44 protein-coding genes, 1 pseudogene and 1 riboswitch are annotated in these 48,419 nt (G+C 66.1%); of the genes and pseudogenes, 19 read left to right on the plus strand and 26 right to left on the minus strand.

Annotated features, from left to right (window positions below; all coding sequences use genetic code 11):
• Window positions 1-47: 47 nt before the first annotated feature.
• The 5 genes and pseudogenes from BLT64_RS01070 (at window position 48) to BLT64_RS01090 (ending at window position 3,026) form a co-directional block, all read left to right on the plus strand.
• A complete protein-coding gene (locus BLT64_RS01070) occupies window positions 48-728 on the plus strand; it encodes a phosphatidylserine decarboxylase (protein WP_011750912.1) in 681 nt (226 codons plus the stop codon).
• Window positions 728-1,471, plus strand: a complete 744-nt coding sequence (pssA, locus tag BLT64_RS01075; RefSeq protein WP_011750911.1) for a CDP-diacylglycerol--serine O-phosphatidyltransferase — start codon at window positions 728-730, stop codon at window positions 1,469-1,471. Before BLT64_RS01070 ends, pssA begins: the two co-directional genes overlap by 1 nt.
• A gap of 9 nt (window positions 1,472-1,480) precedes the next feature.
• Entirely contained in the window at window positions 1,481-2,101 is a 621-nt protein-coding gene (locus BLT64_RS01080) for a class I SAM-dependent methyltransferase (protein ID WP_011750910.1), read from the plus strand.
• Window positions 2,102-2,111: 10 nt separating this feature from the next.
• Entirely contained in the window at window positions 2,112-2,567 is a 456-nt protein-coding gene (locus tag BLT64_RS01085; protein WP_011750909.1) for a DUF4186 domain-containing protein, read from the plus strand.
• Between the two features lie 149 nt (window positions 2,568-2,716).
• Window positions 2,717-3,026 (plus strand): annotated as a pseudogene (locus BLT64_RS01090) (YbaK/EbsC family protein).
• Window positions 3,027-3,200: 174 nt separating this feature from the next.
• Here BLT64_RS01090 and BLT64_RS01095 read toward each other — a convergent pair.
• The 5 genes from BLT64_RS01095 to BLT64_RS01115 all read right to left on the minus strand — a co-directional run bounded on the left by BLT64_RS01095 (window position 3,201) and on the right by BLT64_RS01115 (window position 10,172).
• Window positions 3,201-4,313, minus strand: a complete 1,113-nt coding sequence (locus BLT64_RS01095; protein WP_011750907.1) for an ABC transporter permease — start codon at window positions 4,311-4,313, stop codon at window positions 3,201-3,203.
• Window positions 4,310-7,048: a ribosome-associated ATPase/putative transporter RbbA gene (gene rbbA / locus BLT64_RS01100; protein ID WP_011750906.1), complete on the minus strand. Its 2,739-nt coding sequence runs from the start codon at window positions 7,046-7,048 to the stop codon at window positions 4,310-4,312. Before rbbA ends, BLT64_RS01095 begins: the two co-directional genes overlap by 4 nt.
• Window positions 7,045-8,115, minus strand: a complete 1,071-nt coding sequence (locus tag BLT64_RS01105) for an HlyD family secretion protein (RefSeq protein ID WP_041530709.1) — start codon at window positions 8,113-8,115, stop codon at window positions 7,045-7,047. Before BLT64_RS01105 ends, rbbA begins: the two co-directional genes overlap by 4 nt.
• Window positions 8,116-8,790: 675 nt before the next feature.
• A complete protein-coding gene (locus BLT64_RS01110; RefSeq protein ID WP_011750904.1) occupies window positions 8,791-9,435 on the minus strand; it encodes a CoA transferase subunit B in 645 nt (214 codons plus the stop codon).
• Entirely contained in the window at window positions 9,435-10,172 is a 738-nt protein-coding gene (locus tag BLT64_RS01115; protein WP_011750903.1) for a CoA transferase subunit A, read from the minus strand. The genes BLT64_RS01110 and BLT64_RS01115 overlap by 1 nt, the downstream gene beginning before the upstream one ends.
• Window positions 10,173-10,291: 119 nt before the next feature.
• Between BLT64_RS01115 and BLT64_RS01120 the strand changes: the two genes are divergently transcribed.
• Window positions 10,292-10,870: a LuxR C-terminal-related transcriptional regulator gene (locus BLT64_RS01120; protein WP_011750902.1), complete on the plus strand. Its 579-nt coding sequence runs from the start codon at window positions 10,292-10,294 to the stop codon at window positions 10,868-10,870.
• 831 nt (window positions 10,871-11,701) lie between these two features.
• Here BLT64_RS01120 and BLT64_RS01130 read toward each other — a convergent pair.
• From BLT64_RS01130 to BLT64_RS01140, 3 genes are all read right to left on the minus strand, one after another.
• Window positions 11,702-12,316, minus strand: coding sequence for a TetR/AcrR family transcriptional regulator (locus BLT64_RS01130; RefSeq protein ID WP_011750901.1), 615 nt, complete (start codon window positions 12,314-12,316; stop codon window positions 11,702-11,704).
• Between the two features lie 2 nt (window positions 12,317-12,318).
• A complete protein-coding gene (locus BLT64_RS01135; RefSeq protein WP_011750900.1) occupies window positions 12,319-12,780 on the minus strand; it encodes a MaoC family dehydratase in 462 nt (153 codons plus the stop codon).
• A 296-nt stretch (window positions 12,781-13,076) separates the two neighbouring features.
• Window positions 13,077-13,514, minus strand: a complete 438-nt coding sequence (locus tag BLT64_RS01140) for a 6,7-dimethyl-8-ribityllumazine synthase (protein WP_011750899.1) — start codon at window positions 13,512-13,514, stop codon at window positions 13,077-13,079.
• A gap of 70 nt (window positions 13,515-13,584) precedes the next feature.
• Window positions 13,585-13,713, minus strand: a riboswitch (FMN riboswitch).
• A 434-nt stretch (window positions 13,714-14,147) separates the two neighbouring features.
• Between BLT64_RS01140 and BLT64_RS01145 the strand changes: the two genes are divergently transcribed.
• From BLT64_RS01145 to BLT64_RS01155, 3 genes are all read left to right on the plus strand, one after another.
• Complete coding sequence (locus BLT64_RS01145; RefSeq protein WP_041530708.1) at window positions 14,148-14,561, plus strand: porin family protein; 414 nt, start codon at window positions 14,148-14,150, stop codon at window positions 14,559-14,561.
• A 150-nt stretch (window positions 14,562-14,711) separates the two neighbouring features.
• Window positions 14,712-15,395, plus strand: coding sequence for a Fe2+-dependent dioxygenase (locus tag BLT64_RS01150; RefSeq protein ID WP_011750897.1), 684 nt, complete (start codon window positions 14,712-14,714; stop codon window positions 15,393-15,395).
• Between the two features lie 3 nt (window positions 15,396-15,398).
• Window positions 15,399-16,490 (plus strand): alpha-hydroxy acid oxidase, encoded by a 1,092-nt coding sequence (locus BLT64_RS01155; RefSeq protein ID WP_011750896.1) that lies wholly within the window; start codon window positions 15,399-15,401, stop codon window positions 16,488-16,490.
• A gap of 112 nt (window positions 16,491-16,602) precedes the next feature.
• Here the strand turns inward: BLT64_RS01155 and BLT64_RS01160 are convergent, their stop codons facing one another.
• A complete protein-coding gene (locus tag BLT64_RS01160) occupies window positions 16,603-17,613 on the minus strand; it encodes a MurR/RpiR family transcriptional regulator (RefSeq protein WP_011750895.1) in 1,011 nt (336 codons plus the stop codon).
• 135 nt (window positions 17,614-17,748) lie between these two features.
• Between BLT64_RS01160 and BLT64_RS01165 the strand changes: the two genes are divergently transcribed.
• Together BLT64_RS01165 and BLT64_RS01170 are read left to right on the plus strand one after the other, a co-directional pair.
• The gene (locus BLT64_RS01165; RefSeq protein WP_011750894.1) at window positions 17,749-18,471 is read left to right on the plus strand and encodes an OB-fold-containig protein; all 723 of its coding nucleotides are present in this window, start codon (window positions 17,749-17,751) and stop codon (window positions 18,469-18,471) included.
• 35 nt (window positions 18,472-18,506) lie between these two features.
• Window positions 18,507-20,189, plus strand: coding sequence for a flotillin family protein (locus BLT64_RS01170; RefSeq protein ID WP_011750893.1), 1,683 nt, complete (start codon window positions 18,507-18,509; stop codon window positions 20,187-20,189).
• 28 nt (window positions 20,190-20,217) lie between these two features.
• On the opposite strand, the gene BLT64_RS01175 is transcribed toward BLT64_RS01170, so the two are convergent.
• Window positions 20,218-21,204 carry a GntR family transcriptional regulator gene (locus BLT64_RS01175; RefSeq protein ID WP_217633906.1) on the minus strand — a complete coding sequence of 329 codons (987 nt, stop codon included), beginning with the start codon at window positions 21,202-21,204 and terminating at the stop codon, window positions 20,218-20,220.
• A gap of 20 nt (window positions 21,205-21,224) precedes the next feature.
• Window positions 21,225-22,766: a UxaA family hydrolase gene (locus BLT64_RS01180; protein WP_041530707.1), complete on the minus strand. Its 1,542-nt coding sequence runs from the start codon at window positions 22,764-22,766 to the stop codon at window positions 21,225-21,227.
• Window positions 22,767-22,957: 191 nt separating this feature from the next.
• On the opposite strand from BLT64_RS01180, the gene BLT64_RS01185 reads away from it, so the two are divergent.
• The 8 genes from BLT64_RS01185 (at window position 22,958) to BLT64_RS01220 (ending at window position 30,465) form a co-directional block, all read left to right on the plus strand.
• Window positions 22,958-23,638 (plus strand): amino acid ABC transporter permease, encoded by a 681-nt coding sequence (locus BLT64_RS01185; protein WP_011750890.1) that lies wholly within the window; start codon window positions 22,958-22,960, stop codon window positions 23,636-23,638.
• 11 nt (window positions 23,639-23,649) lie between these two features.
• Window positions 23,650-24,294 (plus strand): amino acid ABC transporter permease, encoded by a 645-nt coding sequence (locus BLT64_RS01190; protein WP_011750889.1) that lies wholly within the window; start codon window positions 23,650-23,652, stop codon window positions 24,292-24,294.
• Between the two features lie 72 nt (window positions 24,295-24,366).
• Window positions 24,367-25,086 (plus strand): amino acid ABC transporter ATP-binding protein, encoded by a 720-nt coding sequence (locus BLT64_RS01195; RefSeq protein ID WP_217633908.1) that lies wholly within the window; start codon window positions 24,367-24,369, stop codon window positions 25,084-25,086.
• Window positions 25,087-25,113: 27 nt separating this feature from the next.
• Entirely contained in the window at window positions 25,114-25,923 is an 810-nt protein-coding gene (locus BLT64_RS01200) for a transporter substrate-binding domain-containing protein (protein ID WP_011750887.1), read from the plus strand.
• Between the two features lie 72 nt (window positions 25,924-25,995).
• Window positions 25,996-26,928, plus strand: coding sequence for a dihydrodipicolinate synthase family protein (locus BLT64_RS01205; RefSeq protein WP_011750886.1), 933 nt, complete (start codon window positions 25,996-25,998; stop codon window positions 26,926-26,928).
• A gap of 1 nt (window position 26,929) precedes the next feature.
• Entirely contained in the window at window positions 26,930-28,504 is a 1,575-nt protein-coding gene (locus tag BLT64_RS01210) for an aldehyde dehydrogenase (NADP(+)) (protein ID WP_011750885.1), read from the plus strand.
• On the plus strand, window positions 28,501-29,307 hold the full coding sequence (locus BLT64_RS01215; RefSeq protein WP_011750884.1) for a shikimate dehydrogenase family protein: 807 nt from the start codon (window positions 28,501-28,503) through the stop codon (window positions 29,305-29,307). Before BLT64_RS01210 ends, BLT64_RS01215 begins: the two co-directional genes overlap by 4 nt.
• 21 nt (window positions 29,308-29,328) lie before the next feature.
• Window positions 29,329-30,465 carry a fumarylacetoacetate hydrolase family protein gene (locus tag BLT64_RS01220; protein WP_011750883.1) on the plus strand — a complete coding sequence of 379 codons (1,137 nt, stop codon included), beginning with the start codon at window positions 29,329-29,331 and terminating at the stop codon, window positions 30,463-30,465.
• A 238-nt stretch (window positions 30,466-30,703) separates the two neighbouring features.
• Here the strand turns inward: BLT64_RS01220 and BLT64_RS01225 are convergent, their stop codons facing one another.
• From BLT64_RS01225 to kce, 15 genes are all read right to left on the minus strand, one after another.
• Window positions 30,704-31,372, minus strand: coding sequence for a pyridoxine/pyridoxamine 5'-phosphate oxidase (locus BLT64_RS01225; protein ID WP_011750882.1), 669 nt, complete (start codon window positions 31,370-31,372; stop codon window positions 30,704-30,706).
• Window positions 31,373-31,930: a histidine phosphatase family protein gene (locus BLT64_RS01230; protein WP_011750881.1), complete on the minus strand. Its 558-nt coding sequence runs from the start codon at window positions 31,928-31,930 to the stop codon at window positions 31,373-31,375.
• 3 nt (window positions 31,931-31,933) lie between these two features.
• Complete coding sequence (locus BLT64_RS01235; protein ID WP_011750880.1) at window positions 31,934-32,977, minus strand: ABC transporter ATP-binding protein; 1,044 nt, start codon at window positions 32,975-32,977, stop codon at window positions 31,934-31,936.
• 12 nt (window positions 32,978-32,989) lie between these two features.
• Window positions 32,990-34,720 (minus strand): ABC transporter permease, encoded by a 1,731-nt coding sequence (locus BLT64_RS01240; protein ID WP_011750879.1) that lies wholly within the window; start codon window positions 34,718-34,720, stop codon window positions 32,990-32,992.
• Window positions 34,721-34,796: 76 nt separating this feature from the next.
• Window positions 34,797-36,119, minus strand: coding sequence for an ABC transporter substrate-binding protein (locus tag BLT64_RS01245; RefSeq protein WP_011750878.1), 1,323 nt, complete (start codon window positions 36,117-36,119; stop codon window positions 34,797-34,799).
• A gap of 165 nt (window positions 36,120-36,284) precedes the next feature.
• Window positions 36,285-37,556 carry a sigma-54-dependent transcriptional regulator gene (locus BLT64_RS01250; protein WP_011750877.1) on the minus strand — a complete coding sequence of 424 codons (1,272 nt, stop codon included), beginning with the start codon at window positions 37,554-37,556 and terminating at the stop codon, window positions 36,285-36,287.
• 1 nt (window position 37,557) lies between these two features.
• A complete protein-coding gene (locus BLT64_RS01255; RefSeq protein WP_011750876.1) occupies window positions 37,558-39,510 on the minus strand; it encodes an ATP-binding protein in 1,953 nt (650 codons plus the stop codon).
• Entirely contained in the window at window positions 39,507-40,694 is a 1,188-nt protein-coding gene (locus BLT64_RS01260; protein WP_011750875.1) for an ABC transporter substrate-binding protein, read from the minus strand. The genes BLT64_RS01255 and BLT64_RS01260 overlap by 4 nt, the downstream gene beginning before the upstream one ends.
• Window positions 40,695-40,854: 160 nt before the next feature.
• A complete protein-coding gene (aphA, locus tag BLT64_RS01265) occupies window positions 40,855-41,541 on the minus strand; it encodes an acid phosphatase AphA (protein ID WP_011750874.1) in 687 nt (228 codons plus the stop codon).
• Between the two features lie 119 nt (window positions 41,542-41,660).
• Entirely contained in the window at window positions 41,661-42,461 is an 801-nt protein-coding gene (locus BLT64_RS01270) for a MurR/RpiR family transcriptional regulator (RefSeq protein WP_158659358.1), read from the minus strand.
• Between the two features lie 28 nt (window positions 42,462-42,489).
• Window positions 42,490-43,341 (minus strand): inositol monophosphatase family protein, encoded by an 852-nt coding sequence (locus BLT64_RS01275; protein WP_011750872.1) that lies wholly within the window; start codon window positions 43,339-43,341, stop codon window positions 42,490-42,492.
• A 2-nt stretch (window positions 43,342-43,343) separates the two neighbouring features.
• Window positions 43,344-44,447 carry an ABC transporter ATP-binding protein gene (locus BLT64_RS01280; protein ID WP_011750871.1) on the minus strand — a complete coding sequence of 368 codons (1,104 nt, stop codon included), beginning with the start codon at window positions 44,445-44,447 and terminating at the stop codon, window positions 43,344-43,346.
• 6 nt (window positions 44,448-44,453) lie between these two features.
• Window positions 44,454-46,145 carry an ABC transporter permease gene (locus tag BLT64_RS01285; RefSeq protein ID WP_011750870.1) on the minus strand — a complete coding sequence of 564 codons (1,692 nt, stop codon included), beginning with the start codon at window positions 46,143-46,145 and terminating at the stop codon, window positions 44,454-44,456.
• A gap of 21 nt (window positions 46,146-46,166) precedes the next feature.
• On the minus strand, window positions 46,167-47,174 hold the full coding sequence (locus tag BLT64_RS01290) for an ABC transporter substrate-binding protein (RefSeq protein ID WP_011750869.1): 1,008 nt from the start codon (window positions 47,172-47,174) through the stop codon (window positions 46,167-46,169).
• 321 nt (window positions 47,175-47,495) lie between these two features.
• A partial coding sequence (kce, locus tag BLT64_RS01295) for a 3,5-dioxohexanoate:acetyl-CoA acetone transferase (protein WP_254777234.1) occupies window positions 47,496-48,419 on the minus strand: 924 nt, incomplete at its 5' end.

Here is a 48,419-nt window from a genome sequence, read left to right on the forward strand (position 1 = left end):
GCCAATCCCATTATGACTGGCAGCGCCATTCAGCCGGGGGACGCCAGATGCGCATGCGCGACACTTTCATCAAGCCCATGCACCGCGAGGGCATCCGCTTCGTGGCGATCTTCGCCGCCGTGACGCTGGTGCTGTTCCTGATCTGGGAGCCGCTGGGCTGGATCGGGGTCGGCCTGACCGTCTGGTGCTATTACTTCTTTCGCGACCCCGAGCGGGTGACGCCCGCGCGCCCCGGGCTGATCGTCAGCCCCGCGGATGGCGTGGTCTCGCTGATCGAGCCGGCGGTGCCGCCGGCCGAACTGGGCATGGCCGACGCGCCCCTGACCCGGGTCAGCGTGTTCATGAGCGTGTTCAACTGCCATGTGAACCGCAGCCCTATCGCCGGCGAGGTGGTTTCGGTCGCCTATCGGCCGGGCAAGTTCTTCAACGCCTCGCTGGACAAGGCCAGCGTGGACAATGAACGCAACGGGCTGCGCATCCGCATGGATGACGGGCGCGACCTGGCGGTGGTGCAGATCGCCGGCCTCGTGGCCCGCCGGATCGTCTGTTTCGTGAAGCCCGGCGACCGGCTGCGCACGGGCGAACGGTTCGGCCTGATCCGCTTCGGCTCGCGGCTGGACGTCTACCTGCCGCCGGGCGTGGTGCCGCTGGTCGAGATCGGCCAGACCATGGTCGCGGGCGAGACGGTGATCGCCGAACTGGCGCAGGCCGGGCAGGCGGAGGCGTGATGGATCAACCCACCGGCCCCCAGACCGAATTTTCGCTGGTCCAGCTTTTGCCCAACATGCTGACCATCGTCGCGGTCTGCGCCGGCCTGACCGCCATCCGCTTCGGCGTGCAGGGCGACTACATGCCCGCGGTGCTGCTGATCATCGCCGCCGGCATCCTCGACGGCATCGACGGGCGCATCGCGCGGCTGCTGGGCTCATCCAGCAAGATGGGGGCCGAGCTGGATTCGCTGGCCGATTTCCTGAATTTCGGCGTCGCCCCGCCGCTGATCCTGTATTTCTGGGCGCTGAGGGATTTTCGCGGCCTGGGCTGGATCTGCGTGCTGGTCTTTGCCGTCTGCTGCGTGATCCGGCTGGCGCGCTTCAACGTGTCCAGCAAGTCCGAGGAGGCGCAACGCGACTGCGCCTATTTCGAGGGCATCCCCTCGCCCGCCGGGGCGCTTCTGGTGATGCTGCCGATGTATCTGTCCTTTGCCTTCGCCGACCGGCCGGTGCTGCCGCAGATCGTCATCTGCCTGCACATGATCCTGGTCGGGCTGCTGCTCATCAGCCGCCTCCCGACCTGGTCCTTCAAGACCACCAGGATATCGCGCGAGAACGTCAAGTTCTTCCTTGTCGGCGTCGCCTTCGTCGGGGCGGCGCTGCTGACTTTCGCCTGGGTGACGCTGATCGCGCTTTGCCTTGGCTATGTCGCCATGGTCATCTGGGCCTGGATCGACCGGGAACGTCCCTCAAGCCGATAAGGAACGGCCATGGATATCGAAGCCATCCAATCCTCCTATTCCCGCTGGGCACCGATCTACGACCGGACCTTCGGGGCAGCGACCAGCATCGGCCGGCGACGGGCGGTGGACCATATCAACCGCCGCGGCGGCACCGTGCTGGAGGTCGGCGTCGGCACCGGGCTGTCGCTGGAGCATTACGGCCCGCAGATGCAGGTCACCGGCATCGATTTCAGCCAGGACATGCTGGACAAGGCCATCGCCAAGGTGCAGCGCCTGGGCCTGAAGCAGGTGCATGAGCTGCGGCAGATGGATGCGCGGGCACTGGATTTCCCGGACGACCATTTCGACACGGTGACGGCGATGCATGTGCTGTCGGTGGTGCCCGAACCCGAGCGGGTGATGGCCGAGATCGCCCGGGTCTGCAAGCCTGGCGGCAAGGTCGTCATCACCAACCATTTCGCGCGCGAGAGCGGCGCGATGGCGGCGGTGGAGCGGGTTTTCGCGCCCCTGGCCAACACCATCGGCTGGCATTCCGATTTCCGCATCGACCGGGTGCTGGGGCAGGAATCGCTGGTGCTAGAGGAACGCCGGACCCTGCCGCCGCTGGGGATGATGACCTTCCTGGTGCTGGGCAAGGTCGCGGGCTGAGGCGGGGCACGTGTCCTTCGCTTTTCCGGCACCGGGCATCGCGGGGGTTCCTGTCGCCTGCCGGGGCGGTTATCTGCGGGGCATGACCGTTCAGGACGAGATTTTCGACCGGCTGGCCCGCTCTGCCTTTCGCAGCCGCTTTCGCCTTGGCCCGAAAGAACGCGCCTATGCCGATGCCAAGGGGCGCGAAACGATTGCCGCCCATGCACGCGATTTCATCGCCGCGCGGCTGGCGCCGGCCGAGTTGCCGAACGACGGCCGGCAAACCCCGATGCGCGGCCATCCGGTCTTTCTCGCCCAGCACGCCACTGCCTGTTGCTGCCGCTCTTGTCTGCAAAAATGGCATCGCATCCCGAAGGGCCGGATGCTGAGCGCCGAGGAACAGGCCTGGATCGCCGACCTGCTGATGCGCTGGATCGACCGCGAGATGGGCTTGCCTTCGCCCCCGGGAGGGGGCGTGGAATGAGCGGCGCGACGCCGGCCACGCAATTCCTGCGCCGGGCGCAAGTGGCCTTTCGGCCCGTGGAATACCGCTATGATCCGGGGTCCGAGCGGGTCGCATTGCAGGCGGCCGAGGCGATCGGCCTGCCGCCCGGACAACTGCTCAAGACGCTGATGGTGGAGGTGGACGGGCGTCCCGCCTGTGCGGTCCTTCCCGGCGACCGCAGCCTGTCGATGAAGCGCGTCGCGGCCGCCTTCGGCGGCGATGATGCCTGCCGACAAGGCGCAGCGGCTGACCGGCTATCATACCGGCGGCATCAGCCCTTTCGGCCAGCGCCGCACAGTGCCGGTGATCTTCGAGGCCGAGGCCATGGAGTTCGGCGAGGTCGCGATCAACGGCGGCCGGCGCGGGCTGTTGCTGCTGCTGTCGCCGCGCGATGCGGTGGCCGCGCTTGGCGCACGGGCCGAGGCACTGTCGGCCTAGGCGGTTGCTGGGGACTGTGCGGTTTGGCCTTGCGCCGTGGCGGGTCCGGGCAGAAATCGGTTCCAGCGAATCGGAGTTTATGTTAATTGATTAATCAGTCAAGTTGTGGTGGTTCGACGTGTTATTGACTGCCGGGCCTCCGGGTCCGGCCTCTCTTTGGCGGCCGCCCGCAACTCAGGCCAGGAAGCGGCGGAATTGCCGCAGTGCCAGCCAGAACAGCACGCAGCCGATGACGGCCAGCGCCAGAAGCTGCGGCCAGACCACGCCCAGCCCCGCGCCCCGGAACAGGATGCCTTGCGACAGGATGACGAAATGGGTGTTGGGCGCCAGCGACATCAGCGCCTGGATGATGTCGGGCATGCTTTCGCGCGAGGTCATGCCGCCGGAGAGCACCTGCAAGGGAAACAGCACCAGCATCAACAGCAGCCCGAATTGCGGCATCGACCCGGCCATGGTGGCCAGGAAGATGCCCATCGAGGTGGTTGCGAACAGCATCAGCGCCGCCGCCGCGATGAACAGCGGCACCGATCCCGCCACCGGCACCTGCAAGGCCATCTGCACGACCACCGTGATCGCAAAGCTTGACGCCAGCAGCACCACAAGCCCCATGGACCAGATCTTGGACAGCATGATCTCGGCCGCGGTCACCGGCATGACCAGCAGATGCTCGACCGTGCCATGCTCCTTTTCGCGGATCAACGCCGCGCCGGTCAGGATGATCGACAGCATGGTGACGGCATCGATGACGCTGTTGATCGCGCCGAACCAGCCCGCGTCCAGCGAGGGATTGTAGCGCGCCCGCAGCGCCAGTTCGACGGGCAGGGCGGTTTCCTCGCGATGTCCGGCCAGGAACTCCGAGACCTCGGCCGTCACGATCTGCTGGACATAGCCGCTGCCGGTAAACGCCTGGCTCATCCGGGTGGCATCGACGTTCAGCTGGATCGCGGGATGGCGGCCGGCCAATAGGTCGCGCTGGAAATCGGGCGGAATGTCCAGCGCGAACGTATCCAGCCCCTCGTCCATGCGCCGGTCCATCTGGGTGGTGGTGATCAGCCGCGGCGTGCCGAAATAGGGCGGGGTAAAGGCCGAAACGATGCGTTCGGAAAGCGCCGAGCGGTCCTCGTCCACGACGGCGATGGCAGCGTTGGACAGGCTTTCCGGCATCGCCTTCGACTCGGTATAGATCGACAACGAGAAGGCATAGACGATCAAGAGCAGCATCGCCGGGTCGCGCCACAGCCCGCGCAGTTCCTTGATGCCCAGGTTCCAGACGTTGCGCAGCCTCATTTCGCCTGTTTCCTCAGCAGCAGGGCGCTGAGCCCCAGGATGATCGGAACGGCCGCCGCCAGTGCCGCGAAGGCCATGCCCAGGTCGGCAAAGCCCAGCCCCTTGGAAAAGGCCCCGCGCGAGGCGATGATGAAATGCGTCGTCGGATAGACCTCGCCGATGGCGCGGCCCACGCCTTGCAGCGAGGAAACCGGGTCGAGCAGCCCGGAATATTGTGCGCCGGGGATCATGGTCAGCAGCACGGTGGCGAACAGCGCCGCCGCCTGACTGCGCATGAAGGACGAGATCAGCAGCCCCATGGCCGTGGTGGCGCCGACATAAAGCAGCGCGGCCAGCGCAAAGGCCGTCAGGCTGCCGGTGAAGGGCACGCGGAACGCAAAGACCGCAAAAGCCGTCATCAGCGCGAAATTCAGCATGGCCAGCGCCACATAGGGCAATTGCTTGCCGATCAGGAATTCCAGCCGCGTGACCGGAGTGACGTAGAAATTGATGATCGAGCCCAGTTCCTTTTCGCGCACGACGCTGAGCGTGGTCAGCACCGCCGGGATCAGCAGCAAAAGCAGCGGGATCACCGCCGGCACCATCGCGACGATGCTTTTCACGTCGGGGTTGTAGCGAAAGCGCGTCACCAACTCGAAGGCGCCCTGCACCGCCGCCTCGCCATGGGCCTCGCGCGTCTTGCGCATGATCCAGTCGGCATGCATGCCCTGCACATAGCCGCGCACGGTCTCGGCCCGGGTCGGGTTGGCGCCGTCGATCCAGGCACCGACCTGCACGGCACCGCCGCGCACCAGGTCGCGGGCAAAGCCGGGCGGGATCTCGATGGCCAGCGCAAGCCGGCCGGTGCGCATGCGCGCGTCCATGTCGTCGTAATCCGCCAAGGGCGCGGTTTCGGTGAAATAGCGCGAACCGGCGATGTCCAGAACATAGTCGCGCGAGGTCGTGGTCCGGTCGCGGTCGAGCACGGCGAAGCTCAGGTCCTCGACATCCATGTTGATGCCGTAGCCGATGACGAACATCAGGATCAGGCTGCCGATCAGCGCCAGCGTCAGCCGGATCGGATCGCGCATGAGTTGCAGCGATTCCAGCCGGGAATAGCTGAGCATGCGCGCCGGGCTGAACCAGCCGCCCGGCCGCGCGGCCGTCTCGGTCGCATCGGCGAGGCGCGTGGGCGGGGGCTCATCGCCGATCGCCTCTTGCAGATAGGCGACGAAGGCGTCGTCCAGCGTAGCCGCTCCCTTGGCCCGCTTGATCGCCTCGGCCGTGTCGCTGACCAGCACGCGACCGGCATGCATCAGCGAGATGCGGTCGCAAAGCTCGGCCTCGTTCATGAAATGGGTCGAGACGAAGATCGTCACCCCGTCCTGGCGCGACAGCTCGCCCAGCATGCGCCAGAAGCCATCGCGCGCCACCGGATCGACGCCCGAGGTCGGCTCGTCCAGGATCAGGATCTCGGGGCCGTGGATCATAGCGACGGCCAAGGACAGGCGCTGGCGGATACCCAGCGGCAGCGCATCGGGCAGGTCGTCCGCCACGGCGGCCAGGCCGAAGCGCTCGATCATCTGCCGGACGCGATCCGGGATCGCCCCGGCCTCCATGCCGAAAAGGCGCGCGTGCAACTCGAGGTTCTGCCGCACCGTCAGTTCGGAATAAAGCGAGAAGGACTGGCTCATGAACCCGACCCGGCGGCGCACCGCCATGTCCGAAGGATCGAGTTCGACGCCGAACAGCCGTGCCGTGCCCTCGCTGGGTTGCAAGAGCCCGGTCAGCATCTTCATCGTCGTGGTCTTGCCGCAGCCGTTCGAGCCGAGAAAGCCGAAGATCTCGCCCTTGCCGATGCGGAAGCTGACATCGTCGACGGCGGTGAAATCGCCGAAGCGCATGGTCAGGTGCCGCGCCTCGATGGCGGGCTCGCCGTCCTCGGCCCGGCGCGGCGGGATCGAGACCGGCTCGTGCCCGCGCCTTTCGCTGTCGGGCAAGAGCGCGATGAAGGCGCGGTCCAGATCCTCGGCCCCGGTGCGCTCCAGCAACTCGGCCGGGCTGCCGGTGGCCAGCACCCGGCCGCCATCCATCGCCACCAGCCAGTCGAAGCCGGCGGCCTCTTCCATATAGGCGGTCGCCACGATCACGCTCATGCCCGGGCGGTCGCGGCGGATGCGCGCGATCAGCTCCCAGAACTGGCGGCGGGACAGCGGATCGACGCCGGTGGTCGGCTCGTCCAGGATCAGCAGGTCGGGGTCGTGGATCAGCGCGCAGCACAGGCCCAGCTTCTGCTTCATCCCGCCCGAAAGCTTGGCCGCCGGCCGGTCGCGAAACGGCGACATGCCGGTCGCGGCCAGAAGCGCGTCGATGCGGCGCGCACGCTCGGCCGCGCCGTGGCCGAAAAGCCGGCCGAAGAAATCCAGATTCTCGGCCACCGAAAGCGTAGGATAGAGGTTCCGGCCCAGCCCCTGCGGCATATAGGCAATGCGCGGGCAGATCCGGGCGCGGTGATGCGCGTCGGCCATGTCGCCGCCAAGCACGCGGATCTGGCCCTGCTGGATCACCCGCGCGCCGGCGATCAGCGAGAGCAGGCTGGACTTGCCGACGCCGTCGGGACCGATCAACCCGACCATGCAGCCGGCGGGGACCGCCAGCGACACCCCGTCCAGCGCCACAACCCTGCGATAGCGCAGCGAGACCCCGGCGATCTCGGCCACGGGCGGGCCATCGGGCTGGTCGGGCAGGGCGGTCATTCTACCAGATTGGACAGCGTGTCGGGCCAGCCGGCCTCGGTGTCGATGCGGACATAAGCCGTGCCGGGCAGGCCGGTCTTGACGTAGTTGCTGTATTTGCGCAGCAGCTCGGGGTCGACCTGGGCGCGGACGCGGAACATCAGTTTTTCGCGTTCCTCGGCGGTCTCGACGGTCTTGGGCGTGAACTGCGCCACATCCGCGACATAGGAAATCCGCGCCGGGATCACATATTGCGGGGCGGCATCCATCACCAGCCGCGCCTCGGCCCCGACCTCGACCCGGCCGGCCTGCGAGGTGGGCAGGAAGAAGGTCATGTAGACATCCTCCAGATCGACCAGGTTCAGGATGCGCCCGCCGGCCGCGACGATCTCGCCCTCTTGCGCGATGAGATATTGCACCCGGCCGTCGCGCGGCGATTGCAGCGTGGCGTCGTCGATCTGCACCTCGATGGCCTCGATCGCCGCCTGCGCCGCGTCCACCGCCGCCTCGGCATCGACCACCTGGGCGCGGGCGGTGCCGATCCCGGCCTCGGCGGCGGCCAGGTTGGCCTCGGCCGAGGCCAGCGCCGCCTGCGTCTCGCGTCCCGAGGCCCGCACATCGTCCAGCACCTGCTGCGAGGCGACATTGCTGCGCGCCAGTCTTTCCGTCCGCGCCAACCGGGCCGCGGCCGCATCCGCCGCTGCCTGCGCCTGCTCGACGGCGGCCCCGGCGGCCTTGTGCTGCGCCTCGGCCTGGGTCACGAGGCTCTGTGCGGTCTCGACCCCGATGCGGGCGCGGCGCAGCTGCGCCTCGGCCTGCCGCTTCTGCGCGTCGAGCTGCAAGGTGTCCATCTGCACCAGCACCGCGCCCTTGCGCACGACCTGGCCCTCGGCCGCCTGGATGCGGGCGATGCGCCCGGCGGAAAGGGCCGAGATGTCGATCTCGGTCGCCTCGATCCGGCCATTGCCCGAGGCGATGCCGGCAAGCTGGCCGTCCTGCGACAGGTTCTGCCAGGCCAACCAGCCGACGACGGCCAGAACGGCGACAGCCGCGGCCCCGCCCCACCAGGATCTTGCCTTGCCCGCCATGCATGACCTCCGCGATCGGTAGATACCCGGCCCTGGCCGGGAGCGCGAATCACCGCGCGAGGCCACCATAGCCCCCATGGGCTGCGTTTTCCTTGATGAAAGTGCAGGTTGTCGTTGGGGCGCGGACATTGGCGCCTGATGCGGCAAATGCGCCAAAGGGACAGTTTGCCGGGCATGGCGAGCTTTCCTGCGCCGCCCCTTCCGGCCGGTCCGAGGCATTGTGTCACACCATGCACAACCTGATCGAAGCTGCTCGCTGAACGAGACCTATCCTGCTTGCCGCCAGCGGCGGCAGCGTCCCGCCGGCACGCTGAACCGCGCCGTGCATATGCTGTGTGCTCGGCCGGAAGCAGCGCGCGGCTCTTTTGGATCATGACAAGCCGGAAGCACTCGACATGCTGTCTTGAAATGGAAGTTCATAGGGCTCCAACATAGGCAATCCCTGTCCCGCATGACAGAGAGCACCAGGGTCCTGGACAACGACCCCTCATCCTCGCGGTCTTTCCGATTGCGGAGAAACTACCGAGTGGGCTTGAAGCGCACATCAGCAGGACGGCACGCCAACCTCTGCCATTCTCGGAAAAGCCTGCTGGGGATATGCCGGCCGTCGTATCTCCGTTGCGAGACATGCCAGGAGGGAACGAGAGGGCAGACGGCCCCCTCGTTTCCCGTCTTTCAGCCGACGATGGTCGCCTCGGTCGAGGCGCGCAGTTCATCCTCGCTCACGCCATCGGCCAGTTCGACGATGCGCAACCCGCCCGGGGCGACATCCAGCACGCCCAAGTTGGTGATGATCCGGTTGACCACGCCCTTGCCGGTCAGCGGCAGGGTGCAGGACTTCAGCACCTTGGACTCGCCGTGCTTCGAGGTGTGGTCCATCACCACCACCACCCGCTTCACGCCGGCGACCAGATCCATGGCGCCGCCCATGCCCTTGACCAGCTTGCCCGGGATCATCCAGTTCGCCAGGTCGCCGTTCTCGGCCACCTCCATCGCGCCCAGGATCGCCATGGCGATCTTACCGCCGCGGATCATCGCGAAGCTCTCGGAGCTGTCGAAATAGGCCGTCTGCGGCAGCTCGGTCACCGTCTGCTTGCCGGCATTGATCAGGTCCGGGTCCTCCTCGCCCTCATAGGGGAAGGGGCCGATGCCCAGCATGCCGTTTTCCGACTGCAGCGTCACATGCACCCCCTCGGGGATGTAGTTCGCCACCAGCGTCGGAATACCGATGCCCAGGTTCACATACCAGCCGTCCTGCAGTTCCTGCGCGGCCCGCGCCGCCATCTGGTTGCGGTCCCAGCCCTTGATTTCGGCGGCCATCAGACGGTCTCCTTCTTGCCGGTCGTGTCGGAGACGCGCGAACGCGTCGTGCACTGCTCGATGCGCTTCTCGTGCTGGCCCTGGACCAGGCGATGGACATAGATGCCCGGCAGGTGGATCGCGTCGGGATCAAGGCTGCCCGTCGGCACGATCTCCTCGACCTCGCAGACGCAGATCCGGCCGCATTTCGCCGCCGGCACGTTGAAGTTGCGGGCGGTCTTGCGAAAGATCACATTGCCCGACTCGTCCGCCTTCCAGCCCTTGACGATGGAAAGGTCGGCGACGATGCCGCGCTCCAGGATATAGGTTTCGCCGTCGAAGTCGTGATGCTCCTTGCCCTCGGCGATCACCGTGCCGACGCCGGTTTTCGTGTAGAAGCCCGGAATGCCGGCACCGCCCGCCCGCATCCGCTCGGCCAGCGTGCCCTGCGGGTTGAACTCCAGTTCCAGCTCGCCCGAAAGATACTGGCGCATGAACTCGGCGTTCTCGCCGACATAAGAGGAGATCATCTTGCAGATCTGCCGCGAATCGAGCAGCTTGCCCAGCCCGAAACCGTCGACGCCGCAATTGTTGCTGGCGATGGTCAGCTCCTTCGTCCCGGCGCGCAGGATCGCCTCGATCAGCAGTTCGGGGATGCCGCAAAGCCCGAAACCACCGGCCGCGATCAGCATCCCGTCCTGCAATACACCGTCAAGCGCAGCTTCCGCGCTGGGATAGATCTTGTTCGATCCTGTCATTCGCATGCCTCGATATGATTGCTCCCCCGGCGGCCAACCTCTCGGTCCGCCGCAATCAACCCTGTCGCATGTGGCGGAAATACTCTATCCGTAGGAATACGTAGTCGGATAGGTATCCCATGCAGCGACCCGCTTGGCAGCCCCAGAGCCGGGATTACGACAGCCTCGGTTTCCAGAACGCCCCCGATGCGACGCTGGTCCTGGTCGACCGGGTGATCGTCCGGGCCAGCCTGATGGTCGAGGCGGTCTTCGGCTGGACCCCGCAGGAGCTGGAGGGGCAGTCCATGCGTTGCCTTTACCCGGGCCAGACCGATTTCGACCTGGTCGGCGAACGTGCGCGCAAGGCGCTGCGGGAGCGGCCGTTCTATCGGGACGAACGCTTCATGCGGCGCAAGGACGGCCGCATCCTGTGGATGGAGGGCAGGGGGCGGACCATGGATCAAGACGACCCGCACCGCCTGGCGATCTGGACCTATCGGCCGCTGGAGGCCGCGGTCGGTGCCGGCAGCCTGCTGACGGCGACGGAGAAGCGCATCGCCGGTTATCTGGTCAACGGCTTTACCAGCAAGGAGATCGCCAAGTCGCTGGGCTGTTCGCCGCGCACGGTCGAGGTCCACCGCGCCAACATGATCCGCAAGACGGGGGTGCGGAACAGCTTCGAACTGGTCCGGCGGTTGCTCGACATCGGTGCAGGCTGAAGGGGTGGCCGAGGACGGCTGTGCATGGAACGACAAGAAGCGCATCGTCGTCGCGAAGGTAAATGCCGGATGGCCATCGCCGAGGATTGCACGTGCCGGATTTATCGGGTTGCCTCAGATGGTCAGGCGTCAGTTGATCACAATGCCATTGGTGATGGGTATCAGTTTACATAAGTCCGATTATCGGCGAAATTCAACCTTAGAGTGATCTGGTTTTTGCCCCATTGCTGGATATGCTCTGGCACCCCCTCTATGCAAACCGCTCCACAGAATCTTCGAAGACCATTTCGTCAGCATTGCTGAAACCTAACCCACAACCACGGTCAGGCTTCGCTCTACCACTTCTGCCACTCATCCGTTTGCCAATCAGGCCGCCCTCGGGCGGCCTTTTTCTTTGGCTGAGGCGCAAGTTTCGATAGTCACAAATTGCGTGGAAAATGGCCAAACTCCAAAAACGCGCGATTCATGGATGAAGTGAAATCAACGAGTTACATGTGATGGATCGGCGCGAGTTGGTCATTATTTCAGTGGTTCGACACTGGTGCCGCGACCACCGAATTAATGACCATTCCGGGACGATTTTTGACCATTCAACGCGCGATTAATGTCCATCGCGCGGACAGGGATTCGGCATGATCATTTGATTCCAATGAGCTGATAGGAATCCGGCAGATGACGCTGACGCCGGGTGCTGCGTTCTGGCGCCAGGATCCGGCCGGTTGACGGCCATATCCCGTCGATCCGGCCGCACGAGGACCTTGGCTTCGAGCAGGCTGGTCACCTGAAACAGGCCGGCCCCAAGTTCGGCCAATGGCTCGACCTTGCCTTCCTTCAACTCGTGCCCGACGCGGACTGACCCTCAGGGCAAAGCCCCCCTGCCCCTTCGGCGACCGCGTCCTGCAACGACCTCGCCCAACCGGCATTGCCGGACGCTTGCGCCAGAAGCTTGGCGCCGATCATGGCGGCGAAGATGATCCGGGCGTTCCTCAACCTCTCGGGAGCATCCGTCCCCTCGCCCGCCCGATCCAGGAACCCCGCCAGCAGCTTTTCCACCCCCTCGCCATAGGCGTCCTGCGCCGGGACAGCGGTTTCTCCACCTGAAAGATGGGGAGCATAGGCAAGCATGGGGCAAGTCAGGTGGGCGGGACGTTCCCTGAAATAGTGACGGACAATCGCGGAGATCCCGCCGTCCTGCCTGCTTTCGGCATGCGCTGGAAAGCCCTGCCAGGATTCGTCCGCCTGGGCGAAGGACAAGGCGCAGGCTTCCCTGGCCAGGGCCTCCTTCGAGGCGAAATGCTTGTAGAACCCGCCAACCGTCATTCCCGCGGCAGCCATGATGTCGGCCACCGACACCGCCTCGACCCCGCGGGCGCGGAACAGGCGGCTGGCGCATTCCACGACCTTTGCCCGGTTCCGCTGCGCCTGCTCGGCCGAAGACCGTCCCATTCCTAGGTTTCCTTCCTGAACACCAGCAGCCTGGCGGTGAAATCCTGCAGCACCTCGTCAGCCTGGTTCAAGGTCAGGCTGTGTGCCATCACCATGGCACGGTCGGGCCGGGATCGGGACGGCTTGATCTCGGCGATCCTGCTCTTGACCCGCAGGACGTCGCCCGGACGCGTCGGCCGGGGCCAGGAGATTTCGCCGCCGGCGCCGATGATGCCCTGCGCCAGGGGAATGCTCTGCACCAGCAGCTTCATGGTGATCGCCATGGTATGCCAGCCGCTCGCCGCAAGGCCCTGGAAGAAGGTCTCCCGCGCCGCCTCGGGATCCAGATGGAAAGGCTGGGGATCGAACTGCGCCGCGAAGGCGACGATCTGTTCGGCGTCGAGGCGATGCTCGCCGCTCAGGAACGCCTGCCCCACCTGCAGGTCGTCCAGGTAAAGCGGCTCGGTGCGACTGTCGGTCTTCATGCGATCTCTCCTCTCGGGCGCCTGCCATTCGGGCCATGCATGATAGATTATATTTATTATCTATTTTGGCATCAAGCCCGACCTTCTGGGCGCGCCCACAAGGGAATGGAAAAGCTCATGACCATGACCTACGATCCGAAGATCACCGCGCTGCCCTGCATCGATTTCTATAACGACCTCCTGTCCGAGGGCGGCCAGCGCGGGCCCTGGATGAAGAAGGGATGCCACGACCCGCCCGCATCACGTTTCCCCCAAATGAGGCGTCAGTGTCAGTTCACTGACGCCTTCCAACGGGTTCAGATGGTGAGAGCGGCGATCTGGCGGACGGCCTGGGCGGCTTCCGCGCCCTTCTTCTCGAAATGGGCGTGGAAGAAGGCGCGATGCTCGTCATTCGGGTGGAAATGGTGCGGGGTGAGGCTGACCGAGAACGTGGGCACCCCCGTCTCCATCTGCGCCTGCATCAGGCCCGATACCACCGCCTGCGCCACGAAATCGTGCCGATAGATGCCGCCGTCCACCACCAGGGCGGCTGCCACGATGGCGTCGAACCGGCCGGTCTGGCCCAGTTTCTTCGCCAGCAGAGGCATCTCGAAGGCGCCCGGCACGTCATGGGAAACGATCTCGGCATCCTGCCCGGATTCCGCCATGTCCCGCTCGAAACCGACAAGCGCCTGATCGACGATATCGGCATGCCAGCGGGCCTTGATGAACGCGATTTTCAGTTTTTCAGTCATGAGGAACCTCCTGTGTCCAGAACGGTCCCAAGGCGATAGCGGCCGCGACCGACACGCAGCGCGTCGGCCCGTCCATTCTCTTTCATCCGGACTATACCGTCGGCCCCGGAGTTTCACCGGATCTGCTGACCCTGCGGATTGCAGGCGCTCGCGGGCTGTAACCGCCGGTGGGGAATTGCACCCCGCCCCGAGAACACGCGCAATATCGCGATCCAGGCTGCCGGGCACAAGAGCCCGTTTGACTTGCATGCATCCGAATGCCGGACCAGGCCGCCAGTTGCGTCGCCGGATCGCGACAAGGTCGCGACATCGGCACCGGCCAACGCTGCCTCGGGCACATGATCGGCAGGTCGGCCATGCCCTCCGGCCCTCTGCAAGACATTCCTGCCGATCAGCGGGTGCCGTCTGTGGAACATCGGTCACCATGCCTGAACCTCTATCACAGCAAGACCGATGCGACGCCGGACCTGGCGTGCCGATGAGCAACGGCGACTATCGTCCGGGCCTCAGCGGCGGGCAGCGTTTCGGCAGCGGCACCAAATCCGATCCCTGGCTGCCGATCGAGGTAGCCGACAAGGACGCCTTTACGGTTCGGCGCTGCGCGACTATCGCGAGGCCGAGAACCAGAGCGCGATGCTGCGCTTCGAGCATGAATTCAGCAACAATTTCAAGCTGCACTCGACGCTGGCCTGGATCGGCTCCGAACAGGAATACGTCATGTCCCGGCCAAGCGTGGTGTCGCAGTTCATCACCGGCCGCGACGGCAGCGTCAGCCCCAACCCGAACTGGGACCCTACCCGCAACCTCGCCAACCACGACCTGCGCTCGGGCAAGAAGGACAATTCGGCCGTGGCCTTCCACACCGCCCTGCCCTCGCAATGGCGAGTGGACCTGATGGCCGCCTACAAGATCAATGAAACGGCCGAGTTGCAGGTCAACGTCAATAACGCCTTTGACGAGCGGCTTTACGACGCCTCGCATGTCGGCATCTTTGCCAACCGTGCGCCTGGCCGCAGCGTGACCGCCAAGCTGAACTATCGCTTCTGATCCCCGGATCGGAAGCATCGGGGGCGGGCGCAATCGCCCGCCCCTTTCCCCTGCCGTTAATACGACGCGGCAAAATATCCGACAAAAACCCTTAACCTTCCTTGGCGTCGGCCCTATCCTGCGCCCGACTGCCACCGCTGGAGGACCGCCATGCTGATCACCATTCCCGACCTGCTGACGCCCGAGGAGGTCGCCTATATGCGGCAGATCCTCGAAGGCACCGCATGGGTCGATGGCCGCAGCACCGCGGGCGACCAGGCGGGCAAGGTCAAGCGGAACCTCCAGGTGCCGGTGGACAGCCCCGAGGCGCGCGAACTGGGCAATATCGTGTTGCGGGCACTGGGCCGCAGCCCGGTCTATTCCTCGGCCGCGCTGCCCGCGCATATCCTGCCGCCGATGTTCAACCGCTATGACGAGGGCATGACCTTCGGCGCCCATGTCGACGGCTCGATCCGCGTCGTACCGGGCACCGGCCAGCGCATCCGCACCGATGTCTCGACCACCGTCTTCCTGACCCCGCCCGAGGATTACGACGGCGGCGAACTGGTCATGCACGACACCTATGGCCAGCACAGCGTCAAGCTGCCGGCGGGTCATGCCGTAGTCTATCCCGCGACCTCGCTGCATTCGGTGACGCCGGTGACGCGCGGCTCGCGTTGGGCCTCGTTCTTCTGGGCGCAGTCGATGGTGCGCGACGACTGGCGCCGGCACATGCTTTATGACCTGGACATGTCGATCATGCGCATCCGCTCGATGCTGCCCGACGACGATCCGGCGGTGACGGGCATCACCGCGCATTACCACAACATGATCCGCCACTGGGCCGAGACCTGACGGGTGGCCGGCCAGGCTGAGATCCCCGCCGATGTCGTGGCGCTGTGCGACTACGAGCGGCACGCGGCCGAGCGGATGCCCGCGCCGCTGCGGGCCTATGTCGACGGGGCGGGTGCGGACGGGCTGACCGCCGCCGCCAACCTGGCCGCGTGGCAGGCGATCCGGCTGCAATCGCGCCTGCTTCGCGACATGCGGGGGGCGCATACCGACCTGCGGCTTTTCGGGCTGGACCTGCCGCATCCGCTGATCCTTGCGCCGGTGGCCTTTCACGGCCTTGCCCATGCCGAGGCCGAACATGCGACCGCGCTTGGCGCCGCGGCGACGGGCAGCCTGATGGTGGTCTCGACCCAGTCCGGCCTGCCGCTGGAGGAGATTGCGGCGCGCGCGCAGGGGCCCCTGTGGTTCCAGCTTTACATGCAGCCCCGGCGCGAAGACACATTGCGCCTCGTTCACCGGGCCGAGGCGGCGGGCTATCGTGCGCTGGTCGTGACCTTGGATGCGCCGGTGAACGGATTGCGCAACATGGAGCAGCGCGCCGGCTTCCGCCTGCCCGAGGGGCTGCGGGCGGTCAACCTGGACGGCATGACCCCGCCCGAGATCCGCAGCGAGCCGGGGCGGGCGGCGACCTTCCTTGGCCTGATGGATGCCGCCCCGCGCTGGGAGGACATCGGCTGGCTGAAGTCGCAGACCCGGCTGCCGGTGCTGTTGAAGGGCATCATGTCGGCGCATGATGCCGAGCGCGCCGTGGCGGTGGGTGCGGACGGGGTGATCGTCTCGAACCACGGCGGCCGGGCGCTGGACGGCTTGCCGGCGACGGCCGAGGCGCTGCCGGTCGTCGCCCGCGCCATCGCGGGCCGCGTGCCGGTGTTGTGCGACGGCGGCATCCGGCGCGGCACCGATGCGCTGAAGGCGCTGGCCTTGGGGGCATCGGCGGTGCTGATCGGCCGCCCGCAGATCCACGCCCTGGCGGTCGGCGGCGCGGCGGGGGTCGCGCATATGCTGACCATCCTGCGCGCCGAGTTGGAGGTCGCCATGGCCCTGACCGGCCGGCGCGATCTGGCCGGCATCGACGAGAGCGTGATCTGGGGCACCTGACAGGAGCTGATGAAAGACTGCTGGGGCGGCCGCAGGCAGGGTGGCACGCCCATGCCGGCTTACGGAATGCGGTAGAGCTTTCCACCAAGGCAGGATCGCGAACCCTGGAATGTCATTCATCTTCGCTATCTGCGGACATGATCTTTCGACCCGATCTCAGCACCTGCCTCAGCCGCTCCAGATCCGCCAATGCGGCAAGGGCCTTTTCGGAATCGCCGGCGGCAAGCCCGAGCAGCAGCATTTCAAGGCAGAATACGGTCACGCCATGCAGGGCGAACCTGTCATTCCTGCCCCTTGGAACGGCCAGGACGACCTGCGCCCGGCTGGAAAGTTCACTTTGCGCCGAATCGCTGATCAGGATCACCGGCAGCCGCAACCGCCGCGCTTCGGCAAGGGTCGCATTGGCTTCCTTGTAAAGAGAACCGTAGGCCAGCATGACGACCGCATCGCCGGGCGCGAGTTCCAGCAACTGGTCCGCCAGCCCGGCTCCTGTCCGGTCGATGACCTGCTGCTGCCTGCCCTTTCGCCGAAGTCTCGCGGCGAAATACGCGGCGATATGCGCGGTGGGGCCGATCCCGAAAACGAAGATCCGCCGGGCATCGTTCAACGCAGACAGCGCCTTCATCAGGTTTTCCCGAAACCCGGCCGAGCGGAGCACCTCAAGTCCCGCCGCATAGACGTCGAGCAAGTTATCGACCGCGGCATCGATCTGCTCTTCCGCGTCGTCGAGGGTCCGCTTGAGATTGTCCGCCGGGGTGGTCCGCTGGCCAAGACCGGCGGCAAGCTCCCGGCGCAGCTCTTGCAAGCCCGCGAACCCCAGCGCCTGCACGGTGCGGATGACGGTCGCGTCGGAAGTGCCCGCCGCCCGCGCGATCTCGATGGCCGAGGAGGTCAGGACCGCCAACCGATTGGCGTCGATATAGCCTGCCACCCGCTGAAACGCCGGAGACAGCCGGTCGCGGCGACGCTCATACCGCTCGCTGAACAGATCGCGTGCCTTGCCGGCCACGTCCGGCCTGTCGGTGCCGTCGGCATGGATGCTGGGCGAGGATGCAAGGACGAAGCGTTTGATCCCTGCCCCCTCGGCCACGTCCAGCAACCGCCGCGTCGCCAAGATATCCAAGTCATACTCCTTTCACGACTTGAAGCGCCACCAAAGCGAAACGGCAGCCATGGCGGGCGGGATTTCCGATTCTCCGGCCCTTGAACCCCCGGACGCGTTGCCGCATTCATAACCATACCTCGCTGGGGAAAGTCATTGCCCGATCATCTTCTGTCCACGGCCTACGTGCCCTTTTCCCTGGCCTTCGGCCTGCTGGTCGCGCTGTTGCTGCTTGAGATCGTCGCACTGCTGGTCGGCGGGTCGCTTCTTGCGGGTGAGGCCGACGGGCCCGATATCGATACCGACCTGTCCGCCACCTTCGATCTTGAAGCCGATGCCGCCCCGGACATGGGCGAGTTGGTCGCGGCCTCGGACCGGATGATCGCGGCCGAGCCGCAGACGGCTGCGCCGCAAGGCTTGGCGACATGGCTGGGTCTGGGCCACACGCCCCTGACGATCTGGCTTGCCGCCTTGCTTCTGGCCTTCGGCCTCAGCGGCTTCCTCATGCAGACCCTGGCGGAATCGCTGATCGCTCATCCACTGCCCGCCTGGATTGCCGTCCCCGTCGCCTCGCTGATCGGGATCGCCTTCGCCGCCCGCTTCGCCCGGGCCTTCGCCCGCCTGCTGCCGCAGATCGAGACCTCGGCGACCTCGGCGCAATTCATGGGCGGCCTGCGTGGCGTGGTTTCGCAGGGCAATGCCCGTCACGGCTCGCCGGCCGAGGTGCGGTTGCGAGACCTGCACGGCAACATCCATCACCTGCGCTGCGAACCGCTGCTTTCCGACGAAGTGATTGCCGAGGGCACCCGGGTGCTGACCGTGCGTCAGCGCGTCCCGGGCAGCAAGAGCTGGACGCTGCGCATCATCGCAATCGAGTAACCTTTCCCATCCTTTCATTCGCCAGGACATTTGACATGAGCATGACCGAATATCTCGTGATCCTTGGGGTCGTCGTCGCCTTCATCCTGCTGATCGGCCTGATCCTCGGCCGTCTCTACAAACGCGCCACGCGCGAAATCAGCCTGATCAAGACCGGCGCGGGCGGCAAGCGCGTGATCATGGACGGCGGCGCCATCGTCATTCCGCTGCTGCACGAGATCCGGCCGGTCAACATGAAGACCCTCCGGCTGGAGGTAAAGCGCGCCAGCGACGCCGCGCTGATCACCAAGGACCGGATGCGGGTCGACGTGGGCGTCGAATTCTACGTCTCGGTCCAGGCGACCGAGGACGGCATCTCGCGCGCCGCGCAAACGCTGGGCGAGCGCACCTTCGACGTCGAACAACTGCGCGAGATGATCGAGGGCAAGCTGATCGACGGCCTTCGCGCCGTCGCTGCCCGGATGACGATGGACGAGTTGCACGAGAACCGCACGCATTTCGTGCAAGAGGTGCAGAACGCCGTTTCCAACGACCTGCTGAAGAACGGGCTTGAACTGGAAAGCGTCTCGCTGACCGCGCTGGACCAGACCCCCTTCAACGCGCTGGACGAGAACAACGCCTTCAACGCGGTGGGCATGCGCAAGCTGGCCGAGGTCATCGCCGTTTCGAAAAAGGAACGCGCGCAGATCGACGCCGAAGCCGACGTGGCCGTCCGCCGCGCCGCGATGGAGGCCGAGCGGCTGAAAATGCAGATCACCCGCGACGAGGAAGAGGCCCGGATCGCCCGCACGCAAGAGGTCGAGCAACTGAAGGCGGCACAGGAAACCGAAATCGCACGCGCCCGCGAAGCCGCGGAATCCGAGAAAGAGCGCGCCCGGATCCAGCGCGAGCAAGAGATCAACGCCGCCGAAATCGCCCGTGCCCGCGCCATCGAAGAGGCGCAGATCAGCAAGGAGCGCGACATCGAGGTGGCCAACCAGGACCGCCAGATCATCATCGCCGAGAAATCCGAGGCGGAAAGCCGGGCGCGCGCTTCGGCCGACGCGGCCCGTGCCGAGGCGATGAAGGCCCGCGAGGCGATCGAGACGGCCAGCGCCGTCGCCCGCGCCGAGCGCGACAAGGAAATCGCCGTGATCGAGGCGCGACGCGAGGCCGAGCGCGAAGCGACCCGCCTGCGCATCGCCGCCGAGGCCGAACGCAACGCCGCCGCCGACCGCGCCGCCGCATTGCGCGAGGAGGCGCAGGCCGAGGCGGACGCGCTGACCATCCGCGCCGAGGCCAAGAAACTGGATCTGCTGGCCGAGGCCGAAGGCCGCCAGGCGCTGGTCAATTCCGAGAACGCCCTTTCGCCCGAGATCGTGGCGATGCGCGTGGCGCTGGCGCGATTGGAAGCGATGCCTCGGATCGTGCAGGAAATGGTCAAGCCGGCCGAAAAGATCGACTCGATCCGCATCAACCAGATCAGCGGCCTGGGCGGCGCGAATGGCGGCGCGGGCGATGGCGGCAAGGCCCCGGTCAACCAGGCCTTCGACGCCATGCTGGGCGCAGCGCTGCAACTGCCTGCGATGAAGAAGCTGGGCGAAGAGCTTGGCATGAACTTCGAGAACGGACTGGCAGGCGTTCTGGAGGACCCGACCGAGACGAGCACAGACAAAAGCATCAACAGTGAAAAACGGCCTGCAAGCGTCGATCCCGCCGGACCTCCCTCACAAGGATGAATTGCCTAGAAACCTCGGCGTCTCTTTCTCACGGCTCCAGTATGTAGGGCAGTTCAGCCACTCTCTGGCTGCCGCGGAAGGCCGCAAGACGATGGACGGCCTTTTCGGCCGAAAGCTCCAGGTGCCGGACCAGCGTCTCGCGCACCGCAATGGGGTCTTGCGCACGCAACGCAGCCACGATCTCAAGATGCTCGTCCATGAAGGGATCGACGCGTGCATCCGAACCAAGCGCCAATTGGATGTGCTTGCCGGCCACGAGAATGCAGTGACTGCGCTTCAGCGCCTCGATGATCTCTGGATTGCAGCCATGGCCGATGCAGTCGATATGCAGATCGGATTCCAGAAGATCCAGATCGGCGCCGGTGACGGCGGGGAATCGCTCCTGCACGCGATGCAGCCGGGCCTCGATCTCGTCCAGGCGCTCGTCCGGGATACGACCGATGGCGCTGGTCATGGCCACGGGCTCCAGCAGGATACGCAGTTCATAAAGGTTATCGAATCGTGCCTCGTCCAGCGGCACGATCCACCAGCGCGACCCGTCGTCCTTGTAGACGATCCCCACCTCGCGCGCGTGGATCAGCAGGTCATGCGCCACGGTGCGGCTGACATCCAGGTGCCGCGCCAGCGCCAGTTCGTTCACCCGCGCACGGCCAAAGACCGAACGCAGGATGATCTCGCGTTCAAAATCATAGTAATGCGGTTGCCAGGCGAAGCTCTTGGCATTGAGACCTTCGTCGTCGTCAAGCAACAGCATGTCGGGAAGGATCTTCACACGGCGAGGTATGCCCTTGTTTCCGACCAGCAGTCCCCGCCCGTCGAAACGGCTGAGCAGCCCGTCCTCCTCCAGGGCCGACAGCGCGCGCTTCACGGGCGAGCGGCTGGAGCCGAAGAGGGCCGCCAGCGGCCCCTCCAGCAACACGGTTCCGTCCGGCAGGGCACCCGCCTCGATGCTCTTGCGGATTCGGGCCTCGATGGTGGCATAGGCCGGGCCCGCGGTGACCGCGGAACCAGCCAAAGCTTCCGGGGACTGACTGGTCAGGTTACGGCTCCGATCTGCCATGGCACGAATTCATTGTCCCCAAACCCGTAATCCTCGCTCAGTGTATGCTCACCAGAGGCGACCGCGAGGATCTTCTCGAAAATACGCTTGCCCGCCGCTTCGATCGTATCGGTGCCCTGAACGATGTCGCCGCAGTTTATATCCATGTCGTCGCTCATGTGTTCATACATTTGCGAGTTGGTTGCAACCTTGATGCAGGGCGCCGGCTTGAAACCCGAGACCGAGCCGCGCCCGGTCGTGAAGACGATCACGTTGCAGCCCCCCGCAACCTGCCCGGTGACCGCCACCGGATCGTAACCGGGCGTATCCATGAAGACGAAGCCGGTCTTGTCGATGATCTCGGCATATTCATACACCGCCTCCAGCGGCATCGAGCCACCCTTGGCCACCGCGCCGAGCGACTTTTCCAGAATCGTGGTCAGGCCGCCCAACTTGTTTCCATGCGAAGGGTTGTTGTTCAATTCGGCCCCGTTGCGCTGCGTGTATTCGCGCCACCATGCGATGCGGTCCATCAGCTTCTGCGCCACCTCGGGGGTGGCGGCGCGGCGGGTCAGCAGGTGTTCGGCGCCATAGATCTCGGGCGTTTCGCTGAGGACGGCGGTGCCGCCGTGCTGCACGATCAGGTCGGCGGCATGGCCAAGCGCCGGGTTGGCGGAAATGCCGGAATAGCCGTCCGACCCCCCGCATTGCAGCGCGACCTTCAGCCCGGCCAAGGGCTGGGCGCTCCGCTGCACGGCATTCGCCTGGGGCAGCATCTCGCGGATGATATCGCAGGCAATCTCGACCGTCTTGCGTGTGCCGCCCAGATTCTGGATCGTCATCGTTCGCAGATGCGGCCCTTCCTCAAGGCCGAATTTCGCCACGATAGGGTCGATCTGGTTCGTCTCGCAACCCAGGCCGATGAACAGGATACCGGCGAAATTCGGGTTGCGCGCATAGCCCGCCAGGACGCGCTGAAGGTAAAGATAGCCCTCGCTCCGCATGTTGATGGCGCAGCCTGTGCCGTGGGTCAGGGCGACGACGCCGTCCACATTGGCATAGCCGTCCAGCCCGCCGCCCCTGTTGAAATGGTCGGCGATGGCGCGCGCCACCGTCGCTGAGCAGTTCACCGAGGTGACGATGCCGATGAAGTTGCGGGTGCCGACCTGTCCATCGGGGCGAACATAGCCCTGGAAGCTGCGGCGCTGGTCTTCGGGCAGCAGCGGTGTGGTGCGTGCGTCCTGGGCGAAATGATGCGTCACATGGCTTTCCTGCATGGCCAGATTGTGCAGGTGGACATGGTCGCCCGGCGCGATGGCCACTGTCGCGACACCGATGACCTGCCCGTATTTCAGCACCGGCTCGCCCGGAGCAACCGCGCGCAGGGCAATCTTGTGACCGCTGGGAACATCCGCCCGCGCAGTCACCATCCCGCCATCCGTTGTCATGTCCGTGCCCTTGGCTATCGCCTTGCGCGCAACGCCAACATTGTCCGTCGGGTTGAGCAGGATCACCGGAGAGATTGCTTCCGCTTTCATGGTGGATTCCAAAATGATTATTGCGTGCATAAATCAATCATGTTATGCCCCCTCAAGTCAACTGGCTGCTGACCAAAAATTGGCCATGGGGAGGAGACCCGGACCGATGCGCAACTCATCCATTTGCAACGCCGTGGAATCGCTTGATTTCCATGCTGCGGGCGGCCGCGCCGCGCCAAGGGCGGGCCGCCATGTATGAATTCGATTTCTCGTTTCTGAACGACTACATGCCGGACCTGATCCATGGGATCTGGCTGACCATCGGCATGACGGTCGCCTCGATCCTGCCGGGCTTCGTGCTGGGCACGGCGGTCGCTGTGGCCCGGCTGCGCGGCCGCCCCTGGGTCAAGCGCATCGCCACGGTCTATGTCGAGGCGATCCGAAACACACCCCTGATCATTCAGGTGTTCTGGCTGTTCTTTGGCCTTGCCGCGCTTCAGGTCCATATCGGCCCCTTCGCCGCCGCCGTCATCGCGCTGGTCATCAATGTCGGCGCCTATACCGCCGAGATCATGCGCGCCGGCTTTCAAAGCATCCCGCGCGGCCAGCTTGAAGCGGCCGATTGCCTTGCGCTGAGCCCGTTCCAGTCGCTGATCCAGATCGAGGTGCCGCAAGCGGTCGAGCGGGTCTATCCGGCGCTGGTCAGCCAGTTCGTGCTGATGATGCTGGCGACCTCGATCATGTCGCAGATCTCGGCCGAGGAACTGACGGGTGTCGCCTACATGATCCAGTCGTTCACGTTCCGCGGCTTCGAGGTCTATCTGGTCATCGCCGTGTTCTATCTCGGCCTCGCCTCGGCCCTGCGCTTCGTCCTCATGGGTCTTGCCGAAGTGTCCTTTCCGCGCCGTCGCCGGCTGCGCACCCCGCTGTAAAGGTCGAAACCATGCTGGGACTTACCATCCAACAGATCGCCTATATCTTTCAGGGTGCAGGCTGGACCATCATCCTGTCGCTTCTGGGTTTCGTCGGCGGCACCGTGCTGGGCCTGCCGATCGCGCTGGCCCGATCCTCGAACAGCAAGGCCCTGCGGGTCGCCTCGTCGCTTCTGGTGCAGTTCATCCAGGGCGTGCCGCTGCCGGTGATCATGTTCGTCGTCTATTTCGGCATCAGCATCGGCGGCTTCGAGGTTCCGGCGCTGGTCGCGGCCGGCCTGGCCATGACGCTTTATTCCGGCGCCTATCTGGGTGAGATCTGGAAAGGCTGCATCCAGGCCGTGCCGAAGACCCAGTGGGAGGCCGCCGAGTGCCTGGCCCTGACCCCTGCGCAGCGCTTCGTCTACGTCGTCCTGCCGCAAGCGCTGCGCATCGCCATCCCGCCGACGGTGGGGTTCATGGTGCAGATCGTCAAGAACACCTCTTACGCGGTGGTCATCAACTTCTTCGACCTGACCTATTCGGCCAAGGTCATCAACAACTCGACCTTCATGCCCTTTACGGTCTTCACCCTCGCTGCCGCGATCTACTTTGCCATCTGCTTCCCGATGTCGGTGCTGGCGCAGCGCTATGAACGCAAACTGCACCGGAGCTAGACGATGAACGAAGCCGCCATCCCGCGCATTCAAAGCAAGGATTCCCCCGCCATGTCAGGCTCCAGCCAACCGATGGTCCGCTTCCACAACCTGCGCAAAAGCTATGGCGCGGTCGAGGTGCTGAAAGGGATCGACCTCGAAGTCTCGTCGGGGCAGGTGGTCGCGCTGATCGGCCGCTCCGGCTCGGGCAAAAGCACCGCGCTGCGTTGCGTGAACGGGCTTGAACGGTTTCAGGCGGGCGAGTTGCACGTCTGCGGTTACGACCTGTCCGCCAAGGATCTCAACCTGCGCAACCTGCGCCAGGACGTGGGCATCGTGTTCCAGAGCTACAACCTGTTCCCGCATCTGACGGTCGAACAGAACGTGACGCTGGCCCCGCGCAAGGTGAAGGGCGTGGGCCACACCGAGGCGCGCGAGCTTGCGAAAGAGGTGCTGGCGCAGGTCGGCCTGTCCGACAAGGTGGACGCCTATCCCGAACAGCTTTCTGGCGGCCAGCAACAGCGCGTCGCCATCGCCCGCTCGCTGGCGATGAAGCCCAAGCTGATGCTGTTCGACGAGGTGACATCGGCACTGGACCCGGAACTGACCGGCGAAGTGCTGCGCACCATCGAGCGGCTGGCCGCCGATGGCATGACGATGATGCTGGTGACGCATGAAATGGCCTTTGCGCGCTCGGTCGCCGATCAGGTGGTCTTCATGCATCAGGGCCGCGTCTGGGAAGCCGGGCCGGGCGACATGCTGCTGGATCCGCAAACGGTCGAGCTGCGTCAGTTCGTCGGCAGCGGGCTCTAGGAAAACCAATCCAACGGAGGAGAAACGATGATGAATTTCAGAAAGGCCGCCACGGCCGCCGGCCTTGTGCTGGGTATTGTCACGGGGCTGGTCGGTCCCGCCGCCGCGGATGTGCCCGCTGCGATCAAGGAACGCGGCAAGGTGCTGATCGCCATCGACGTCAGCCATCCGCCCTACGGGATGCTGGATTCGCAGGCCAGGGAGACCGGCTCGGACGTCGAGACCGCGAAGCTTCTGGCCGAGGACATGGGCGTCGCGCTGGAAATCGTCCCAGTTTCAGGTGCGAACCGCGTGCCTTCGCTGCTCAGCCGCAAGGTGGACATGGTGATCGCATCCTTTTCGATCACCGAGGAGCGCAAGAAGGTCATCGACTATTCCCGCCCCTATGGCGTGATTCCGGTCGTGATCTCGGCGCCCCAGGACATGGGCATCGCCGCCCCTGCCGATCTGGCCGGTCAGGCCCTTGCCGTTGCACGCGGCACCACCGCCGACATCGAGTTGAGCCGCATCGTCAAGGAAAGCGGCGTGAACGCGAGGATCGTCCGCTACGAGGACGAGGCGACCACCAACACCGCCGTCGCCACCGGCCAGCAGAAGATCCTTGCCGCCGCCCTGTCCACCGCCAACGAGGTGTCCGAGCAGAACCCCGGCCTGAACCTGGAGGTCAAGCTGGACATGGCCGCCTATCCGATGGCCGTCGGCCTGCGCAAAGGTGACGACGAGCTCAAGGCGTGGGTCGACGAATGGGTCGGCCAGAACCTGGAAAACGGCAAGCTGAACGCGATCTACGAGAAGTATTTCCACCAGCCCCTGCCCGACGTCATCCCCGAAAGCTGAGATCGCCTGCCGTTGCCGGGCCCGACCAGGCCCGGCAACCCGCCACATCACTCAAGTAGACAGGAATTCCCCATGACCACCGACCGTCCCGCATCCTACAAGGGCCTGTTCCCGGTTGCGCCGACTCCGTTTCACGACAATGGCGATATCGATCTCGAAGGCCAGCGCCGTGTCCTTGATTGCATGATCGATCAGGGGGTCGATGGCATCTGCCTGCTTGCCAACTATTCCGAACAGTTCCTGCTGACCGACGAGGAACGCCGCATCCTGACCGAGGACAGCCTGTCCCATGTCGCAGGCCGCGTGCCGGTCATGGTGACATGCAGCCATTTCAGCACCCGCATCGCCGCCGAACGCGCCGCCCATGCCCGCGAGCACGGCGCGGCCCTGCTGATGATGATGCCCCCCTATCACGGCGCGGGTGTCCTGCGCGTCGACGAGCAGGCGATCTACGACCATTTCGCGCAGGTGCAGGACGCCGCGCAGATCCCGATCATGGTGCAGGACGCGCCGCTCAGCGGGGTGCATCTGTCCGTTCCCTTCCTGGTCCGGCTGGCGACCGAACTGCCGCTGGTGCGCTATTTCAAGATCGAGGTGCCCGGCACCGCCGCCAAGCTGCGCGCCCTGATCGCCGCCGGCGGCGACGTCATCGAAGGCCCCTTCGACGGCGAAGAGGCGATCACCCTGATGGCCGACCTGGACGCGGGGGCCACGGGCGTCATGTCCAGCGCGCTGCTGCCCGACCTGATCCGCCCGGTGATCGCGCATCACGCCGCAGGGGATCGCGACAAGGCTGCCGCCGCCTATCAGCGCATCCTGCCGCTGATCAACTATGAAAACCGCCAATGCGGGTTGCGCGCCGCCAAGATCGTGATGGCCGAGGGCGGCGTGATCGGCTCGGACGCCGTGCGCCACCCGCTTGAGCCCGTGCATCCGGCCACGCGCGAGGGGCTGCTGGAACTGGCCCGCGAAGTGCAGCCGCTGGCGCTGAACTGGGGGAAATAGAATGACATCGACCCTGACCGGCGCGCTGTTCATCGGCGCGACCCGCCGCCCCGGCACCCATGGCCAGATCCTCGCCATCGAGGCCGCGACCGGCGCGCGCATCCAGCCGGCCTTCGGCGGCGCCTCGCCCGCCGACCTGGACGACGCCTGCGCACTGGCCGCTGCCGCCTTCGATCCGTTCCGCGCCCTGCCGCTGGAACGGCGCGCGCAGTTTCTGGAGGCCGTGGCGCAGAACATCCTCGACCTTGGCGATGAACTGGTCGAACGCGCCATGCAGGAAACCGGCCTGCCCCGCCCCCGGATCGAGGGCGAGCGCGGCCGCACCGTCGGCCAGTTGCGCCTGTTCGCAGGCGTGGTGCGCGATGGCGGCTTTCTGGATTTGCGCATCGACCCGGCCCTGCCCGACCGCCAGCCATTGCCGCGTCCCGACCTGCGGCTGCGCAATGTTCCGGTCGGGCCGGTCGCGGTCTTCGGCGCCTCGAACTTTCCGCTGGCCTTCTCGGTCGCAGGCGGCGACACGGCATCGGCCTTCGCGGCCGGCTGCCCGGTGGTGGTAAAGGCCCATTCGGCCCATCCCGGCACCTCGGAACTGGTCGCCCGCGCGGTGGCAAAGGCGGTTGCCGATTACGGCCTGCCGGAAGGCGTCTTCTCGATGATCTTCGCCGAGGATCGCGCCGTCGCGCAGGCGCTTGTCGCCGATCCACGCATCAAGGCGGTGGGCTTTACCGGCTCTCGCACCGCGGGCACCGCCTTCATGAAGATCGCCGCCGCACGGCCCGAGCCGATCCCGGTCTATGCCGAAATGAGCAGCATCAACCCCGTCCTGCTGCTGCCCGCCGCGCTGGCCGCGCGGGGTGCGCAGATCGGCACCGCCTTTGCCGCTTCGCTGACGATGGGCGCCGGGCAGTTCTGCACCAATCCCGGCCTGATCCTTGTCATCGAGGGCGAGGGGCTGGACGATTTCCTTGCCGCAGCAACCCGGGCGATCACCAAGGCCGCCCCCGCGACCATGCTGACGCCGGGCATCCTTGCCGCCTATACGCGTGGCGTTGCGGCACTGTCCGGGCATGACGCGGTGGAAACCGTCGCCGCCGGCGCGGCCACCGACCTGAAGGCCAGCCCGGCGCTTTTCGTCACCGACGCCGCCCGCTTCCTCGCCCGCCCCGAATTGCATGAGGAGGTCTTCGGTGCTGCTTCGCTGGTCGTGCGCTGCCCCGACCTTGCCGCGATGACGGCGGTGATCGAGGCGCTGGAGGGACAGTTGACCGCCGCGCTGCACATGGACGAGGCCGACCACGACACCGCGCGCGGTCTGCTGCCGCTGCTGGAGCGCAAGGTCGGGCGGATCCTGGTCAACGGTTTCGGCACCGGCGTCGAGGTCGCCCATGCGATGGTGCATGGCGGGCCGTTCCCCGCGACGGCGGACGGGCGCTCGACCTCGGTCGGCAGCCTTGCCATCGCCCGCTTCCTGCGTCCGGTCTGTTACCAGGATCTGCCGCGAGCACTGTTGCCGCCGGAACTGCAAGGCGACGGCGCGGGGCTGCCTCGTCGTCTGGATGGGAGACCGACCCTGTGAGCGCGCGCGATCTGACCGAAATCACCGGCAAGACCCGGGTTCTGGGCATCCTTGCCGACCCTATCGGCCATGTGAAGGCTCCGCCCGGCATCAACGCCATCGCCATCCGGCGCGGCCGCGATGCGGTGATGGTGCCGTTGCAGGTCGCACCCGAGGATCTGGCCCAATTCGCCGATGCGTTGCGAAAGCTGAAAAGCTATGACGGCGGCATCGTGACGGTGCCGCACAAGGGGGCCATGGCCGGCATCTGCGACGAGATCACGCCGCGCGCCCGGATGATGGGCGCGGTGAACGTGATCCGGCGCGAGGACGACGGACGGCTGGTCGGCGACATGCTGGACGGGGCGGGCTTCATCGCCGGGCTGGAATCGCAGGGCATCACCGTCGCGAACCGGCGCGTTTATCTGGTCGGCGCCGGCGGCGCGGCCAGCGCCATCGCCTTTGCCATGGCCGAGGCGGGCGTGGCACATCTGACGCTGGCCAATCGCACCACCGCCAAGGCGCAAGAGCTTTGCGACCGCATCCGCGCCGCCTTTCCCGAATCCTCGGTCGCGGTCGGCGACGCCAACCCCTCGGGACATGACATCGTCGTCAACGGCACCTCGCTGGGGATGCGGCCGGGCGACGCGATCCCGCTGGATGTCGCGGGACTGGCCCCCGGCATGGTCGTGGCCGAGGTCATCATGGAGCCGGAGATCACCCCGCTTCTGGCCGAGGCACAGGCGCGCGGCTGCCGCATCCACCTGGGCAAGCCCATGCTGGAGCAGCAGCTTGAACTGATGGCCAGCTTCTTCAAGCTGTAAGCCGCCAAGGAAAGGCAAAGCATGATCGACGATCCTTCCGGCCTGTGGCTCGGCCGCGTCTGGCTGCCTCAGGCGGCCGGCCCCGCCGTGGTCACATTGCGAAACGGCAACCTGGTCGAGGTAACCGCCCCCGGCGCCGCCACCGTCTCGGATATCTGCGAGATGGACGACCCTGCCGGCTGGCTGCGCGCCGCCCCCGGCAGGGTTCTGGGCCGGCTTGACGACATCGCGGCGGCACCCATAGGCGACACGTCGCGCATCCACCTGCTGGCGCCCTGCGATTTGCAGGTGATCAAGGCCTGCGGCGTGACCTTCGCACAATCCATGGTCGAGCGCGTGATCGAGGAAAAGGCCGGCGGCGACCCCGCTCGCGCCCAGGCGATCCGCGACCGCATCACCGCCATCATCGGGGAATCGCTGCGCGACATCCGCGCCGGCTCGCCCGAGGCGGCGGCCGTCAAGCAAGCCCTGATCGGCGAGGGCATGTGGTCGCAATATCTTGAGGTCGGCATCGGCCCCGACGCCGAAGTCTTCACCAAGGCCCCGGTCCTCAGTTCCGTGGGCGCCGGGGCCCAGATCGGCCTGCATCCCATCAGCAACTGGAACAACCCCGAACCGGAGGTGGTGCTGGCGGTGTCCTCTCGCGGGCACATTGTCGGCGCGTCGCTTGGCAATGACGTGAACTTGCGCGACGTCGAAGGACGTTCGGCGCTGCTTCTGGGCAAGGCCAAGGACAACAATGCAAGCTGTGCCATCGGCCCGATGATCCGGCTGTTCGATGGAAGGTTCTCGCTGGACGATGTGCGTCGGGCGAAACTGGCGCTGACCGTCGAGGGCGAGGACGGCTATGTTCTGCATGGGCGTTCATCCATGGCGCAGATCAGCCGCGACCCCGCGGATCTCGTCGCCCAGACCATCGGCGCCCATCACCAGTATCCCGACGGGCTCATGCTGTTTCTTGGCACGCTTTTCGCTCCGACCGAGGATCGCGATATCAAGGGCGAGGGTTTCACCCACAAGCCGGGCGACCGCGTGACGATCTCGTCTCCCGGGCTTGGCACGCTGACGAATACCGTGCGATCGTCGACGGAATGCCCACCCTGGCGCTTCGGTCTGCGTGATCTGATGCGCAATCTGTCCAGCCGGGGTCTGCTGTAGCTGCCAAACGGATGCCGCGCCTGTCATCGGTGCGAACGCTCCGGCTACCCTCAAAGCATGTGGGAGAGATGACCGGAGGCGGACAGGCAGATCGCAGCACCGAAAATCGTTGCTCCGACTGCCGGCGTCCCCCACGGCACCCCATTCCCACTTTTCCAAGGTGGGCGGTTGGGCGCACCGCGATTCACACCTCCAGGAATCAATTGCAGGAAACCCATGCGGCGCCGTCTTTCACGCGTCAGGGCCAGAGCAGTTCCTTGTCCCAATTTGCATCCGCCTCGTTCCGTCGAAAAACCAGCCGGTTGTGCTGCCTGTCGGTCGCGCCCTGCCAGAACTCGACCACCTCGGGCATGACCGCATAGGCCCGCCAAGCTTGCGCCATCCTATCGGGTGCGGCGGCGATGCGGGCCTTCGCATCGGCGATGGCAGACACGACCTCGGACGCGGCGTCCAGCGGCGCGCTCTGCCGTTCCAATAACACATTGGCACGCGCATCGACCGAACGGGCCAGGAAATCCTGTGCGCATTCTGCGGCGTCCAGTGCCACCGCCCTGCCCCGGATGCGCACCTGACGGCCCAGGTTCTGCCAGTAGAAGGTCAGGGCGACGGCGGGATTGGCCTCGATCTGGCGGCCCTTGGGGCTGGCGGCGCTGATGGCGAAATGCCAGCCACGATCATCGACGTTCTTCAGGATCAGCATGCGCGCGTCGGGATGGCCCTCGGCATCGACGGTGGACAGCGTCATGGCATGAGGCTCGGCGATCCCGGCCGCGATGGCCTCGTCCAGCCAGTCGAGGAACAGCGCCTGCGGACTGTCGCCCACTGCGCTGAAATCGACGGGATCGAACGGGCCTTCCAGCGCCTTCAAGTCACGCAGTCGTTGCCGGGTCGTGCCGGATGATGTCATCTATCCCTCCTGAACCTGCCTGTCCGCGGTCAAGGTCAGCCTGACCAGTTCGCCATTGCCAGGCGCCTGCCGCGGCATCCCCTCGCCTCCGTCGAGCATCAGCCGCAAGCCGCCCAGCCATGCGCCATGCCCGAAGGCCAGCACCGGCCCCCGCGCGGCCAGGATACGCTGGCGCACCCGCATGATCCGGGCGGTGAAATCGGCGAATGTCTCGCCCAGGGGCAGGGTATGCGGCGCACTTTGCCATGCGCCGGGATGGGCGGCCTCCAGATCGGCCCATGTGCGGCCCTCCCAGTCGCCGAAGGCGATCTCGGCCAGATCGGGGTCGGGTTCCGCCGTCGCGAACCCATGCAACTCCGCCGTGCGGCGCGCGCGTCCCAACGGAGAGGTCAGGACCAGCGCGAAGTCCCGCCCCGCCAGCGCCTGCCGGTTGGCGGCCAGCACCGTCATGTCCTGCGCGCCAAGCGGATCATCCAGCGCAATGTCGCGCTGGCCCTGCAAGCGGCCTTGGGCATTCCACGGCGTGCGGAAATGACGGATGAACCAGAACTCGGCCATGTCTCAATCCGCCAGCAGGGGGGCGCTCTGGCTGTCGATGGACAGGGACACGGTTGCGCCTTCGTCGTAAGGCGGCTGGCCGGAAGAATGCAGCGTATCGACGATGATCTGGCCGTCCGGGGTCTCGACCAGATAGCGGATCTGGCTGCCCAGGAACTCGCGATGCGCCACCCTGCCCGCAATCTCGCCGCCCGAGCCGCTGATGCGGATGTTCTGCGGGCGCAGCACGATGCGGTTCGCATCCCCTAGCGGAGCGGCCACGGGCAGGCGCTGGCCCGCCGCGGTCACGAAATCCGGCCCCTGCATGGCGCCTTTCAGGATGTTCGCGGTGCCAAGGAACCCCGCGACGAAGGCATTCGCCGGCTGGTCGTAAAGCTGCTGCGGGGTGCCGATCTGCTGGATCACGCCCTTGTCCAGCACTGCCATCCGGTCCGAGGTGGTGTTGGCTTCTTCCTGGTCATGGGTGACGAAGATCGTCGTCAGGCCCAGCTTGCGCTGCAAGGCCAACAATTCGCGCCGCATCTGGACCCGCAGCGCGGCGTCCAGATTCGACAGCGGCTCGTCCAGCAACAGCACCTGCGGCTCGATGGCGATGGTGCGCGCCAAGGCGACCCGCTGCTGCTGGCCGCCCGAAAGCTGCGCGGGCATCCGGTCGGCCAGGTGCAAAAGGCCCACGGTTTCCAGCGCGCGCTCGACCCTGGGGCCGATCTCGCGGGCGGGCATCCGGCGTTCCTCAAGCCCGAAGGCCACGTTGCGGCGCACCGACATATGCGGCCACAGCGCATAGGACTGGAACACCATGCCCACGTTGCGCTTCCACGGCGGCAGCTTCGCGATGTCGCGATCCCCGATCAGGATGCGCCCGCGCGGTGTCGGCCCGAACCCCGCAATCGCGCGCAGCAGCGTCGATTTGCCCGAGCCCGAGGGGCCGAGGAAGGCGAAGAACTCGCCCGGCTCGATGACCATGTCGATGCCTTCCAGCACCTTGGTGTCGCCGAACGACAGGTGCAGATCCTCGATGCGGATGCCGGCTTTGGTCTGTGTCATCTCTTCCGTCTCCTAGTGCTGCTGGCCGGTCATGGTCTGGCGGGCGCGTTCGCGCTCGATGATGCGTTGCGACAGGTAAGTGCCAAGCGCCACGATCACCACGGCAAGGATGCCAAGCGCGGCGCCGGGGCCGCGTCCGGCGGGCGATTGCATGTAAAGATAGATGCCATAGGCCAGGGGCGCGTCCGAGGACCGCCCGACCAGCATGATCGTGGCCGACAACTCGACCGCCGCGGTGGCGAAGCTGGTGACGAAGCCGGCAAGGATGCCGCCCGTCATCAGCGGCACCACGATGCGCCGGATGGTGCTGGCGCGGGATGCGCCGAGGCTTTCGGCGGCTTCCTCCAGCGACAGCGAGACCTGTTGCAGCGCCGCCATGCAGGCGCGCAGGGCGTAAGGCAGCCGCCGCACCGCCAGCGCCACGATGATGATGCCCCAGAAGCTGGACATCTGGCCCAGGCCGAAGGGAAGCTGGATGCCGTGGAACATGCGCAGATAGCCGATGCCCAGCACCACCCCCGGCACGGCCAGCGCGGCGGTCGCCATGTAGTCCAGCCATTTGCGCCCCGCCACCTTGGTGCGGATCACGATATAGGCGATGGCGGTGCCCAGCACGACGTCGATCAGCGCCGCCGATCCGGCATAGACGATCGTATTCCAGACATATTGCGAGGACTGGGTGAAGATCGTGCCGAAATGCTGCACGGTGAACCCGTCGGGCAACGGCGAAAACGACCAGATCGTGCCGAAGGCCAGCAGCAGCAACCCGATATGCGGCGACAGCACCATGGCGAGGATCAGCACGATCACGCCCCAGGCCAGCCATTTCTCGCTCGGCTTCAGGTCACGGCGCGACAGGCCCCCGCCGCCCTTCTGCACGGTCGCGTAATCCTTGCCGCGCATGAACAGGAAGGACGCCCAGAGCGAAAAGACCGAGAACGCCACCAGGATGAACGAGATCACATAGCCCATCGGGTCGTTGATCCCGACCCCGGTGATGCGCAGGTAAGCCTGCGGGGCCAGCATGTTGTTGACGTTCAGCAAAAGCGGCGTGCCCAGGTCGTCGAAGACCTTGATGAAGACCAGCGCCGCCCCGGCCAGATAGCCCGGCATCGCCAGCGGAAAGACGATGCGCCGGAACATCCGCACCCCGTGCGAGCCGAGGTTCTGCGCCGCCTCCTCCATCGAGCGGTCGATATTGCGCAGGCTGGCCGACAGGTTGATCAGGATGAAGGGGAAATAATGGATCGACTGGACCAGGATGACGCCGTTCAACCCCTCCATGAACGGAATGCGGAAGCCGAAATACTGGTTCAGAAGCAGGTTGATCGAGCCGTTGCGCCCGAACAGCAGCGACATGGCGACCGCGCCGACAAAGGGCGGCATGATCAGCGGGATGATCCCCAGCGCCTGGATCGCCGCCGTTCCCGCGAAGTTGAAACGCGTGGTGATATAGGCCAGGGGCAGCGCGATCAGCGTCGCCACCACCACCGACATCGCCGAGACGTAGAACGAGTTCACGAAGCTTTCGCGAAACAGCGTCGTGCTGAAGAAATCCTGAAAGTTCTGCAGCGTGAAGGCACCCGTGCGGGCGTCCAGAAACGCCACATAGATCACCTGCGCCACCGGCAGGATCAGGAAGGCCATCAGGAAGATCGCGATCAGGATGCCCGCGACGGCGGCACCCGACAGGCGGGGAAACAGCGTGAACCCGCGCGAAGCGGTCTGGGATGTGTCGGGCATGGTGTCCTCGGGGCGTCAGAGGGGCGTGACGGATACCCGCGCCACCAGGGGCGGCGCGGGATCGGACTTCCTGCGGTCAGTTCAACGCGGCGGCCTGGTCGGCCAGCTCCTTCGCCTTGCGGTAATTCTCGACCGCGAAGCTGTCCCAGGACTGTTCGACCTCGGCCTGACGGCCGACGACCTCGGTATCGGGCTCCGCACGCGAGATGGTGAAGACCTGCGTGAAGGACGGGTCCAGCGATTGCTCCTCGGTGATCGGCATGGCCTCGACCAATGCGCGGGCCTCGGCGATCAGGGCGGCGGCTTCCTCGTTGCCGGTCTCGGCATGGGCGGCCTCGGCCTTCTGCACGGCAGCGACGGCAGCGCGCAGGTCATCCAGCCGATAGGTCACCAGCACGTCGAACAGCGAGTTCACCAGATTGTAGCGCACCCCCGACTTGTCCACGTCGAATTCGATCGCACCGGGCGCGAATTCTTCCGAGAACGGGTTGGGAAATCCCTCGGGCGCGTTGGCATAGGCTTCAGGATTGACCGGCAGGCGCATGATCGCGGGGTTCAGCAGCACCTGCTGGCCCTCGGGCGACAGCAGGAACTCGACGAATTGCCTGGCGCCCTCCTGGTTGGGGGCATTCTCGATGATGCCGATATTGGCGGGAACGATGGCGGTCACGCTGGGATAGACCAGTTCGACCGGAAAGCCCGACGCCTTGGACGCCAGGCCGAAGAAGTCGATCACGATGCCGAAGCCCGTCGCGCCCGAATTCACCGCATCGGGCACGCCGAAGCTGCGCTCGGTCACGGTGTTCATGTTGCCCGAGATCCACTTCCACGTCGCCCAGCCCTGGTCCCAACCCTCGCCTTGCAGCACGGTCTCGACCGTCAGGTGGGTGGTGCCGGAACGCGAGGGCGAAGACATCGCCACATGGCCGTTATATTCGGCGCGCTTCAAGTCCTCCCATTCCTGCGCGACGGGCAGGTCGTTGGCCTGAACATAGCGGGTATTATACATGATCCCGTAACCCGAGGCGGCAAAGCCGAAATAGGTGCCGTCGGGATCGTGGACCGGATAGCCGCCGATGGCGTCGGGGATGCCCTCGAACTGCACGTCGACCTTGGCCAGCAGCCCTTCCTCCTTCAGCACCTCGAACGCGTCGGGGGCCGAGGCCCACATCAGGTCGATGGTGTTGGCGCCGCGGGTCTCTTGCAGATGCGAGACGGCGGCGTTGGTGTTGCGGCTGACCACCTCCAGCGTCGTGCCGGGATATGCCGTCTCGAAGGCGGCCTTGAACGGGTCGGTCAGGTCGCGCGGGAACGAGGTCACCACCGTCACCGTATCGGCGAAGGCGGCAGCCGAGGTCATCATCAGCGCGGCGGCGCTGAGCGTAAGCATTCTGTTCATGTTTCTCCTCCCAGAGGCGTCAGGTGGGCCGGGACAGGCCGGCATTCCATTGGCGCGCGACAACTGTGCATGACGCCGGAATGCCTTGCAAGTATTTGTTTTAATTAATTATTATGGGTCATTTTCGACACGCGCGATGGGTCGTTCCTGACCCATGCGGGTGGCTCACAGCATGTCGAGATGGCGCAGCCGCAGGTAAAGCCGCTTGCGCGGGATGCCCAGAAGTGCGGCGGCCTCGGCCTTGCGCCCGCCGGTCTGGATCAGCGCGGATCGCAGCAGGCGGGCCTCGAAGCCCTCCATCGCGGCGTCATAGCCCATGCCGGCCGTCTCGCCCCCGGGCCCCGGCGTCGGAAAGTCGGTATCCAACCCGATCACCAGCCGCTCGGCCAGGTTGCGGGCCTCGCGGACATTGCCTGGCCAGTCGTGATAAGCGATCCGGCGGCGCAGGACGCTGTCGATATGGGGTTTCGGCAGATCGTGGCGGGCGGCGGCCTCGGCAGCGAAATGGGTGACCAGCAAGGCAGCGTCATCCTCGCGTTCGCGCAAAGAAGGCAGAGGCAGCGTGGCGTTGAAGCGATGAAACAGGTCGGCGCGCAGCCGCCCTTCCGCCGTCAGGACGTCGGGCGGGCGCTTGACGCTGCCGAGGATACGCAGATCGACCGGACGGGGGGCTGCGCCAAGCGGGGTGATCTCGCGCGATTCGACCACGCGCAGCAGGCGGACCTGAAGCCCGTCAGGCATGGATTCAAGCTCGTCCAGATAAAGCGTCCCGCCTTCGGCCCGCGCGATCAGGCCGGGCGCATCGCTGGTGCCGAACAGTTCCCGGTCCACCTCGGGCTCCGACAGCGCGCCGCAGTTGATGGCGACGAAAGGCCCCTCGCCACGCGGGGACAGGTCGTGCAGGATGCGGGCCACCAGTTCCTTGCCGGTGCCGGTCTCGCCCGCGATCAGCAGATCGAGTTGCAGGCCCGCCAGCGCGCGCAGCCTCTGGCGCAAGTCCTGCATGGCGGCGGATCGCCCGATCAGGCGGTCCTCGATCCGTATCTGGCGCAGGCGGGCGTTTTCCAGATGCAGGTCGCGCATCGCCTGCGCCCGCTTCAGCACATCCAGCATCAGTTCCGGCGCGCAGGGCTTTTCCAGAAAGTCATGCGCCCCGCCCCGCATGGCGCGGATCGCGGCGGGCACGTCGCCATGGGCGGTGATCAGGACGAAGGGCACATCCGGCGCGACCCCGCGCGCGCGATCCAGAAAATCCAACCCCGAAAGCCCCGGCATCCGCAGGTCCGACAGGATCACGCCCGGAAAATCAGGCCGCAGCACGTCCAGCGCGGGCGCGGCGGCGTCGAAGGCATGGACCCGGAAACCGGCCAGTTCCAGCGTCTCGGCAGTCGCCTGCCGCAGGTCGGCATCGTCCTCGACCAGCATCACCTCGGGCATGTCATCCCTCCTCCTGCCAGCGGTTCAGGCGCAGCCGGACCTCGGCGCCGCCTTCGGCGTGCTGCTCGATTTCCAGATGCCCGCCCATGTCCTGCATGACGTTGAACGCGATGGAAAGGCCAAGGCCAAGCCCCTTGCCCGGCTCCTTGGTGGTCACGAAAGGATCGGTCAGCGTCTGCCCGCTCTGGCCCTCCAAGCCCACGCCATTGTCGCGAACGACCAGCAGGACGGGGTCGCGTGCCTGCAACTCGATACGGATCAAGCCCGGCTCGGAAGCATTCTCGCGCGCCCCGATCGCATCCAGCGCATTGCCCAGGATGTTCAGCAGCACCTGCTCCAGCAGGATCTCGTCCCCTGCGACCGCCAGCCCGGCCAGATCGGCACAGTCCACGCGCACGCCCTCGGCCCGCAGGCGGTGGTCCAGCAGGTCCAGCGCGGCCTGCACCGGCTCGGCCAGCATCACCCGCGCATTGCGATGGGCCGAGCGGCGCGCGATACGGCGCAGATGGCCGATGGTGCGGGTGATGCGCTCCAGCAGCGCCTCGATCCGCGCGATGGCCGGGCGGGCATCGGGATGAGCCGCGCCAAGGTTGTGCAGGCGGTGGCCGATGGCGGCCAGCGGCTGGTTGATCTCATGGCTGATCGCGGCGGACATCTGGCCAAGCGCCGCCATCTTGCCCGCCTGCACCAGTTCGCGCTGCGTCATCTCCAGCCGTTCCAGCGCCTGCTGGCGGGCCTGGACCGAGGCGCGGAAGACCTCGACCGCGCGGGCCATCTCGGCGATCTCGTCGCCTTGGGGGCGGGGCATGCCGGAATCGCTGCCTGCGATGCGGGTCAGGTCGGTGGAAAGCGCCTCGATCCGCAGCAGGATGCGGTTGTGGACAAAGACCGCCAGGATCATGGCCGTCGCCGCCGCACCCAGCAGCGTCACCAGCCCCAGCCAGACCGAACCGCGCAGGATCGCCGTTGCGGCGGCATCGGCGCGGCGCTGCGCCCCGATCCGCTCGGTCCGGCCCAGATCAGTCAAAAGCGCCTGCATCCTGGCCAGGGCGGCCTGTGCGGTCTGCAATTCGGACACGGCGGCGCGGTGCAACTCCAGCCGCTGCTGTTGCTGGACAAAGATGCTGTCCGACCCCGAGGCCAGCGCCTTCAGCCGATCCAGTGCCTGCGTCAGCAGCGTCACATCGACACGCTGCGGCAGGTTCAGTTGCGCCAGCGCCAGCCGGTCCAGCGTATCGCGGCCAAGCATGCCGGTCTGTTCCAGCGCGTCCAGGCTGTCGGCCGAGCGCGCCTGCAACAGAAGCGCGGTCAGCGTCGCTGCCTCGGAGCCGATCTGCTGCACCCGGTCGCGCAGCAGCCAGTCCTGCGACAGCGCCTGCTCAGCCCCGGCCCGCGCATCCGGGTCGGTGTTCACGACCAGCGCCGCCAGTTGCGTATCCATGTTGAAGGACAGGTCGCTGAGGATCCCCTGCACCTGATCCTGCACATCGGCGTGGATCCAGCGCAGGTCGGCCCCGGTCCGGGCATCAAGCCGCGCGCGCCGGGTCAGGTCGGCGCTGAGCCTGCCGAACCCCGTCAGCGCGCGGCGCAGGGCGCGCTCGGCCACCTCGATCCCGGCGCGGGTCTCGGCGCGTTCGGGCGCTGCCAGCCAGAGGGGCGAAGCCAGCACCCCCTCGACCCCTTGCGAGGCGCTGTCGATGGCGCGGCGCGTCCCCTCGGCAGGCATGGCGGGGTCGGCGACCATCTGCATCGCCAGCGCGGCCAGTTCGCCCGTCGCCTCGGCCAGTTCGCCCGCCAGCGCGACGGCGGGGATGCGGTCCTGCGCCAATGCGCGAAAGTCGCGCTCGGCCCGCAGCATCACCACCATGCCGACCGCCAGCACCCCAGCCGCGATGATCACGACCAGCACCAGCGCCGCCATCAGCCGCCCCCGGATCGAGCCGCGGCGGATCATGGCTGCTCCAATGCGCGGATCAGCGCCTCGGCATCGCGCAGGATCGTGTGCGAGCGCTCCGACCACTCCAAAAGCGTCTCGCGATCCGTCGGGACCGAGCGCGCCTGATGTTCGGTCAGCGGCATCCATGTCAGCAGCCGGCGAATGCGGGCGCGTTCCGTCGGGGGCGCATCGTCCAGCGCCCGCAGACGCCGCCACAGATCGCGGCGCAGCAGCAGGTCGCGGGCAACGAAGGCCTCGAACAACTGCTTGACCTGCCAGTAGCGGCGCGCGGCCAGTTCGGGATCGTAGCGCGACCAGCTGAAATTCAGCGCCGCCCGGATCGCCGGGTCCAGCGATTCCGACAGCTCGGCGCGGATCTCGGGATCGACCGGAATGCGCCGGATGTCGGGGCGCAGCAGGATACGCTGCCCCTCGGACGAAAGGACGAAATCGATGAACACCTTCGCCGCCTCGGGCTGGGTGCCGCCCTGCAAGGCGGCGATCCGTGCGGGGATGAGGATGACCGGCCGGCCGTAGCGAAAGACCAGCCCGTCGCGGGCCAGGGCCAGGAAGTCGATGGTCAGGCCGATGGCGAAATCGCCACGTTCGACGCCCTCCAGCACGCCGAAGCTGCGCGCCGAGATGGTATTCAACTGCCCCGCCAGCTCCAGAATCCACGCCCAGCCCGCCTGCCAGCCGCGATCCTGCAAGATCGTCTCCAGCAGCGAATGCATCGTGCCGGATCGCATCGGATGCGACATGGCGATGCCTTGGGTGAAGGCGGGGTCAAGCAGGTCGTTCCAGTCCTGCGGCACCGGCCCGTCGCGCGGCGCGCGCCAGGTCCATCCGACGGCGGACCAGGCGAAATCCGCATAAGGCCCATCGCCCAGATCGGCCAGACGCCCGGCCTTGTCCAGCACCACGAAAGCCTCGGGCGCCGAAGCCCAGAACAGGTCGAACCCGCGATCATTGCCGGCCAGCACCTCGTCGACGGCGGCATGGGTGTTCTTGTTCAGGACACGGATGCGGATATCGGGGCGGCTGCGCCCAAAGGACTCCAGCATCGGATCGACCACGTCGGCCTGGTAGGAGGTGATGATCCGCAACTCCTCGGCGGAAACGGGCGCCGCAAGCAGGACCATCGCCCATAGCAGGGCGGCCAGCCTGTATGTTCGGACCCTGGTCTGATTTGGCCGGCGCATGCTTCCTCCCCGATGCGGAACTGTTGCATCCTCGGCATCGGTGAGGCAACCAGCCGAGGTGGGAAACGCCTGGGCATCCCCAAAGCACACCTCATGCGCGGCCTTTCAAAGCTTTCCCCTGCCTCTGTTCCATTGGCGCTTTCGTCGGCGATCCTGGCGGCTACTGGGTCGAATTGACGATGACCTCTTCGCCGAAACTGCCGTTGCGCGGGTCGGGCTTGTAGCTGGAGTTTTGCGCCCGCATGACGCGGATAGGCCGGATCCCCGCCTCAAGCGCCGCACGCATGTCGCTGTCGGCGTCGCCGTAATAGATCTTCAGCCCGTGATCCTTCAGGAACTGCACCTTGTTTTCCGACGAGGCGGTAAAGACCACGTCATGCATCTTTTCAAGGTCGAAGGTCTTTTGCAGCGTCGCGGTCAGGGTTTCCTCGCCGCTGCCCTTGGTCCGGCCGGTGATGAAATAGATGTCGTCGCCGCGCGCCACATGCATGTCCAGCAATTCGCGCGCAACCTCTTTCGGCATCGAATACTGGTCGCAGTTGTTGGTGTGGATGTCGGTCCAGAACTCGTCCATCTTGAGGTAATCCTCGGAACCGGGCGAATACCTGTTCTTGCCGTAATAGAAGCAGGGCGTGGAGAACAGCACCGTATCGTCCACGTCGAAGCCCACGGCCATCGGCGGCTGTCCCTCAAGGCTGGCCGCGATCTGCGGGACCGAGACCCAATGCACCGGCGCGGTCGCCAGCAGCTCCGAGGTGGTGACCCCGGGATTGAGGTTCGAGGCGTCATCTGCCAGCGCGGGCCAGGCGGCAAGCAGCAGCGCGATCATGGTCAGTCGTTTCGACATGGGCGGTCCCTTTCCTTGTCTATGGGCGGCGGCGCGGCCTTCCCGGTCTTGCAATCCGCATCGTTTCCTTCGGTCGGCCGGGCCTGTTCGCGATGCGGGGGCGAACTGTCGCAGCAAGCTCAATGCTCCCCGCCCATTTCTTCGGCCATCGCGGCGAACAGCGCGTCAAGCAGGACATACATCGGCGCCACGCGGCCCGTCGGGACCGCCATCCGGCCCGAGGACTGCCGATAGGCGTTCAAGTTCAGGTTCACATCGGCAAGTGAGGCGACGATGGATCCCTTGGGCGAGATGGCCAGCACCGGCGCTCCGGCCTTGCGCGCGATCTCGATGTTCGAGATGAGGTAGCTGGTCAGCCCCGAGAAGGACAGCACGAACAAAAGGTCGCCCGGCCCCAGCAGCGGCGCCGAGTGCATCTGCAAGGTCGGGTCGGAATAGGCCACGGCGGGAATGGCAAGGGCCGCCAGCCGGTGCTGCGCCTCGCTGGCCATGAAGCCCGAGCTGCCATAGCCATAGATATCCACGCGCCGCGCCTTGCCCAGCATGGCGACCGCCGCGCGCAGGGCGCCCAGATCCAGATCGCGCCGTGCCTCCTCGATGGCCTGCCCGGCGCGCTGGAAGATGTCGTCGACCATTGCCGCCAGCGGATCGTCGTTGCCCGACCCCGGCCGCGCCAAAGGTTGCGGCGCGGGCTGGTGCTTGGCCAATTGCTGCGCCAGCTTCAGCCGGAAATCGGGAAAACCGTCGCAGTCCAGCCGCCTGCAGAAGCGGATGATCGAGGGTTCGCTGACCTTTGCGATGCGCGCCGCATCCGAGATCGACCAGGTGATCGCGGTGCTGGGCGTATCCAGCACCGCCTCGGCCACCCGGCGCTCGGCCGGGGTGAAGCTGGCCAGGGATTGACGGATCCGGTCAAGCATCTCACCTCGCGCAGTCAGGACGGCGCCGTCAAAGGGCGCCATGGTCCATCAGTTTCGACAGGCAAGAGCCGGAATAGTCAAACCCCTTCTGCGCCACGACCAGCCTGCGGACGCGGGACAGGTCGTCATGGCCGGTGCCGATGGGCGCGCCCTCGGCGTCGCGGGCATGGACGATACCGCCCGCCGCCTGCACCAGTTGCAGCCCCGCCGCGATGTCCCAGGCGCTGAACTTGGATTCGTAGCAGACCGCCACCCGGCCCGCCGCGACATAGGCCAGATGCAGCGCGCAGGAGCCCAGCCGCCGCACAGCGCGGAAGCTGTCGACCACATCGGCGAAGCCCGCCAGCGTCTCGGGCGTCGGGCGCGCGCCTTCGTAAGGGGCATTGGTCAAAAGCTCGACCTCGCGGTCGGCAAGCCCCTTGGCATAAAGCGCGACGGGGGCGCCGTTCAGGGTCAGCCGGCCGCTCTCGGCCATGAACAGCTCGTCCCGGATCGGGTCGTAGATCGCGGCGCAGACCGGCCGGCCCTCGTAATAGGCAGCAATCGAGACGCTGAAGAACGGCAGGCCCGAGGCGAAGTTGCTGGTGCCGTCGATCGGGTCGATGATCCAGCTGGCCGGGCCCGCGCCCTGCCAGCCGCTTTCCTCGCCCAGGATGCGCGATTGCGGCAGGCGGTCCCAGATGATGCGGCTCGCCTCGACCTCGGCGGCCTTGTCGGTGACGGTCACGATGTCGAAAAACCCGGCCTTCTGCTCGGTCGCAAGATCGGCGGGCGTGGCGTTCAGGAATGCCTCGCGCGCGATGGCGCCGGCGGCCAGCGCGGCGGCGCGGGCGGTGGCGGCGATTTCGGCGTCGAGGTCGGTCGTGGTCATCAGGTTCATGGTCAGGCTGCTTTCAATGCGTTCGTGTTTTGGTCGTCGGCCAGCATCCAGACCGGCCTTGTGTCCAGCGCCAGCCGCAGCGGCCGGCCCTGTTCGGCGATGCCGCCGTGGAAATATTGCGCGTCGGTGACGGTGCATTCCTGCCCGCCGATCTCGGTCAGGTACTCGACATGGCCACCCTGGAAGACGACGCGCTTGACGGTGGCGGTCAGCGGGCCCTGCGGATCGATGCGCAGGTATTCGGGCCGCAGCACGCAGCGCACGCGCTGGCCGGGGCGCAAGGGATGCGGACCGCGCGGCAGCTCGAAACTGGCGCCGGCGATGCGGGTGCGTACGGTCGCCTCGCCGATTTCCTGCACCTCGCCCTCGAGGATATTGGCCTTGCCCATGAACTCGGCCACGAAGGCGGTGCCGGGGCGGGCATAGACGTTCATCGGCGTGTCGGCCTGTTCGACGACGCCGTTGCGCATCACCACGACGCGGTCGGAAATCGCCATCGCCTCGCTTTGGTCATGAGTGACGTAAAGGCTGGTGATGCCCAGGCGCAGCTGGATCGCCCGCAACTCGTCCCGCATCCGCTCGCGCAGCTGCGCATCGAGGTTCGACAGCGGCTCGTCGAAGAGCAGCACCTTGGGCCGGGTGACCACGGCGCGGGCCAGCGCCACGCGCTGCTGCTGGCCGCCCGACAGGCGCGAGGGCGCGCGGTCGGCATAGGGGGTCAGCGCCATGGTCTCGAGCATCTCGTCCACGCGGCTGTTCAGTTCGGCCTTCGAGAGGTTCTGCAGCTTGGCACCGTATTCGACGTTCTGGCGCACGGTCATGTGCGGAAACAGCGCATAGCTTTGGAACACCATGCCGACATTGCGGGCATTGACCGGCAGATGCGTCACGTCGCGCCCGCCGATGGTGATGCGGCCCGAGGTGGGCGTCTCGAACCCCGCGAGCATCCGCAGCGTGGTGGTCTTGCCGCAACCCGAGGGGCCCAGCAGCGTGACCAGCGAGCCTTCCTCGATGGTCAGGTCCAGGTCTTGTACCGCAAGCCCGCCCGGCGCCCCGCCGGCGGCGGGGAATTGCTTGACGATATTCTGGAAAACGACGTTCGACATGGGATGTCACCTTTCGCGCGCGCTGCGGTTCAGAACGAGTTGCATGAGGGCAAGGATGGCCAGCACCACCACGACCAGGATGCAGCACCAGGCTGCGGCGACGCCGGTCTTGAGCGTCTCGACCTGCGACAGGATGGTCACGGTGATCAGCGTCCAATTGGCCGAGACCAGGAAGATCACCGCGCTGAGCGTGGTCAGCGACCGGGTGAAGGCATAAGCGACCGAGGAAAACAGCGCCGGACGCAAAAGCGGCAGGGTGACGCTGGTGAAGGTCCGGCCGCTGGAGGCGCCAAGGATGGTCGACGCCTCTTCGATCGAGCGGTCGATCTGTTGCAGCTGGTTGGTGCCGGCCTCGATGCCCACCTGCAGGTTCTTGACCACCATGGCTGCGATGATGATGGCGGCGGTGCCGGTCAGCAGCAGGGGCGGCGTGTTGAAGGTGCCGATATAGCCGATGCCCAGGATGGTGCCCGGCGCGGCAAAGGACAAAAGCGTGCCCCAGCGCAGCAGGAAGCTGCCCGGGAAGGCACGGCGCACCAGAAGATAGGCGATCATCATGCCGGCGATCGCCGTAACCGGCGTGGCGATACCGGCCAGATACAGCGAATTGCCCAGCGTATCGAAGCCGGCGGTGAAGACGGTCCGGTAATGGTCCAGCGTCAGCGTGTTGTTGACGCCCGGCAGCTTGGTGAAGCTGACATAGAACACGGTCGCATAGAACAGCAGGATGGTCAGCGCCAGGAAATAGCAAACCAGCGACAGCGGCAGCACCACCCGCGCGCCCGAAATGCGGATCGACTGCGCCGTGGGCTTGCCGGTCACGGTGACATAGCTTTTCTTGCTGACCCAATAGCGGTGGATCAGGAAGGCGGTCATCGACGGGATCAGCATCAGGCTGGCCAGCAGCGCGCCGGCGTTCAGGTTGAAATAGCCCACCATCTGCGAATAGGCCTCGACCGCCAGCGTGCTGAACGGCCCGCCGATCAGCATCGGATTGCCGAAATCCTCGACCGATTTGACGAAGACCAGCAGGATGGAGCTGAGGATCGCGGGCGTCACCAGGGGCAGCGTCACCTGCCGGAAGGTGGTCCAACGCGTGCCGCCCAGCGAGGCCGAGGCATCCTCCAGCGCGCTGTCGATGGATTGCAGCATGCCCTTGATGTTCAGGTAGGCGATGGGGGTGAAGGCCAGCGACTGGATCAGCACCAGGCTGTGAAAGCCGTAGACATTGGCGTTGCGGATGCCCAGCAACTCGCGCGTGATGAGCCCCGAGCGGCCGAACAGGATCACGATGGCCAGCGCCATGACGAAGGGCGGCGAGATGATCGGCAGCAGCGCCGCCGCGTGGATGAAACCCTTGCCGGGCATGGTGGTCCGCGTCACGGCAAAGGCCATGACAAAGCCCGCCACCGTTGCGACCAGCGCCGAGGTCGCGCCCAGGATCAGCGTATTGCCAAGCGCGCGCCAGACGAAGGGCTGTGCCAGCGTGGTCTTCAGCGCGGCAAGGTCAAAGCCCTCCGGCGTCCAGACCGCCTGCTTCAGCACGTTGACGATGGGCAGGACGGCGAAGACCAGCACCGAGAGCGTCAGCAGGACGAAGATGCCGAACAGCCAGGGATCGGCAGCGATGCGGCGCAGCGGCGCGGGCAAGGCCCAGCCCGCCCCCGGCCGCGCGGCGGTGTCGGTTTGCAAAGACATGGGGACGGGCTCCTTGGCGCCTTACTGGGCGTCGGCCTTGTGGCGGACTTCGTTCTCGTAACGCTCTAGCAGGCGGGCGCGGTTGGCACCGGCCCAGGCGAAATCGTAATCGATCAGCTTGACGTTGCTGAGGTCGATCCTGGCCTCGGGGTTGACATAGCCGGGCACGATCGGGCCGCGGAAGGTGGCGCCCATGGCGGCCTGGCCCTTTTCGGTCAGCACCCAGTCCAGGAAGGCGGTGGCGGCCGTGGCCTGGTCCTCGGGCGCATTGGCGACGGCGGCGGCGGCGTTCACCTCGAAGCCGGTGCCCTCTTTCGGGAAGGCATAGTCCAGCGGATAGCCGGCAGCCAGCGCCGCCTCGACATCCTGGGTAAAGGCCATGGCCAGCGCCACCTCGCCATTCGCGACCATGCGCGAGGGCGCGACGCCCGAGCGGGTATACTGGATGACGTTCTTGTCGATGTCCTTCATCAGCTGGAAGCCCTCGTCCTCGCCGGAAAGCTGCACGACCGAGGCCAGTGCGACATAGGCCGTGCCCGAGGACGCGGCATGGGCCAGCGCGACGTTCTTCTGATAGGCCGGGTCGGCGAAACTCGTCCAGCTGTCGGGGATCGGCGCCTGCGCTTCCTCCACCAGATCGGCGTTATAGGCGAAGACCAGCGGCGACATGGAAATCGGCGTCCAGGCGCCGTCCTTGTCGGCAAAGCGCGGATCGACCTTGTCGATGCCGGCCGCCTTGTGCGGCGCCAGGAGTCCCTCCTCGGCCGCCTGGATGAAATTGTCGGCGGCGCCGGCCAGCCACAGCCCGGCCTGCGGATTGGCCTTCTCGGCCCGGATGCGGGCCAGGATCTCGCCTGCGCCGATGCGGACAAAGCGCGCCTCGTTTCCGGTATCGGCGGCAAAGGCCGCCAAGACCGAGCCGCAATCGTCATCCGACATCGGGCAATAGACCGTCAGCGGCGCCGCCTGGGCACTGGCGACCGAGCATAGCAAGGCAAGCGCTGAAGACAGCGCGAGTGGACGTTTCATCAAGGGTTCCTCCGCAAAGCGTCCGGCACCTCCATGCGATCGCCCACGCGCCGCAATACCGAACAGGACGGAGAATAGTAGCTGCACTACAAATGTCAAATCATTTGTAGCTAATTTACAGAACTTGGCTGGGCACCCTCCTCCTCTCCCGACTTGCACGTTCCAACCGACAGCCCTTCGGCCCTGCTGGACCCTCCGAGAATGGGGCTGTCGGGGCAAGAGGCGGGCATTCCACCCGCCCCGCCTGCTCAAGAGGCCATGGCGTTCTTGCAGTGATTGGACCGGGCCAAGAAAAGCTCGGGGTAAGCGGGGCGAGCCGCCTCAGAAGCCGACCCGATCGGCGCCCTTGAGGCCAAGGATCTCGCGCGCCTGGCCGGGGGTCGCGACCTCGCTGCCCAAATCTTCGATGATGCGGCGGATCTTGGCGACCTGCTGGGCGTTCGATTCCGCCAGCTTGCCGCGCGCGATCAGCAGCGAATCCTCCAGCCCCACCCGGACGTTGCCGCCCATCTGGCTGGCGGTGGTGGCCAGGGGCATCTGCGCGCCCCCCGCGCCCAGCACCGACCAGCGATAGTCGTCGCCGAACAGCCGGTCGGCGGTGCGCTTCATGAAGACCAGGTTGTCCACCTCGGGACCGATGCCGCCCAGGATGCCGAAGATGAACTGGATGAAGACCGGCGCCTTGAAGAGCCCGATATCCATGCAGAAGCGCAGGTTGTAGAGATGGCCGACATCGTAGCATTCATGCTCGAACTTGATGGCGTGGGGGGCAAGCTGGTTCGCCGCGTTCTCGATATCCGCGAAGGTGTTGCGGAAGATGTTGCCGTCGGACCTGGCGACGTAGTCGCGCTCCCAGTCGAATTTCCAGGTGTCGTAGCGCCGGGCCAGCGGGTGGAAGCTGAAATTCATGCTGCCCATGTTCAGCGAGCACATCTCGGGCGAGAAGCGCAGCGCCGGGGCGATGCGCTCGTCGATGCTGTTGGTCAGGCTGCCGCCGGTCGAGATGTTGACCACCGCATCGGTCGATTGCCTGATGCGCGGCAGGAAGGCGGCGAAGGCCTCGGGGTCGATGGTCACGCCGCCGTCCTGGGGGCGGCGGGCGTGCAGATGCAGGATCGCGGCGCCCGCCTCGGAGGCCGCGATGGCCTGCGCCGCGATGTCCTCGGGCGTATAGGGCAACGCATCCGACATGGTCGGCGTGTGGATCGCACCGGTGATGGCGCAGGTGATGACGACGGGGGGTTT

It is taken from the genome of Paracoccus denitrificans (assembly GCF_900100045.1).
In the GTDB taxonomy this organism is placed as follows: domain Bacteria; phylum Pseudomonadota; class Alphaproteobacteria; order Rhodobacterales; family Rhodobacteraceae; genus Paracoccus; species Paracoccus denitrificans.

Coding starts and splice junctions, on each gene's coding strand:
- BLT64_RS01130 (WP_011750901.1), bottom strand. CDS start 12,316: ATGGGACGGTCTTCGGCCGAGCAGGCGCAGCGGAACCGGGCAAAGGTC.
- BLT64_RS01070 (WP_011750912.1), top strand. CDS start 48: ATGCGCATGCGCGACACTTTCATCAAGCCCATGCACCGCGAGGGCATC.
- BLT64_RS01240 (WP_011750879.1), bottom strand. CDS start 34,720: ATGCCCGACACATCCCAGACCGCTTCGCGCGGGTTCACGCTGTTTCCC.
- BLT64_RS01080 (WP_011750910.1), top strand. CDS start 1,481: ATGGATATCGAAGCCATCCAATCCTCCTATTCCCGCTGGGCACCGATC.
- BLT64_RS01140 (WP_011750899.1), bottom strand. CDS start 13,514: ATGACTGAAAAACTGAAAATCGCGTTCATCAAGGCCCGCTGGCATGCC.
- BLT64_RS01245 (WP_011750878.1), bottom strand. CDS start 36,119: ATGAACAGAATGCTTACGCTCAGCGCCGCCGCGCTGATGATGACCTCG.
- BLT64_RS01190 (WP_011750889.1), top strand. CDS start 23,650: ATGCTGGGACTTACCATCCAACAGATCGCCTATATCTTTCAGGGTGCA.
- BLT64_RS01170 (WP_011750893.1), top strand. CDS start 18,507: ATGAGCATGACCGAATATCTCGTGATCCTTGGGGTCGTCGTCGCCTTC.
- BLT64_RS01205 (WP_011750886.1), top strand. CDS start 25,996: ATGACCACCGACCGTCCCGCATCCTACAAGGGCCTGTTCCCGGTTGCG.
- BLT64_RS01280 (WP_011750871.1), bottom strand. CDS start 44,447: ATGTCGAACGTCGTTTTCCAGAATATCGTCAAGCAATTCCCCGCCGCC.
- BLT64_RS01225 (WP_011750882.1), bottom strand. CDS start 31,372: ATGACATCATCCGGCACGACCCGGCAACGACTGCGTGACTTGAAGGCG.
- BLT64_RS01135 (WP_011750900.1), bottom strand. CDS start 12,780: ATGAAGACCGACAGTCGCACCGAGCCGCTTTACCTGGACGACCTGCAG.
- BLT64_RS01285 (WP_011750870.1), bottom strand. CDS start 46,145: ATGTCTTTGCAAACCGACACCGCCGCGCGGCCGGGGGCGGGCTGGGCC.
- BLT64_RS01195 (WP_217633908.1), top strand. CDS start 24,367: ATGGTCCGCTTCCACAACCTGCGCAAAAGCTATGGCGCGGTCGAGGTG.
- BLT64_RS01250 (WP_011750877.1), bottom strand. CDS start 37,556: ATGCCCGAGGTGATGCTGGTCGAGGACGATGCCGACCTGCGGCAGGCG.
- BLT64_RS01230 (WP_011750881.1), bottom strand. CDS start 31,930: ATGGCCGAGTTCTGGTTCATCCGTCATTTCCGCACGCCGTGGAATGCC.
- pssA (WP_011750911.1), top strand. CDS start 728: ATGGATCAACCCACCGGCCCCCAGACCGAATTTTCGCTGGTCCAGCTT.
- aphA (WP_011750874.1), bottom strand. CDS start 41,541: ATGTCGAAACGACTGACCATGATCGCGCTGCTGCTTGCCGCCTGGCCC.
- BLT64_RS01290 (WP_011750869.1), bottom strand. CDS start 47,174: ATGAAACGTCCACTCGCGCTGTCTTCAGCGCTTGCCTTGCTATGCTCG.
- rbbA (WP_011750906.1), bottom strand. CDS start 7,048: ATGACCGCCCTGCCCGACCAGCCCGATGGCCCGCCCGTGGCCGAGATC.
- BLT64_RS01120 (WP_011750902.1), top strand. CDS start 10,292: ATGCAGCGACCCGCTTGGCAGCCCCAGAGCCGGGATTACGACAGCCTC.
- BLT64_RS01145 (WP_041530708.1), top strand. CDS start 14,148: ATGCTGCGCTTCGAGCATGAATTCAGCAACAATTTCAAGCTGCACTCG.
- BLT64_RS01220 (WP_011750883.1), top strand. CDS start 29,329: ATGATCGACGATCCTTCCGGCCTGTGGCTCGGCCGCGTCTGGCTGCCT.
- BLT64_RS01210 (WP_011750885.1), top strand. CDS start 26,930: ATGACATCGACCCTGACCGGCGCGCTGTTCATCGGCGCGACCCGCCGC.
- BLT64_RS01110 (WP_011750904.1), bottom strand. CDS start 9,435: ATGGCCGCCGAAATCAAGGGCTGGGACCGCAACCAGATGGCGGCGCGG.
- BLT64_RS01180 (WP_041530707.1), bottom strand. CDS start 22,766: ATGAAAGCGGAAGCAATCTCTCCGGTGATCCTGCTCAACCCGACGGAC.
- BLT64_RS01150 (WP_011750897.1), top strand. CDS start 14,712: ATGCTGATCACCATTCCCGACCTGCTGACGCCCGAGGAGGTCGCCTAT.
- BLT64_RS01260 (WP_011750875.1), bottom strand. CDS start 40,694: ATGCGCCGGCCAAATCAGACCAGGGTCCGAACATACAGGCTGGCCGCC.
- BLT64_RS01115 (WP_011750903.1), bottom strand. CDS start 10,172: ATGACAGGATCGAACAAGATCTATCCCAGCGCGGAAGCTGCGCTTGAC.
- BLT64_RS01200 (WP_011750887.1), top strand. CDS start 25,114: ATGATGAATTTCAGAAAGGCCGCCACGGCCGCCGGCCTTGTGCTGGGT.
- BLT64_RS01185 (WP_011750890.1), top strand. CDS start 22,958: ATGTATGAATTCGATTTCTCGTTTCTGAACGACTACATGCCGGACCTG.
- BLT64_RS01095 (WP_011750907.1), bottom strand. CDS start 4,313: ATGAGGCTGCGCAACGTCTGGAACCTGGGCATCAAGGAACTGCGCGGG.
- BLT64_RS01275 (WP_011750872.1), bottom strand. CDS start 43,341: ATGAACCTGATGACCACGACCGACCTCGACGCCGAAATCGCCGCCACC.
- BLT64_RS01105 (WP_041530709.1), bottom strand. CDS start 8,115: ATGGCGGGCAAGGCAAGATCCTGGTGGGGCGGGGCCGCGGCTGTCGCC.
- BLT64_RS01255 (WP_011750876.1), bottom strand. CDS start 39,510: ATGATCCGCCGCGGCTCGATCCGGGGGCGGCTGATGGCGGCGCTGGTG.
- BLT64_RS01235 (WP_011750880.1), bottom strand. CDS start 32,977: ATGACACAGACCAAAGCCGGCATCCGCATCGAGGATCTGCACCTGTCG.
- BLT64_RS01270 (WP_158659358.1), bottom strand. CDS start 42,461: ATGCTTGACCGGATCCGTCAATCCCTGGCCAGCTTCACCCCGGCCGAG.